At 43.4% G+C, this 57671-nt stretch carries 56 protein-coding genes and 1 other annotated feature (1 of these 57 running past the window's edge); of the genes, 16 read left to right on the top strand and 40 right to left on the bottom strand.

Translation table 11 applies throughout. From position 1 onward, the window contains the following. The 3 genes in view from MMY95_RS07095 to MMY95_RS07085 are tightly spaced (at most 51 nt apart) and all read left to right on the top strand, a layout consistent with a single transcriptional unit that may run on beyond the window. Positions 1-344, top strand: partial view of a DUF4064 domain-containing protein gene (locus MMY95_RS07095; protein WP_003643441.1) — the 3' portion only. 19 nt of this gene lie to the left of the window's left edge; only the last 344 of its 363 coding nucleotides appear in the window; its start codon lies off the left edge, out of view; it ends in the stop codon at positions 342-344. A gap of 8 nt (positions 345-352) precedes the next feature. Continuing rightward, positions 353-907, top strand: a complete 555-nt coding sequence (locus MMY95_RS07090) for a DUF4352 domain-containing protein (protein WP_241277567.1) — start codon at positions 353-355, stop codon at positions 905-907. A 51-nt stretch (positions 908-958) separates the two neighbouring features. After that, positions 959-1393 carry a hypothetical protein gene (locus MMY95_RS07085; protein WP_015826011.1) on the top strand — a complete coding sequence of 145 codons (435 nt, stop codon included), beginning with the start codon at positions 959-961 and terminating at the stop codon, positions 1391-1393. A gap of 581 nt (positions 1394-1974) precedes the next feature. On the opposite strand, the gene MMY95_RS15920 is transcribed toward MMY95_RS07085, so the two are convergent. The 19 genes from MMY95_RS15920 to MMY95_RS06995 form a co-directional block, all read right to left on the bottom strand. Beyond that, complete coding sequence (locus tag MMY95_RS15920; RefSeq protein WP_013355956.1) at positions 1975-2103, bottom strand: hypothetical protein; 129 nt, start codon at positions 2101-2103, stop codon at positions 1975-1977. Between the two features lie 252 nt (positions 2104-2355). Beyond that, positions 2356-3078 carry a sulfite exporter TauE/SafE family protein gene (locus MMY95_RS07080; protein ID WP_003642418.1) on the bottom strand — a complete coding sequence of 241 codons (723 nt, stop codon included), beginning with the start codon at positions 3076-3078 and terminating at the stop codon, positions 2356-2358. Between the two features lie 59 nt (positions 3079-3137). Continuing rightward, entirely contained in the window at positions 3138-3488 is a 351-nt protein-coding gene (locus MMY95_RS07075; RefSeq protein WP_003642419.1) for an AzlD domain-containing protein, read from the bottom strand. 20 nt (positions 3489-3508) lie between these two features. Next, a complete protein-coding gene (locus MMY95_RS07070; protein WP_003642420.1) occupies positions 3509-4294 on the bottom strand; it encodes an AzlC family ABC transporter permease in 786 nt (261 codons plus the stop codon). Between the two features lie 136 nt (positions 4295-4430). Then, positions 4431-4928: a GNAT family N-acetyltransferase gene (locus tag MMY95_RS07065; protein WP_053267532.1), complete on the bottom strand. Its 498-nt coding sequence runs from the start codon at positions 4926-4928 to the stop codon at positions 4431-4433. Between the two features lie 585 nt (positions 4929-5513). Beyond that, positions 5514-6848: a D-alanyl-D-alanine carboxypeptidase family protein gene (locus MMY95_RS07060; protein WP_046040601.1), complete on the bottom strand. Its 1335-nt coding sequence runs from the start codon at positions 6846-6848 to the stop codon at positions 5514-5516. A 69-nt stretch (positions 6849-6917) separates the two neighbouring features. Further along, positions 6918-8078 (bottom strand): HAMP domain-containing sensor histidine kinase, encoded by a 1161-nt coding sequence (locus tag MMY95_RS07055; protein WP_003642423.1) that lies wholly within the window; start codon positions 8076-8078, stop codon positions 6918-6920. 16 nt (positions 8079-8094) lie between these two features. Further along, entirely contained in the window at positions 8095-8784 is a 690-nt protein-coding gene (locus tag MMY95_RS07050) for a response regulator transcription factor (RefSeq protein WP_003642424.1), read from the bottom strand. 90 nt (positions 8785-8874) lie between these two features. Continuing rightward, entirely contained in the window at positions 8875-9564 is a 690-nt protein-coding gene (locus MMY95_RS07045) for a YoaK family protein (RefSeq protein WP_021337276.1), read from the bottom strand. 175 nt (positions 9565-9739) lie between these two features. Further along, complete coding sequence (locus MMY95_RS07040; RefSeq protein ID WP_045351476.1) at positions 9740-10669, bottom strand: foldase; 930 nt, start codon at positions 10667-10669, stop codon at positions 9740-9742. Between the two features lie 269 nt (positions 10670-10938). Then, positions 10939-12090 (bottom strand): IMP dehydrogenase, encoded by a 1152-nt coding sequence (locus MMY95_RS07035; RefSeq protein WP_003642427.1) that lies wholly within the window; start codon positions 12088-12090, stop codon positions 10939-10941. Positions 12091-12375: 285 nt separating this feature from the next. After that, the gene (locus tag MMY95_RS07030) at positions 12376-13101 is read right to left on the bottom strand and encodes a DUF1129 domain-containing protein (protein WP_003642428.1); all 726 of its coding nucleotides are present in this window, start codon (positions 13099-13101) and stop codon (positions 12376-12378) included. Positions 13102-13122: 21 nt separating this feature from the next. Continuing rightward, a complete protein-coding gene (gene ychF / locus MMY95_RS07025; protein WP_003642429.1) occupies positions 13123-14223 on the bottom strand; it encodes a redox-regulated ATPase YchF in 1101 nt (366 codons plus the stop codon). A 30-nt stretch (positions 14224-14253) separates the two neighbouring features. Continuing rightward, on the bottom strand, positions 14254-14445 hold the full coding sequence (locus MMY95_RS07020; protein ID WP_003639829.1) for a DUF951 domain-containing protein: 192 nt from the start codon (positions 14443-14445) through the stop codon (positions 14254-14256). Positions 14446-14469: 24 nt separating this feature from the next. Continuing rightward, positions 14470-15360: a ParB/RepB/Spo0J family partition protein gene (locus MMY95_RS07015; RefSeq protein ID WP_003642430.1), complete on the bottom strand. Its 891-nt coding sequence runs from the start codon at positions 15358-15360 to the stop codon at positions 14470-14472. Then, the gene (locus MMY95_RS07010) at positions 15350-16117 is read right to left on the bottom strand and encodes an AAA family ATPase (protein ID WP_003642431.1); all 768 of its coding nucleotides are present in this window, start codon (positions 16115-16117) and stop codon (positions 15350-15352) included. Before MMY95_RS07010 ends, MMY95_RS07015 begins: the two co-directional genes overlap by 11 nt. A 2-nt stretch (positions 16118-16119) precedes the next feature. After that, entirely contained in the window at positions 16120-16971 is an 852-nt protein-coding gene (noc, locus tag MMY95_RS07005; RefSeq protein WP_003642432.1) for a nucleoid occlusion protein, read from the bottom strand. Between the two features lie 17 nt (positions 16972-16988). Beyond that, the gene (rsmG, locus tag MMY95_RS07000) at positions 16989-17723 is read right to left on the bottom strand and encodes a 16S rRNA (guanine(527)-N(7))-methyltransferase RsmG (RefSeq protein ID WP_241277566.1); all 735 of its coding nucleotides are present in this window, start codon (positions 17721-17723) and stop codon (positions 16989-16991) included. A 340-nt stretch (positions 17724-18063) separates the two neighbouring features. Next, positions 18064-19347 carry a nucleoside transporter C-terminal domain-containing protein gene (locus tag MMY95_RS06995; protein WP_003642434.1) on the bottom strand — a complete coding sequence of 428 codons (1284 nt, stop codon included), beginning with the start codon at positions 19345-19347 and terminating at the stop codon, positions 18064-18066. A 734-nt stretch (positions 19348-20081) separates the two neighbouring features. On the opposite strand from MMY95_RS06995, the gene MMY95_RS06990 reads away from it, so the two are divergent. Further along, positions 20082-20915 (top strand): alpha/beta hydrolase, encoded by an 834-nt coding sequence (locus tag MMY95_RS06990; protein WP_011102077.1) that lies wholly within the window; start codon positions 20082-20084, stop codon positions 20913-20915. A gap of 571 nt (positions 20916-21486) precedes the next feature. Here the strand turns inward: MMY95_RS06990 and MMY95_RS06985 are convergent. Then, positions 21487-22383, bottom strand: a complete 897-nt coding sequence (locus MMY95_RS06985) for a LysR family transcriptional regulator (RefSeq protein ID WP_003642437.1) — start codon at positions 22381-22383, stop codon at positions 21487-21489. Positions 22384-22523: 140 nt separating this feature from the next. Here MMY95_RS06985 and MMY95_RS06980 point away from each other — a divergent pair, with 140 nt between their 5' ends. From MMY95_RS06980 to MMY95_RS06960, 5 genes are all read left to right on the top strand, one after another. Next, a complete protein-coding gene (locus MMY95_RS06980; protein ID WP_003642438.1) occupies positions 22524-23750 on the top strand; it encodes a PLP-dependent aminotransferase family protein in 1227 nt (408 codons plus the stop codon). A 367-nt stretch (positions 23751-24117) separates the two neighbouring features. Further along, positions 24118-24921 (top strand): transporter substrate-binding domain-containing protein, encoded by an 804-nt coding sequence (locus MMY95_RS06975; RefSeq protein ID WP_003642439.1) that lies wholly within the window; start codon positions 24118-24120, stop codon positions 24919-24921. Positions 24922-24998: 77 nt separating this feature from the next. Continuing rightward, positions 24999-25697 carry an amino acid ABC transporter permease gene (locus MMY95_RS06970; protein WP_046040723.1) on the top strand — a complete coding sequence of 233 codons (699 nt, stop codon included), beginning with the start codon at positions 24999-25001 and terminating at the stop codon, positions 25695-25697. 11 nt (positions 25698-25708) lie between these two features. Next, on the top strand, positions 25709-26470 hold the full coding sequence (locus MMY95_RS06965) for an amino acid ABC transporter ATP-binding protein (RefSeq protein WP_003642441.1): 762 nt from the start codon (positions 25709-25711) through the stop codon (positions 26468-26470). A gap of 184 nt (positions 26471-26654) precedes the next feature. After that, positions 26655-26886, top strand: a binding site (T-box leader). Positions 26887-26940: 54 nt separating this feature from the next. After that, a complete protein-coding gene (locus MMY95_RS06960) occupies positions 26941-27756 on the top strand; it encodes a transporter substrate-binding domain-containing protein (RefSeq protein ID WP_053267529.1) in 816 nt (271 codons plus the stop codon). 168 nt (positions 27757-27924) lie between these two features. Here MMY95_RS06960 and MMY95_RS06955 read toward each other — a convergent pair whose 3' ends face one another. Continuing rightward, on the bottom strand, positions 27925-28500 hold the full coding sequence (locus MMY95_RS06955) for a zinc ribbon domain-containing protein (protein ID WP_003645325.1): 576 nt from the start codon (positions 28498-28500) through the stop codon (positions 27925-27927). A gap of 361 nt (positions 28501-28861) precedes the next feature. Here MMY95_RS06955 and MMY95_RS06950 point away from each other — a divergent pair, with 361 nt between their 5' ends. Genes MMY95_RS06950 through MMY95_RS06940 form a run of 3 tightly spaced genes read left to right on the top strand, consistent with a single transcriptional unit; the run spans position 28862 to position 30733 of the window. Next, entirely contained in the window at positions 28862-29179 is a 318-nt protein-coding gene (locus tag MMY95_RS06950) for a PadR family transcriptional regulator (protein WP_003642445.1), read from the top strand. Continuing rightward, positions 29176-29814: a DUF1700 domain-containing protein gene (locus tag MMY95_RS06945; RefSeq protein WP_053267527.1), complete on the top strand. Its 639-nt coding sequence runs from the start codon at positions 29176-29178 to the stop codon at positions 29812-29814. The genes MMY95_RS06950 and MMY95_RS06945 overlap by 4 nt, the downstream gene beginning before the upstream one ends. Next, entirely contained in the window at positions 29798-30733 is a 936-nt protein-coding gene (locus MMY95_RS06940; protein ID WP_003645322.1) for a DUF4097 domain-containing protein, read from the top strand. The genes MMY95_RS06945 and MMY95_RS06940 overlap by 17 nt, the downstream gene beginning before the upstream one ends. An 85-nt stretch (positions 30734-30818) precedes the next feature. On the opposite strand, the gene MMY95_RS06935 is transcribed toward MMY95_RS06940, so the two are convergent. From MMY95_RS06935 to MMY95_RS06910, 6 genes are all read right to left on the bottom strand, one after another. Continuing rightward, positions 30819-32744, bottom strand: a complete 1926-nt coding sequence (locus MMY95_RS06935; RefSeq protein WP_128383866.1) for a sucrose-specific PTS transporter subunit IIBC — start codon at positions 32742-32744, stop codon at positions 30819-30821. Continuing rightward, positions 32737-34404 carry an alpha-glucosidase gene (locus tag MMY95_RS06930; RefSeq protein WP_053267525.1) on the bottom strand — a complete coding sequence of 556 codons (1668 nt, stop codon included), beginning with the start codon at positions 34402-34404 and terminating at the stop codon, positions 32737-32739. Before MMY95_RS06930 ends, MMY95_RS06935 begins: the two co-directional genes overlap by 8 nt. 53 nt (positions 34405-34457) lie before the next feature. Continuing rightward, complete coding sequence (locus MMY95_RS06925) at positions 34458-35459, bottom strand: LacI family DNA-binding transcriptional regulator (RefSeq protein WP_104795981.1); 1002 nt, start codon at positions 35457-35459, stop codon at positions 34458-34460. Between the two features lie 294 nt (positions 35460-35753). Further along, positions 35754-36839 carry a YdcF family protein gene (locus MMY95_RS06920; RefSeq protein ID WP_024521924.1) on the bottom strand — a complete coding sequence of 362 codons (1086 nt, stop codon included), beginning with the start codon at positions 36837-36839 and terminating at the stop codon, positions 35754-35756. A gap of 75 nt (positions 36840-36914) precedes the next feature. After that, complete coding sequence (gene fetB, locus MMY95_RS06915) at positions 36915-37670, bottom strand: iron export ABC transporter permease subunit FetB (RefSeq protein ID WP_003642452.1); 756 nt, start codon at positions 37668-37670, stop codon at positions 36915-36917. Further along, positions 37667-38317: an ATP-binding cassette domain-containing protein gene (locus tag MMY95_RS06910; RefSeq protein ID WP_003642453.1), complete on the bottom strand. Its 651-nt coding sequence runs from the start codon at positions 38315-38317 to the stop codon at positions 37667-37669. The genes fetB and MMY95_RS06910 overlap by 4 nt, the downstream gene beginning before the upstream one ends. Before the next feature lie 148 nt (positions 38318-38465). Between MMY95_RS06910 and rlmD the strand changes: the two genes are divergently transcribed. The 3 genes from rlmD to MMY95_RS06895 all read left to right on the top strand — a co-directional run bounded on the left by rlmD (position 38466) and on the right by MMY95_RS06895 (position 41525). Continuing rightward, complete coding sequence (gene rlmD, locus MMY95_RS06905) at positions 38466-39911, top strand: 23S rRNA (uracil(1939)-C(5))-methyltransferase RlmD (protein ID WP_241277565.1); 1446 nt, start codon at positions 38466-38468, stop codon at positions 39909-39911. A 38-nt stretch (positions 39912-39949) separates the two neighbouring features. Continuing rightward, entirely contained in the window at positions 39950-40393 is a 444-nt protein-coding gene (locus MMY95_RS06900; RefSeq protein WP_003642455.1) for a hypothetical protein, read from the top strand. 280 nt (positions 40394-40673) lie between these two features. Then, positions 40674-41525 (top strand): SDR family oxidoreductase, encoded by an 852-nt coding sequence (locus MMY95_RS06895; RefSeq protein WP_003645317.1) that lies wholly within the window; start codon positions 40674-40676, stop codon positions 41523-41525. Between the two features lie 114 nt (positions 41526-41639). On the opposite strand, the gene MMY95_RS06890 is transcribed toward MMY95_RS06895, so the two are convergent. From MMY95_RS06890 to MMY95_RS06830, 13 genes are all read right to left on the bottom strand, one after another. Beyond that, entirely contained in the window at positions 41640-42464 is an 825-nt protein-coding gene (locus tag MMY95_RS06890; protein ID WP_003645316.1) for a Cof-type HAD-IIB family hydrolase, read from the bottom strand. A gap of 172 nt (positions 42465-42636) precedes the next feature. Continuing rightward, on the bottom strand, positions 42637-43500 hold the full coding sequence (locus MMY95_RS06885; protein WP_003642458.1) for an ROK family protein: 864 nt from the start codon (positions 43498-43500) through the stop codon (positions 42637-42639). Between the two features lie 3 nt (positions 43501-43503). Next, positions 43504-46134: a glycoside hydrolase family 38 C-terminal domain-containing protein gene (locus tag MMY95_RS06880; protein ID WP_241277564.1), complete on the bottom strand. Its 2631-nt coding sequence runs from the start codon at positions 46132-46134 to the stop codon at positions 43504-43506. Between the two features lie 81 nt (positions 46135-46215). After that, positions 46216-47316, bottom strand: a complete 1101-nt coding sequence (locus MMY95_RS06875) for a PTS fructose transporter subunit IIC (RefSeq protein WP_003642460.1) — start codon at positions 47314-47316, stop codon at positions 46216-46218. 32 nt (positions 47317-47348) lie between these two features. Beyond that, positions 47349-47669: a fructose PTS transporter subunit IIB gene (locus tag MMY95_RS06870; RefSeq protein ID WP_003642461.1), complete on the bottom strand. Its 321-nt coding sequence runs from the start codon at positions 47667-47669 to the stop codon at positions 47349-47351. Positions 47670-47685: 16 nt separating this feature from the next. Then, positions 47686-48147 carry a fructose PTS transporter subunit IIA gene (locus MMY95_RS06865; RefSeq protein ID WP_003643463.1) on the bottom strand — a complete coding sequence of 154 codons (462 nt, stop codon included), beginning with the start codon at positions 48145-48147 and terminating at the stop codon, positions 47686-47688. 15 nt (positions 48148-48162) lie between these two features. Then, positions 48163-50067, bottom strand: coding sequence for a BglG family transcription antiterminator (locus MMY95_RS06860; protein WP_311741732.1), 1905 nt, complete (start codon positions 50065-50067; stop codon positions 48163-48165). A gap of 358 nt (positions 50068-50425) precedes the next feature. Beyond that, entirely contained in the window at positions 50426-50884 is a 459-nt protein-coding gene (locus tag MMY95_RS06855) for a MerR family transcriptional regulator (RefSeq protein WP_003642464.1), read from the bottom strand. A 93-nt stretch (positions 50885-50977) separates the two neighbouring features. Then, positions 50978-51841 carry an SDR family oxidoreductase gene (locus MMY95_RS06850; RefSeq protein ID WP_104795984.1) on the bottom strand — a complete coding sequence of 288 codons (864 nt, stop codon included), beginning with the start codon at positions 51839-51841 and terminating at the stop codon, positions 50978-50980. A 216-nt stretch (positions 51842-52057) separates the two neighbouring features. Next, positions 52058-54052, bottom strand: coding sequence for a glucose PTS transporter subunit IIA (locus tag MMY95_RS06845; protein WP_241277562.1), 1995 nt, complete (start codon positions 54050-54052; stop codon positions 52058-52060). Positions 54053-54306: 254 nt separating this feature from the next. Further along, positions 54307-54975, bottom strand: a complete 669-nt coding sequence (locus MMY95_RS06840) for an endonuclease III (protein WP_015380997.1) — start codon at positions 54973-54975, stop codon at positions 54307-54309. A 115-nt stretch (positions 54976-55090) separates the two neighbouring features. Next, a complete protein-coding gene (locus MMY95_RS06835; protein WP_015380998.1) occupies positions 55091-55348 on the bottom strand; it encodes a hypothetical protein in 258 nt (85 codons plus the stop codon). 34 nt (positions 55349-55382) lie between these two features. Further along, positions 55383-55934: an NADPH-dependent FMN reductase gene (locus MMY95_RS06830; protein WP_003642469.1), complete on the bottom strand. Its 552-nt coding sequence runs from the start codon at positions 55932-55934 to the stop codon at positions 55383-55385. Positions 55935-56316: 382 nt separating this feature from the next. On the opposite strand from MMY95_RS06830, the gene MMY95_RS06825 reads away from it, so the two are divergent. Beyond that, on the top strand, positions 56317-57591 hold the full coding sequence (locus MMY95_RS06825) for a hypothetical protein (protein WP_015381002.1): 1275 nt from the start codon (positions 56317-56319) through the stop codon (positions 57589-57591). Positions 57592-57671: the final 80 nt, after the last annotated feature.

Genomic DNA, 57671 nt, shown 5'->3' with positions numbered 1-57671 from the left:
ACGAAGTCACACCAGTCGCACACCAGTCGCGAACAGCCGAATTAGTTTTAGGAATTATTGGCGGTATCTTCGGTATCATTGCCGGCTTACTGGCGATGACCATCGGCGGCATCGGTAGTGCTTTAGAAACCAGCGGATCGGCTGGGGTCAGCAATCTTGGCGTTGGCTGCATTATTGTCTCTGTCCTCGCGATTATTTTAAGTGTCATGATTAATCGCAATCACGTTTTAATGGGCTGGTTGATCATCCTTTGTGGGATTCTTAACTTCGTCTTTGTCAGCTTCTTCGGGATTCTAAGCGGTCTACTCATTGTTATTGCGGGCGGCTTAGCACTAAGAAAGTAGGTAAGCTCATGCAAAAAACGAAAGCTTGGTATCAAAAATGGTGGGCGTGGGTCCTGATTCTCCTTGGCATCTTCTTTGTCATCAGCCTCGTCAATTCTCCACAAGACGGTAAAAACTCACAAGCAGCGACGACCAAAAAGACCAGCGCTAGCAAGTCCACCGCTGAGGAAACCCCGGCAAATACGATTTATAAAGTCGGGCAGACAGCCACCATCAATCACGTGCAAGTAACGGTTAATAATGTTAAAACCGCAACGACGCTCAATGATGTTCAGCCTAAAACTGGCAATCAATATTATACGGTCACCGTAACATTGAAAAATAGCGGTAGAGATAAAGTCAGCTATAACCCGTTTGACTTTAAAATCAAGGCCGCCGGTAACCAAACTAGCCTAGATGAGATCAACATTGATGAAAATAACCAATTAGATAGTGGTGACCTGACCGCTGGTGGCTCTGTCAGTGGTACCATGACTGGTCAAGCCAAAGCAGATGGGTCCGTTGAACTCATCTACAATCCCAGCTACTTCAGTGATCGGCATTTGACCTTTAAATTACAGTAGTTTCTGGTACACTAATACTAATTAAGAAGGAGTATTAGGGGGGCACTAACCGTGGTAGAACGCGCAACTAAGGAACTATTTAACGAAATCAAACATGCAAGTGAGGCCGACCAATTTATGACAAATATGGCCAATAGTTTTATTCGTACCAATCCGGCGGAATACCTCGCCGAGCTTATTCAAATCAAACACGTCACTAAAAGCCAAGTCATTCGGCGCGCTAATCTAACGCCCTCGATTGGTTACCAGTACTTCGATGGCAAGCGCCGACCTAACCGGGCTCGCATCATCGCCCTCGGATTCGGTTTTCAACTGACCCTGACCGAGCTTAACACGATGCTCAAGCGAACTGGTTACGCCGTCCTTTATGCTAAGGATGAATGGGATGCTCTGGTCATCTTCGCACTTAGTCAGCGCTTTGATCTTAATCGTACTGATGAACTACTTTATCAATACGGTCTAGGCACGATTACCGACGAAGATTAGCGTAGTTGCCAACATCCACACTAATGTCCTATGGCAGACTCACGCCAACTAAAAGTTCGGCATAACCAGGTTCTAGAATACTAAAAGACCAGGCCCTAATGAGTTGAATGCTCATTAGGGCCTGGTTTGCTCAATCTAGGTCAAAGATAAAGATGATGGTTTCAATCAATACAATGAACGGGATGTATCGAACAAATAAGATAAAGTACCAGAAGGCCTCGTTAAAACTCACAACATTGAATCTAGTTATCCCTAGAATAATCAAACAACTAACTAGTATCAAAATCGAAAATAGCTTTTTTACCCTTAATCGTTTGCCAAACCCTGACCCCATAATTACAGCCAGCAACAGCCCACAGCTCACATACCCAGTGAGCTGATTACTATCCAGCTTAAATCCAACCTGAACCCCCGTCGAAAAGTAAAGTGCCGCAATGTATATCAGCAAGTAAATCCCTGCAATAACTTGAATTCGTCTGTAGCTATTCATATGTCTCCCCAATTTAGCAGTTCTTAGAATAAAACTATACTAAAAGGAAACCAATAAGCCAATGCTTTTTTCAGCTATGTAGCACCTGTAATTAAGCATCGTTAAAATAAAAAATCTTCAACAATAAATATTTCAATCCCGGTTGTTCAACTTTAGAACCGTGCGCAAGGCCGATTAAGAAGCTACAGCCAGGCACGCTCAACGGCACTATCTTACGCATCCACGTCCGCTCCCAAAACAGATAAGCACTGTTCCAGCTGTAGCTGGCAAATTCTTGATTATTAAATTAATAATATTCAATTTATACATTGGGATTAACTCGTTTATAACCGAAGACAGATTGTCGAAGTGCTACCGCTGCTTTCTGAAAATATTTTTTAACACTTGGACGCTTTGCACCATCAAAAAAGACCAAACGCATTGCGCCTGACCACTAAAATCAACTCGTAGTGAAGGTGATAAATACCTCGTTCTAAACTGGCGCAATCAAATAATACCCGCCACTAAGTCCAATGAACAAGTAGATCAAATGCCGGACTGTCGTCATGGGTAGCCGCGGCAGGATTCGTGCCGCCAGCGCCGTCCCAATGACCGCACCTACCATACCAATCATAATATGGGGGAGCAAGACTGGCGTCAGAATACCGTTCAGTACGCGGACTGTCGAAATATAGACCACATCGATCAAAAAGAAAGTCTGCAAATTTCCCAAGTAATCCGCAGTCGTATCGGCAAGTGATAGAAAATAAAGGGCCATCAGCGGGCCGCCAATACCGAATAACCCATTGAAGAACCCCGAAATAATCATGAAGAGACCGGCTAACCACCACGGATAAGTCTGATTCGCCGCACGTTTGCTCAGACTAAAGTACCCGGCTAACGAAACTAACAGCGCACCTAATAACCGTCGCAATAATTGCACATCTAAAACTTGACCAAGATGTACCGAATAGGCCGCCACACTGGCATAAACGATAAACGGCACAATAATCTGACGAAAGTGGATATGCTGATGATAACGCCAAACTAATGTTATGACACTGGCTGCCATAATAACGCCCGCCACGGCCGCACTTTGAGCAATCGGAAACAACTGTGGTAAAAAGATCATCATGACGATGGCCGCACCAAAGCCCGTTAACCCTTGGACCAGACCAGCCAATAATCCGGGTAAGAAAACCAATAACCATACCATCAACGTATCCTCTTTTCATCATAATAAAAAAGAACCGGGTCACCCAGTTCCAACAAAATCTAAATATGAATTAGTAACACAAAAATCATCACTGAGACTAGACCAATCACCACTGATAAAGTCATTGAACGCGTACGATAAGCCACAAATCCAACGAGAATAGCAGAAATAATCATCCCCAGATTGCCAGAAGTGATCACTGCGTACTTACTATCGATAAAGACACTTTTAACAACTAACGCCGTGAATAGTGAGACGGGTACGAACCGCATCCATTCATTAAACCATTCTGGGATCTTCCGCTTCGTAAAGAACAGTAGCGGGAAAAAGCGTGGTATGAAAGCCACACACGCACAAAAAATGACCAACCAAAAATGGTCCATACTACTCATTGAGCTGACTGATTGCATAAGAAAAACCCCTCTGTGCCCTACTTGTCAGATTCTTCCATGGCTGTTTGGCCAGTAGGATCGTGAACCTTATAGAGTAAATGACTTTCTGGCTTATGTGCCAACAAGTAACGTTCAATAAAGTAACCGGTCAACGACGCGAGTAGTGTTGACACCACTAGGCCCAGCGTACTCTTCATTAAGACCAGAAAACCTATCGTTAGAACGCCAGACAAAACTGCCACTAAGATAATCAAGCGGCTCTTAGTTTGCATAATTGCCATATAAATGAATAGTGCCGTCAGCGCAAAATCCACCACTTGGAGATTAATCGTCAATGCACTGCCAATCAAACTACCGATAATATTACTTACCGTCCAAAATAATAACGAATAGTGTTCGACCATTAAGGCCTGCGATGGCTTCCAATGCTTGTCCGTCGCAAACTTTAAATAGTTGACCGCGTAATTTTCATCATTCATCGAAAACGCAAACGTAAAAATGAACGGTAATGATTGCCCCTTCAGATAGCGCGATAAGCTGGAACCTAATAAGGCGTACCGTAACTCCAAGAAAAACATCATCAAAATAATGGTTGTCATCGGTGCATTAATTGTCAGCATCGATGCAATTAAAAATTGGGCGCCACCGGAAAAGACCATTACCGAAATTAACGCCGTCAGTAGATGGTTGAACCCGGCCGCATGCAATAAAACCCCACAAGCTAACCCGATGGGAATATAGCTAAGCCCAAGTGGCATTACTGTTCGTAATACCACTAACCAATTTGGCTCGTTCTTTTTCACCAAGAATGCCTCCAGTACCATACCAGTAAAGAATTCTAGCAACAACAGCGAGCGTCAAATTACTTAGACACTCGGACTTAATTTTAACATGTTTTTTATTGCAATCCTACACCTTGTTAAGTTTTTAAGTGTATGTAAGCGGTATCAATACCATTTTTCACTTGAAATGTTGTCCCAGAATCACTAAGTCATTCGGTCGGCCACCTAATTCAGCGACTTCTGGCAGAAACCCCCACTGTTCGTACCCAAACTTTTTGAACAGCTTAATGCTTGGAATATTACTTGAAAAAATATAAGCGATAATCGTTGTTAATCCCAACACAGGTAATTGTTTAGGAACTAATGTCAAAACCTGGCTACCGATTCCCTGTCCTTGAACACTGCAATCCAAATAAACTGAAATTTCAGTCGTCTTTGCATACGCTGCCCGTCCATAAAATGGAGATAGGCTAACCCAACCGACCACTAAGTCGTCCCTTACAACAACCCACAGCGGATAGTGTTCAGGGGTATGACTCAAAAACCAATTTCGACGTTGCTCAACCGTAACTGGTTTAAGATCAGCCGTCACTTGATGACTGGGAATCGTTTGATTGTAAATATCTACAATAATGGGTAAATCTGACATGGTTGCAGTTCGTAATGATACGCTCATAGGTAACTTTCACTCCATTCGGTTTAACCACTGTTATCAGTCTTCATTATACAGTTAATCGTGGATCATGCTAACAAATTCTACATAAATGGAACCGTAATTTATCCGCAAAGCTAGCATTCAAATATTAGCAAGAAAAGAAAGAACACTCAAACTGGAACGCTTGTAGCGAATAGTCGAAGTAGTGACTAAGATAGGCACACGGCCTAATTTAGGGAATAATTTTTAACAAAGCACCTCATAATTATCCCGATTTAAACGTTGCTTTTTTAGCATCGCCAAATGAAGACTATTAATACTCTTTTTATCATAACATCCGCAGCCGTTCAACTTGGTCATCCTTGACAGTGCCTTTTTGAAATTACTCTGGATGCTAATTATTTTTAATTAGCTAAATCAGTGGCACAGCCCTGGTCATTAGTTGCCTGTCATGAATCACTATTGCCAACAAAAAAATCCTCCTTGAGCAGGCAAGACTCAATTACTAGCTTGCCTACTCAAAGAGGAATATATCTTTTAAGAAATATCTCGTAGCGTTTACTAAGCTAATGCACCCACAGAATCCAATACACTAACCGCTATAATTTAGTTGAACCAGCTTTTAACCCCGCGCCACATCCGTACAAAGATATTCGCTTTGTCGATGGACTTCTTAGGCGTTATATTGATGGTCATATTCTTACTAGTCGTTCCGTCAACTACCTTGATAGCTTTCTTGCTTAGATTCAAGTTAACAGTACCGACAGTCTTGCCATTCTTAACGGGTGCTTGTAATTTACCATCGGTTGTCGCCGACTTCTTCAAGCTGACCTTACCAGTAACGGCACTAGCATCCGTCCCAGTTGGCAAGTAGATCTTGGTTGCACCACTATTTGAAACGAGTTGCGACGTTAAGGACTTCCCATCTTGGACATCAACGGCTTTCACACCATTGATCTTGCCATTCTTATTAATCGTCGTAGTCGTGTAGTTGTGGTAAACATATGACATGATTTCAGCCGTTTGAGTGAAACGTTCCGTCCCACTATCGTTAGCGGCGCCGGCATGCATGACGACCGTAATAATCCGGTTACCATTGCTAAACTTAACGGTCCCAGTGAAGGCATTCCCAGCCTTAGTGGAAGTCCCCGTCTTCAAACCATCCACAGGAAGTGCGGAATAATGTTTAACCAGTCCTTTGAGCATGTAGTTGCGGTTATCCATCTTGGTTGCTGAACTAGTACCCTTTTCAAACCAAGCATGGGCAATGCTAGAAGTCTTTAAAACTTCTGGGTAATCTGATAATAGCTTTTGCGCAACGGTAGCAACATCTTGTGCTGACATTTCGTTTTCAGCACTGGCGGCAACGTTACTGTACCCAATCGTGCTGCCAACTTCTTTATTGGTTAATCCACTGGCATTAATAATGGTGGCGTCCGTAATACCCCATGATTTAGCCGTCTTCCGCATCAAGCTAACAAACTTATGGGGCGTCCCGGCTACCGCGTCACCCAAGGCTGTGATAGCGGCGTTAGCGGAATAGATTTCAGTCGCGTTATATAGTTGCCGCACTGAATACGTCTTCGTTGATAATAACGGTACGTTCGCATATTCCGTGTTTTGGCTCATCTTAGCGACTGCCTTGCTGACGCTGATCTTTTGATTCCAAGACAATTTACCTTCATGAATCGCCTTAAGCACTAAATATGTACTTAACATCTTCGTCATTGATGCGATCGCCATTGGCTTACTACTGTTCTTATCATACAAGATCTGACCGGTCGACGCATCAACCGCAATAGCGGCTTTCGCAGAGATCGATGGTGTGCTGGCTGCTTGGGCCTGGAGGTCAGCCCCCGCAATGCCTAAACCAGCTGTACTAAACGTGACTGCCGCAACGAGGGCAATCATAACTTTCTTTAACTTTCCCGCAAATCTCATTTCTCAATTATCCCTTTCTTAATTGCTAATGCTAGTTTTAGTTTAAATAATTATGTCTGTGGAAACAAGTTAATTTATCATATCCGATTGTTTTTTTGTTAATGGGTGGTCATGTTTAACTGGCAAATGAATAACAAAGCTTGTCTGCTCATCATCACTTTGCGCATAAATATAGCCACCGTGGTGATCCACGATACTTTGGGCAATCGCTAAGCCCAGTCCAGAGCCCCCGGTCGCCTTAGAACGCGATTCTTCAACCCGATAAAACCGTTCAAATAAGCGTCCCAACGACTCAGCTGGAATACGCTGACCATCATTCGTGACGTGAATCACGACTTCTTCACCACGTTGTTCAGCTTGTAGTACTACGTTTTTAGCACCAGTTCCATATTTAAACGCATTAGTGATCAAATTGCTGAAGACCCGCCCCAGCTTTTCAGCATCGGCTTCAATGTAAATAGGCTGCGTGCCACTTTCTACTTCAATCTTCAGATGCTTCTTGTTCGCTTCCAGCTCAAAGCTTGCCGCTAACTGTTCTAACATGGCCGTCAAGTTTAACCGATTAATGGCCAACGGTGTCTCTGTCTGCCGTGATTTCGTATATTCAAACAGATCTTCAACCAGTGACTTCATTTGTGTTGCCTTCAAATAGGCAATATGCGCATATTTAATTAAATCCTCTTCTGATTGGTACTGTTTGTTCTCAATTAAGCCTAAATAGCCGATAATTGACGTCAACGGCGTTCGAATATCATGACTGACATTCGTAATTAACGCATCCTTAGACCGCTCAATTTCCCGTTCCTCGTCCATCGAGTGAATTGCCGAGTCTACTAAGGCATTAACACTTTCAACGACTCGTTGTGTATCACCAGTCAGATTAAAGTCAATCCGATGGTCAAAGTGGCCGGCCGCAATATAATGCAACTCACTAATAATATGTCGTAACTGCATCTGTTTGTATCGTCGAATTAATCGCCAATATAATACGAAACCGTCCGCAATCAGCATCAGTCCAATAAAGATGTTTTCATAACTCCATAGCTGGTAGTTATTGGGACCAATGGTAATCGATCGTTTAATTTGGAAAATACCGCTCTGTAACCCCGGATTATGCGCAATCGTACTGTTGATCAGTACTACGATCGACAAGTTTAAAAGGAGTAGCAAAATCACCGTCACTACCCCTTCAAAAAATAATTCACTTTTTTCGCGTCCCGTTAATTTCAAAAGCTAACCCTCACTCTTAACGCGATTCGATCTTATAGCCAACGCCCCAAACGGTCTGAATGACTTTTTCTCCATCCGTGGCTTCTTCGATCTTATCCCGCAAATGACTCACGTGCACCATCACGGTCTTAGCTGAGACAATACTTTCTTGCTGCCAAACACGTTCAAAAATATCATCAGCTGAAAAGACTCGGTTAGGATGACTTGCGAGCAAATACAAAATACCAAATTCTAACGCGGTTAATTGAATATCCTTACCCGTCAACGTTTTAACTTCGTGCGAATCTTTATTGATCGTTAACGGTCCAATGTCCAAAATATCAGGCTCGGTAGTCGTCACGTTATTTTCGGAACGTCGTAATAGTGACTTGACCCGTGCCATAATTTCAAGCGGATTGAATGGCTTGGTGACGTAATCGTCAGCTCCCGTAATCAAGCCCTGAATCTTGTCCATATCGCCAGTCTTGGCCGACAAGACTAGGATTGGAAGTTGGGAATCTTTCCGTACTTCTTTGATGACCTCAATCCCATCCATTTCAGGCATCATGATATCCAAAATCATTAACGCAATATCAGGATTCGTATTTAATTTAGTCAAAGCTTCACGGCCATTATAGGCGCTAATTGGTTCATAGCCTTCGTTTTTAATATAAATTTCTAATAGTTGTGCAATTTCTTTGTCGTCATCGACTACTAAAATTTTCATCTTATTTTTCTCCTTAAATAATTCTGTTTTTATTTTACCAAAAAAGCGGCCGGGCTTGGCAGTTAACGATTGATTTTAGAGAAAACGCAACTATTCCGCGTCATTTGCCGTACGGTGAACTAATAACCAGGTATAGTATCCACCTACTAAGATCAATAATCCCGCCGCAACCCATATCGTCCGTAATGTCCACCACCGCTGCAATATCGCCGAAACAATCGCGCCCGTAGCAAAGCTCAACACTAATTCCCAATACACTAAACCAGTAGCCAGCTCCGTGCGCACGCCTGTCAACCAATAATTCGTCAGCGCGATCGTTGCCTTCTTGAGATTACCAGTAGAGAACACGTTATTATAGCCGTGGCCGGCGATTGCGCTGAAGGCTGTCGTCTGCATCGCCATCACGAATGCGAGTGGTGGGACCACCATCGCATTACTAACAGTCGCTGGTAGCATGCCGACCATTAAACAAACAACCAGCTCTGCCACCAAAACGGGCAAGCGCCAGTAGTGTGACCGCGCGCCCAACCATTGTTTCAGTATACCCACGACAATTACACCTAGTGTAAAAAAGAGGACTGTTGCTAATTTAGTCAACACACCCGGTAAATTCCACTGTGCCACATCAACACTGAGAAAAATCAAATTACCCGTTTGACCAGCTGCTAAGACACCACCCCGTTGGATGAATGTGTATGCGTCAATAAAGCCACCGATACAGGTTAAGCCCAAGCCAATTTCTCGTAACTGGAATAAATGGCGTGACTGAAACCGTTGCATCTACTCACCTACTTAATATGTTGAATTTGGCACCTCACTAAACTGGTACAATACGTTTTAATAAGTCCATCATAGCGCAATTAATCATCAGTACCTAACGAAAACGCGCCTTTTAACCCATGACAGGTTAAGAGACGCGTTCATAATCATCACATCATTGCTGATGATTCTATTGTTAGCTATTTTGGGTGGTTAAATAATCATTAAACGCTGGTGCGAAATGGGCATCAACTACCTTAACGTGGGCCGCTTTGAAAACTGACCGAATCGTCGCAACTTGCGTCTGCTTGTCCATCATCCGCTGTTGCTGGATTTTTTCACGCAAATAATTTGTCACATCAATCTGCTTACCGCTATCATCAGTTACAGCCGCAGTCTTGGATCGACGACTGACAACGTTGATAATTTCATAAGTTGGTTTGTCTTTCGTGTCGGCAGTTGCCATAACTGTTTTGACCGGTTTCGTGACATAGTGTCCCACTCGTAGTTTAGCTGTGGCCTGTACAATTGCTGGTGCTAGAGTTTGATTATAACTGTCAAACTGCGCTAATTTTCCAGCAGTTGTGTGCGCTTGTCGATTATTCTGATATTTTCGCACTTGCGAATCAAAGCTAGCACCCGCATTCAGTTCAGCAATAATTTTTTGCGCTTGCTTCTCATTGGCCGTCGCAATGTGTTGAACCGTTGTCATTGGCATATAAGCTGCTCGGGCTTTTTTTAGTTGCGCTTTAGTCACTGGATACTTAGCACTAATGGCTTTCTCCATCAATAAATTCGCTTTGATTTGCGATTTTAAACGCGGTTCAGTGACATGATTACGTTCTAAAATCATGTGATAATTTGCGCCTGCCTGCCGTTTGAATGCTTTTAATTTAGCAGTTACTTCAGCTTGTGAAACATGATATCGTTGATTAAGGACTTTGTTTAGAGTCAATTCTTGAACAGCCTGTTGCGTCGTCGCCTGGTTTTCAATTTGTTTAAATACTTCCGCTTGTGTGACCTGGCCAGCATCTGACTTGACCAATGTCGTAGCCTTCGCTTGACACCCTGTTAACATGACTGCGATGACTAGACTCGCACCTACCCCTATTAACCGATACTTCATTTATATTAGCCCCTTTCTTTGCATCACTAATACCACGATATCATTAAAAATCTAATGAACTTAATAAGTAACACAATCGTGTACAGAGCTAGTATCAACGTCCTAACAAGAAAGAAGCACTACGGTCAATCTACACGAACGTTACATCTGCCTATATTTTCTGCTGGTACTCACCAGACAAAAAAAGCGTAGAACAAAGTTGATGTTCTACGCTTACTTGATGCTTATTCAACTAAACCAATCAGACTGACTCATACGATATCGTCATTTTAACCGTTGACTGAATAGTTCGGTGCATTCTTTGTAATTTGAATTTCATGTGGATGTGATTCGCGGAGCCCAGCGCCAGAGATTTCAACAAACTGGGCGTTTTCGATCAAGGCATCAATGTCTTTAGCGCCAACGTAGCCCATGCCAGAACGTAAACCACCTAACATTTGGAAGATAATATCATCAACGCTGCCTTTGAATGGCACACGTCCTTCAACACCTTCTGGAACTAACTTGTTCGCTTCGTTCACGCCGCCTTGGAAGTACCGGTCAGACGAACCATGAGCTTGTGACATCGCCCCAACGGAACCCATGCCCCGATAGAACTTGTATTGACGGCCATCGTCAAAGACAACCTCACCCGGTGCTTCGGCTGTTCCGGCTAACATACTCCCAAGCATCACGGCGTTGCCACCAGCAGCGAGGGCCTTAACGATATCACCGGAATACTTGATCCCACCATCAGCAATGATAGCTTTGCCGTATTCGCGAGCAACGCTGGCAGAATCATAAACCGCTGTTAATTGTGGCACCCCGACACCAGCGACAATCCGGGTCGTACAGATTGAACCAGGGCCAATCCCCACTTTAACAACATCAACACCAGCTTCAAATAAAGCACGCGTGCCTTCTGCCGTCGCAACGTTACCAGCAATCAATGTCTGCTTAGGGAAGTGGGCCCGAATTTCCTTGATCTTCCGAAGCACACCAGCGGAATGACCATGAGCCGTATCAATAACGATGGCGTCCGCACCAGCGGCAAATAGGGCTTCAGCCCGGTCAAAGGTATCACTAGTGACCCCAACAGCCGCAACGGCCAACAAGTGATTGTTGGCATCAACGGCAGCGTGTGGGTGATCATCATCCTTAACGACCGCTTTGATCTTCTTAACTTCTTCAGCCTGCGCTTCAATGCTTAAGTTCTTATGGATAACAGCTAAGCCACCTTGGTTGGCCATCGCGATTCCCATTGCGGATTCTGAAACAGTATCCATTCCCGCACTAATAATTGGAATATTCAGCTGTAAATTATCGGCAAGTTTAACACCTAAATTGACTTCATTCGGTAAAACATGACTTTCGGCCGGAATTAATAGTACATCATCGAACGTATAACCCTTTTTTCCAAACTTTGTATCCCAATTAGACATTGAACGTTAGCTCCTTATGTTTTTATTTTTATCTGTAAAGGTAACAAAACATCGCGATAAATGCAAGGGGTTGCGCAGATTTTCAGAAAGTTCTTATTTTAAGCCTGTAACGCCCAACCGAATGTTCCAGGTTGGGCCGAGCGTACTTCACACACAACTTTCATTCAGTCATTACATCCGTATCACCAGTTTAAAAGCTAACTAGGTGAATAACAAGCAATGACCACTTGCAATCGACAAAAAGACAAGCCAATGCACGCCATCAGCTTGTCTTTCAGTCCGAGCCTAAAACATGCTCGTCGTAATATTAAAGCGCCGCTTCAACCACATCCGGGCGAAGAAGACGACGACGGCAATGATCAAGTACGCGATTCCTGGTAAGACCGGGTTCAATGGTCCTTGAATCATTGACATGGTTGTAAAGACTAACATCCAAACGATGATAGCCAGTACTGACCACGCGATTTTCTTCCATAACGAAACTTTCTTGCCATCTTTAGCAGGCATTAAGTATTCGAATAACTTAGCAACGCCCAAACCACCAATGGCGGACGTAATCAGAATAGCGGTGATCCCGTTGGCACCAGCTGAATTCTTAGTAGCGTTCGTGCCGATGAAGCCCATGATCCCGTACATTAAGCAGAAAATCATGAATAGCATCAAGCCATTATCCAGCGCCGTGACCCAATAGTTCGCCTTTTGACGTTCTACCGGTGTCTTTTTTGGATTCACAATCTCTTCGGTCCGTTCTTGAACGGTCCCGTATAATTGACGAGCCGTGGTTCCCCGACCTTGTTCCGCTAACAATGTAGACGTCATTTCATTCAGAACTGCCGTCTTTTTCTCACCACTCAACGCTGTGGCATCAAGTGACTTGCGCATCTGACGCATATATTCAGCATTGCGCTTCGTCAACTCAGTCGCTTCGTGAACTGGCCGTTCTGCGGCTTGGGCCTGCTTGGCCCCGGCCGCGGCGTTCCTAGGTGTCTTTGAAGTTTCGCTCTCACTCACTATACAATTGCTCCTTTCAGCTTAAACGTTGAAGCGGAATTCGACGATGTCGCCATCTTGCATGACATAGTCCTTACCTTCCAAACGCAGCTTACCATTTTCCTTGACCTTTGCTTCTGAACCGGCTTCATCCAAAGCATCGTAAGACATCACTTCAGCCCGAATAAATCCACGTTCAAAATCAGAGTGAATAATTCCCGCTGCTTGAGGGGCCTTAGTACCGCGTTTAAACGTCCAAGCCCGGGTTTCCTTACCACCAGCCGTGAAGAAGGTTTCCAGTCCTAATAGCTTGTAAGAAGCCCGAATCAGCTTATTCAAGCCAGGCTCTTCAACGCCTTCAGCTGCTAAAAAGTCGGCCTTGTCGTCATCATCTAGTTCGGCAATTTCTTCTTCAGTTTCAGCAGCAACACCAATGGCTTGGGCTCCTTCTTGCTTAGCATAGTCCGCAACCACTTGGAAATACTTAGAGTTTTCTGGATCGGCCATGTCATCTTCGGCAATATTGGCTACATACAGCACTGGCTTAGACGTTAATAAGAATAAGCCCTTGACGATTTGTTGGTCATCTTCGTTGAATTCTAGTGAACGCACGGGTTTGCCGGCTTCCAAGGCAGGTTTGATCTTTTGCAAAACAGCGAGCTCAGCCTTAGCTTCTTTATCGCTCCCCTTAGCAGCCCGTTGCACTTTAGCCAAACGCTTATCAACAGCTTCTAAGTCCGCTAAACTCAATTCTAGATTAATTGTTTCAATATCATCTTGCGGATCGACTTTACCCGTCACATGGGTGATATTGTCATCATCAAAGGCCCGGACCACGTGCACAATTGCGTCAACTTGGCGGATGTTTTCAAGGAACTTGTTCCCAAGTCCTTCACCCTTACTAGCACCCTTGACGATCCCGGCGATATCCGTAAATTCAAAAGTCGTGGGAACGACCTTCTTTGCGGGGATGATTTCTTGAATTCGGTCTAGTCGTTTGTCGGGAACTTCAACCATCCCAACGTTGGGGTCAATCGTCGCAAATGGATAGTTGGCCATTTCGGCGCCCGCCTTCGTAATTGCGTTAAACAATGTGGATTTACCAACGTTTGGTAACCCAACGATACCTGCTGTAAGTGCCATATCGGTTATTCACTCTTCCTTTTTTAATAATTAAGCTTGATCGGCTTTGCTTTCTAATACCTTTTTGAGTTTTTTATTGAACTCACGACGCGGCATCATGACCACGTGACCACATCCCGTACATTTAATCTTAATGTCAGCGCCCATCCGGGTAATTTCCCAGCGATTGACACCACACGGATGCGCCTTTTTCATCTCGACAATATCACCTAAATCATACATGCGCAACGCCCCTTTATAAATTAATTAATTTAAATCAATACTGAGAATTTCTAAAATCCGTGTCAAATCTTCATTTGACAAGTACGGAATTTCAATTTTCCCTTGATCAGCTTTGTTCGCCTTAGTTTGAATCGAAACGGCCGTCCCAAACTTCTCTTGTAATTGTTCTTCACTCGCACGGATGTACGGTGACTTCTTGGGTGCAACTTTTTTGGCCGGCTCCTTGGACTCGCCGTTATAACGCGCCACGATTTGTTCCAACTGGCGGACCGTCATGTTATCCTTCACGACGCGCTTCGCTAATGGCGCTAACTTGGTTTTATCCTTCAAAGACAAAAGCGTTCGAGCTTGGCCCATGGACAGTTGGCCCTTTTGGATATACTGTTTGACCCCATCTGGCAAGCCCAATAACCGCAAATAATTAGCAATATATGGCCGACTCTTGCCTAGGCGCTTTGAGACTTCCGCCTGCGTCAACTTCAGCTTCTTCATCAACGAATCGTAGGCCGCAGCTTCTTCAAGCGGAGTTAAATCTTCCCGTTGTAGATTTTCAAGCACCGCTACTTCCATCATTTGTTCTTCGGTAACATCACGGACAATGGCTGGAATAGTCGTTTGATGAGCGAGCTTCGACGCCCGAAAACGCCGTTCACCAGCAATGATTTCATATTTATTCAGCTCGGCATCCGGTTGTCGTACAATGATTGGCTGGAAAACGCCGGACTTTTCAATCGAGCTGGCGAGCTCCTTAAGTGCCGTCTGATCAAAAGTTCGCCGGGGTTGGTACGGATTGGCATGAATATCCTTAAGATCTAGATCAACCACGGCTTCTTCACTAGCTGGTTCGTTAACATCGGCAAACAGGGCTCCAATACCGCGTCCCAGCGCCTTATTATCTTTATCTTTACTTGCCATGAGCGGCCAACACTTCCTTTGCTAGAGCTAAGTAGACTTGCGCACCTTTCGAACGGGCATCATAATCGACAATCGATAGGCCGTGGCTAGGTGCTTCAGATAACCGCACATTGCGGGGAATAATCGTCTTATAGACGGCGTCCTTAAAGTATTTCCGAACTTCTTCGTTGACCTGAGCTCCGAGATTGGTACGGGCATCGTACATAGTCAATAGCACGCCTTCAATTCGCAACTGTTTATTAAAATGTTTTTGTACGAGCTTGATCGTATTCAATAACTGACTCAGCCCTTCCAAAGCATAGTACTCGCTTTGAACCGGAATCAAAATCGAATCACAAGCCGTAAACGCATTAATGGTCAGCAAGCCTAACGACGGTGGACAATCGATCAAAATATAATCATAATCATCCTTCACGTCATCGATGGCATCACGTAAGCGGGTCTCACGTGCCATCATCGGTGTCAGTTCGATTTCTGCCCCAGAAAGCTGAATTGTAGCCGGAACGATATCTAAACCCTTATGACTCGTTGGGATAATGGTTTCTTTAATGGGAACGTCATTGATTAAAACGTCATAGATTTCACGTTCGATGGTCGACTTTTGAACACCTAAACCACTGGTCGCATTCCCTTGCGCATCCGTGTCAATTAATAAAACTTTTTGGCCTAATTCGACCAGACTAGCCCCGAGATTAATACTCGTGGTTGTCTTGCCAACGCCACCTTTTTGGTTAGCGAGTGCAATTACGGTTCCCATAATTATTGATCACCCCTTGGTTGATTTTTTGGAATTTCAATCGTAATCCGATACCCGTCATCCGTATCCTCTTCATGGGTCTTCACGGGTAAGCCGGCATCAGTTACCATCTTAATTGATTTTTTGATCGTATTCACAGCAATTCGCGTATCGCCGGTCAACCCCCGTGCACGTTTGCGTTTGGGCTTCGGCGGCGTTTGGGTCTTCGCCACTAGCTGTTCTGTTTCTTTGACCGTCAATTGATCAGCAAGCACCCGTTTCAAAACCGCAGCCTGTTGCTCCACAGCCAAGTTGAGTAGTGCGCGGCCGTGCCGTTCGCTGATTTGTCGCTGCAACAACGCCGTTTGAACCGGCTGTGCTAACTTCAACAATCGCAACTTATTCGCAACTAACGACTGACTTTTGCCCAATTCTTTCGCTAGCGCCGATTGCGTCAATTGGTTGAGTTCCATCAGTTCTTGGTAGGCCCGAGCCTCTTCAATGGCCGTTAAATCTTGTCGCTGTAAATTCTCGATCAGCGCCATTGACGCGGTTTCACCATCATCCATCTTTTGAATGATGGCCGGCACATCCGCCCAATGAAGTGAAGAAATGGCGCGGAACCGCCGCTCACCAGCGATAATTTCGTATTTCTGCGGTTCGTATTCCCGCAAGACAATTGGCTGCAACAAGCCGTGATCCGCAATCGTAGCAGCCAATTCAGCAATACCAGTTTCATCGAAGACTTGCCGGGGTTGAAACCGGTTGGGGATAATGGCAGTGACCGGAATACGGACAATTTGTTGCTCCGTGGGGGTCGTGGCCGCCTCGGTTTTATGTTTATCACGATTAGAACCAAATAATGAAAATGCCATTGAAATTACCTCCCACCTTACATTGGTGCCGTTAACGGCTGTTTCGCCGGTGTCCCCGGCTTGCGTGGATACCGCTTCGGTGACGGCTTCTTCTTATCAATAACAATGATATGGCGCGGATCAGCAGTCACGGGCAAACTAAAGGCCTCGTCCTGAACAATTTGGCCCCCTAATTGTTGAACGGCGTATGTCCCTTCAGCCGTTTCAGTACGGGCATTGGCTGCTTTCAATGCAATCATCTGGCCGCCAATTTTAACGAGTGGTAGGCAGAGTTCGCTCAATACTGATAGGCGCGCTACTGCCCGAGCCATCACGATATCGTAGCTTTCCCGGTGAGCAGACTTCTTGCCAGCAAACGTTTCAGCGCGATCATGGAACGTTTTCACACCCGTTAAGCCTAATTGTTGGACTAGATCATTTAAAAAATTGATTCGCTTATTCAATGAATCAACGATCGTCACTTGTAACTGTGGGAACGCAATTTTGAGCGGAATCGACGGGAAACCGGCTCCAGCGCCAACATCACAAATCGTGAGCGGTTGATCACGCAGCGCAGGAACGTAGAATGCTGGCGTGAGTGAATCGTAAAAATGTTTAAGATAAACTTCTGGTTCCGCTGTGATCGTGGTCAGGTTGAACTGCTTATTAGTCGTGACCAATAATTGAAAATACAGCGCAAATTGTGCCAATTGTTTTGCCGTCAGCGCAATCTCGTGTTGGGCTAACGCTTGTTTAAATTCTTCTGGATTCATTAGTAATAGCTCTCCTTAAAGGGGTCACATTCGTCCTCTTTTTGTGAAACAACTCAATGTTTCACGTCACCTCATAACTTTAACGTAAATAACACTTAAAATCAATGCACAGCCCCGCTGTTAAAATCGCAATAACCCTTGAAAAGTCTGCTTTTACAGCCATCATTGACAGCTATTCTAGTTTGCAATTTTTCTAGTCAAATTCATGAACCGCCTTGAACATCTCACCGTTAAAAACGACACCGGATAAAAGTATGACCAGATGATTCATTAATAAAAAAGAGGCCAGCCGAATAGCTGACACTCTTACGTTCAATTCAAGATTAAATTATATCACCGACTACCAAACGAACAACCCAACGACACCGGCTGATAGTAAGGAGACCAGGATCCCAGATAATAGCATGTAACCAACATTCCGTGAAATCAAATCGTTCTTTTCACGATCAACGATTCCCTTGAAAGCCCCAATAATCATCCCAATCGTTGAGAAGTTCGCGAAGGACGTTAAGAAGACCGTTAAGACTGCCCGGAAATGCGGTGCAAAATCGTTAACTTTGCTGGAAACTTCACCCATGACAACGAATTCGTTAGTCACTAATTTCGTTCCCATATATGAAGCCATTTGGAAAGCATCACTTGGGTTAAAGCCAAGTAACCATGCAAATGGGAACATGACAACCCCAAAGATGTTTTCAAGTGATAAATTGCTATTGATTAAACCTAACAACTTATCAATTAATTTGGCTAACGCTACGAAAGCAATAACGTTAGCAGCAATAATCAAAATCAAGCGACCAGCGCCTAAGATTGAATCACCCAAGAAAGAGAAGAATGGTTCGCGAGCTGGTTTAGCTTCCTTAACTTGTTCATTAGCTAATTCTTCAGAACCGCTCGTTTCAGTGGTGGCAGTAGTTTCTTCAACAGCCGCACTACCTGAGATTTTCGCAATGGTATCTTCTTCCGGCTTAACTTCGACCGGATTCAAGATTGCAGCAATAATCGCAGCGTTTAAGACGTTCATTGGCACCGCCGTCAAAATGAATTGACCAGGCATCATCTTAATGTAAGCCCCTAAGATCGATGCCGTCACACAACTCATTGACATCATCGCAATCGTCAAGTTTCGTTGTGCCTTCATCTGCTTCAATTGTAACTGCGAAACAGCAAGAGCTTCCGTGTTGCCCAAGAACATCATTTCAACAACGAAGAATGATTCGAACTTTGGTTGACCAGTAATGTAAGCTAAGCCCCGGCCAACCCATTTGATAATCCATGGTAATACGCCAATATAGGTCAAAATATCGAATAATGGCACAATCAACAAGATTGGTAATAATGAACTAGTGACGAAGTCCATCGACTTAACGTTAACCCAACTAGCTAACGCAAAGGCAATCCCATCGTATGATACATTGACGAGCCAAGTGAAGCCATCTGCCGCTGCTTTAACCGCGTCGACACCGACTTGTGAACCCGTTAAGAACCATGCCAATAAGACTTCTAGTACTAACATGACACCAACTGAACGCCAGTTAATGGCGTGCTTTTGCTTGGAGAATAAGTAGGCAATGGCAATAAAAACCACAATCCCAATAATATTAACTACCAAGTTAAAGACCATGTGAATAATCCCTCTTCCCTATGAATGTAAGAAATATGACAAAACTACTTCTATTAATTTACCATTTAATACGCACTTGCGGTAGCACTTTTTAAAGAAAAGCTTAAGTTCTTAATTAGGCCGTACCAATTTATTGAAAGGCCCCGTCCAGATAGTGCTGGTAACCGTGAGAATTTTAGTTATGTCTGCCCAATTTCATTCTAAATTTTAGTAATTCTGCTAATCAGAGATCGAAAATTTAGGTCCATCTTGATTAACCGTTAACTTATTGTGACTAGAATTAATTTATTAACTTTCCAGACTAATTTCACTCACGGCATCACCGTTTAACTGCGACAACGTAAAAAGGTGCCCGACTAATCCGTCGATGCACCTCATTCAACTGAAAATTCAGTTATTAAGTCCCCCGCAACCGCGGAGTGCCCCTGCCAAGGAATTCTATTATACCGCGTTTAGTCCGTTTGCAAACTAATTAGTTGACCTGACCATTAAATGGGACTAAACTACGGACAATTAATGAAAGGGGGTGATGCTTTTTGAGTACCATATGTAATCTTAAAGCATCAGTCTCTGCCCTATTCGGAGCACATGACTGATACCTTTAAGGAGTCCCGACCAAATTTACTTGGTCGGGACTTTTGCTATCTAAAAGTGTGTATAAACAGTTGCAAGTTGACTGTGAGTGGCTTACATTAAAAGTGCAGTTTATTTGGAGATATGGAGTAACGGGAAATATGAAAGCAACGACAAAACAAGTATTGACAGGCGCTACCTGGCTAGTAGTTCTGCTAGCAATGATCGGTGGTACCATGCTTTGGCAACAACAAGTCCACAAGTCAAAACCGGTCACCACCATAACAGTGACTTCTACTGAACGTATTCCAATGGTGCTCTTACTAGATGACCACTTAACTCACAATCAGATTCAGCAATTAACTGCCCATATTCAAAACAGTAGCGCCACTCAGACACTGGTCACCGCCAAAATTACAGCGACGGGGACCGTGACATTTAAAGGGCAATTGCTCAACAGTGACAACCGCCCCTACATACAAGTGCAACTGCCCAAGAACCTTGATTCAAACCGACAAACGCATTTATTAAAGCAACTCCTAACCGCCGCCCGCCAGCAGTTTAAATTTCGCCGGTTTAACCTTGTCAGTTACGGTCGTGGCGGTCTCACTGCCACTAACTATGTCGAACACACAACAACAAGCTTATCACCACAACACCTTGTACTGATGGCCACCCCATTTAACGGCGCCAGCCGCCAAAGTAACAATCGTCGCCAAACGACGCCGGTTGCCGCCAAGTCGCAAACGGCCACACTAGCTAAATTGATTGCACACCGCCATACCATTGATTCCAAGATGCAGGTATTGATTGTCGCTGGAAAAGCCATCAAAGCTGACCAACCCCTACCACTGCAAAGTGCCCTGGCTGGTCAATCTATCTTCAAGCCAGTGGTAAAGGTCTATCAACAAAAAGTGTTGCGCTCATGGCGCACCCAATCCGGCTTACTCAACAACCATCAAATCGGTAATACGATTCAAACGTTTATAAACTGATTTCACCCGTCCAATCGACCTAGCCATCATTTTTGCTCAGAGTGCTTATCTAAAACATATCTAAAAGATTAATAGCCACCTTTCCTGACAACCAACTTGGTCTACTGGAAAAGCGGCTATTTTTAGCTTTAATTGTGCGATCTGGTCGTAGTAAGCCTTTAACGTTAAAAGCAGCCAGCTTAAGTCCGCTGAAAAAAGTTTAAGTTAGTGCCAACCCTGCCTGGTTGAGCGCGTCCTACAACGCCTTCCAGTCGGGATAGCGTTCGAATGGCGGACATGTGCGTATTCCGTTTCTGATGAATTGGCCGTGGCTATTTTAGCGACAGCGACTTTGCCATATAACTGTCAGTCTGATAATAGAATTACGACTGTTCCATGATCTTTATACTGAGGTATTCAAAACAGTTGATGTCCCATTAACATTTGTTCAAAGTTCTTAGTAGTAAATAATAATTTAACGACTAATTGCACCAGTTAGGCGGTCGTTCATCTACCTTTCGAGTGGCTTCCCGAAACATGCTCAATGCCACTGAAGTCTGTGCTGGCTACGCCAACGCTCTGCCTAACTTTGCTACTGCCATAACATCTGATCCGGATACTCCTTGGTCAAAAACTGTTTAATAGCACGAATCATGATAGCCGTTGAAGGAGCGGCCGCCTGGGTTTTGTTGGCAACTAAGGCAATCTCACGATTATAAGGTTCGGCAAAGGAAAACGTGTTAACATCTCCAGTTAGCTTCCGTAGTGCTAGCTGAGGCAAAATGCCCATGCCTAAACCGGATTCTACCATTGAAATAATAGATTGATCATCAATCGAGAATCGTAAAAAGTTATTAGTAACGTGGTAGTGGTCCAGTGCTAGCTTGGTGTCCCGGTCATAATCGCTTTGTTGTAGAATAAAGTTCTTATCCGCAACGTCATCAGTCGTGATGAATTCACCATTTTCTGGGATAAAATCAGCGGGCGTCACACAATAGATTGGATCATTGATCAGTGAATGCACTAATAAGTTCTCATTGACTGGCATCGACGTAAACCCAATATCGATAGTACCGATCTTGGCCCAGTTGGTTATTTCATTAAAGTTACCTTGCATGACTGAAATCTTAATATCAGGATATTTATGATTAAATTCGCGAATAATTCGGGGTAACCAGTTGATACAGACACTACTGAAACCGCCGATCCGTACCGATCCAGAGTGCAATCCTTGAATATTATCGGCAACTTGTCGCAAGTTACTTTCCGTATTCAGAATCTCTTGAACATAGGGTAAAACCTGCCGCCCATCACTAGTAAGTTCAACGCCTGAACGGTTACGGATGAATAGCGGAAAACCCAGTTCTTTTTCCAACTGATTGATCGAATGACTGACCGCACTTGGCGTAACGTTAAGCGTAGCGGCCGCTTGATAGAATGTATGTTGGGCAACGACCGTTGAAAAGACTTCATATGCGAAGTTTGCCATAATGATTTACCTCTCTTAGGTGAATTTATTTCACTTATTATTGAAAAAGTTGAGTTTTACTAATTACAAGCTTTATTTTATCATATTGATAATCAAAGAAAACAGTTTAAGTACAAAAAACTGAGTGGGGGAAAATTATTATGAAAAAATTATTTGCAAATCGCGTGTTAAACAATGACACTTCCGACCTAGATGAGGTCTTCAAGAATAGTGCAAACCCGGAAAACATTTCCTTCGCTGGTGGTTTTCCAGATCAGCACTTATTCCCTGACAACGACTTAAAGCAAGCCTATCGTGATGCTATTGAACACGATGGTCAAGGCATTTTCCAATACTCATCAACTCAAGGGTTGCCGGCATTACGCCAAAAAATTGCAGATCGAATGGCGACTCATGCTGACGTTCAAGTTAGTGCCGACAATGTCATGATGACCCAAGGTGGTCAGCAAGCCATCGACCTCGTGGCGAAGCTCATGTTGAACCATGGAGATGCCATGGTCGTCGAAGGCCCGACTTACATGGGGGCTTTAGCCGCCTTCGACACTTACGAACCGACTTACTACGAAATTCCAGTTGATGATAATGGGATGAATATTCGTCAACTTCGTAAAACCTTGAAAGCTCATCCTGAGATCAAATTGATTTACACGATTCCTGACTTCCACAATCCAACGGGTACGACGATGAGTGCCAAACGTCGTCAAGCACTCGTTGCCCTTGCCAATCAGTACGACGTCATTATTTTGGAAGACAGCCCGTACCGGGACCTCCGTTATAGTGGTCAAAATATTCCGGCTATCAAACACTACGATACTGAAGGCCGCGTCATCTTTATCTCAAGTTTCTCAAAGATTCTCTCCCCGGCCTTGCGAACAGGCTGGATTGTTGCTGACGACGCAATCATGCACGAATTGGTCGGACTGAAATCCGCAATCGATGTTCAATCGCCAAATGTAACACTGGCTGCTATCAACAGCTACCTAGATCAACACGACATCGACGATCACGTTGCAACTATTAGTACTTCATACCGGATTAAACGTGACGCGATGTTAGCCGCACTCGATCAATACTTCCCGCAAAATGTCCACTACACCCGTCCTAATGGGGGCTTCTTCATCTGGGTAACCTTGCCAGAAGGAATTGATGCTAAAACCTTGCTCAATGACGTTGTTTTACCGCAAGCACACGTTGCCTATGTGCCATCCGCTTGCCAATTCGCAAGTCGCAAGGTTAAAAACGGGTTCCGGTTGAATTTCACCAGTCTCGACGTCGAAACGATTACGCTGGGAATTAAACGCCTTGGCCACATCTTACAACCGGCACCAGTAATTGTTCCAGCAGCATCGTTCGCACCCCAATTCTAACTTGACCCACTCATCATGCGACTAACCGTAATAATTGCGATTAGTCGCATTTTTTGATTACATCTGTCAGCTGTAATGAGTGGTCGTGCTCCTGAATATTAGCACTTTTTATATCAGGATCCACATCAAATAAGCCGTACGCTTTACGACCATTTATACTGTATCAGTTTGAGCACCCGCGCTTGCGTCGCTTTTACTGATAAAAAAGGGTTTGACAGTCCTTCTCTGATTCGCTACACTAACGCTATACTAGCCGATTATGAAATAAGCATTGGTCCGTTTGCGACACTCAATGCTTATTTTTTGTTAACAGCTTCATTTTCGGATAAACTAGGAGTGTTGTGAAAAATTTCTAGGAGTGTGAATCATGAAGTCATGGGTTAAAAAATTAAGCGTTGCAGTGCTTGGGTTAGGTTTAGCAGTTACATTGACCGCCTGTGGTAGTAACACTAGCAGCAGTTCAAAGTCTAACGACCTCGGATTGCAAAAATCGGGGACGTTGACGATTGGCTTAGAAGGCACTTTTCAACCATATAGCTACCGTAAAGACGGTAAATTAACTGGTTTCGAAGTTGACCTCGGGAAAGCCGTTGCCAAGAAGATGGGACTAAAAGCTAAATTTGTACCAACGAAGTTCGATTCGTTAGTAGCTGGTTTAGACACAAACAAATTCGACGTTGTCATGAATAACATGTCCGAAACGGCGGCCCGAAAGAAGAAGTATCTCTTCTCGACCCCTTACATTTATTCTAAATCACAATTAGCCGTCAAGAAGAACTCATCGATTAGTAAGATTACCGATATTAAGGGTAAGAAAGTTGCCGAAACAACGACTAGCAATAACGCAACGGATGCTAAACGTTTAGGTGCAACCATCACCCCAACCGATAGTTTCCAACAGTCGATCGACCTCGTCTCACAAGGCCGCGTCGCTGGGACTATTAATTCTCGTGAATCCTTCTATGCTTACTTCAAGCAGAATCCGAAGGCTAACATTAAGCTGATTGATTCCGGCGATCACATTGCCTCACAGAAAATCGGGGCCATCGTCACTAAGCAACACCCTAAGATGCAAAAACAAATCTCGAAAGCAATCCAAGAATTACGTAAGGACGGCACGTTAAAGAAATTGTCCAATAAGTATTTTGGTGGTAACGTTACTGATAAGTAACGTACCATTGCCCGCTATTATGGCGGGATACATAGCACCAAATTCTAATTTGTTACAGGAGGCTCCCTATGGATTCAATCTGGCACATCATTGTCACATCAACGCCGCAAATTGCTGCAGCGGGTTTAAAATATACCATTCCGATTGCCATTATTTCGTTCATTCTCGGTTTGATACTTGCGATTTTCACGGCCCTCGTCAAGATTTCGACTCGTCGTGGTTGGTTTTTAATTCTAAAAGCCATCGCTAACTTCTACGTCTGGCTCTTTCGGAGTACCCCACTGCTAGTACAACTCTTTATCGTCTATTTCGGGCTTCCCTACCTTAAAATCAAAGGGCTCTTTCCAAATGGGGTCCAGCTCGACCCCTGGACTGCTGGGATTGCCACTTTTTCACTGAACACCGGGGCTTACTGTGCGGAAACGATTCGAGCAGCCATTCTCTCCATTCCTCAAGGTCAGTGGGAAGCGGCCTACTCGATTGGCATGACCAAGTCACAAGTACTCAAACGAATTATTTTGCCGCAAGCTGCGCGAGTCTCACTACCGCCCCTATCCAATAGTTTTATTAGCTTAGTCAAGGACACCTCCTTGGCCGCTTCAATCACGATTATTGAAATGTTCGAAGTCAGCCAACAAATTGCCGCTCAAAATTATCAACCACTTGTGATGTACTCCCTGGTTGCTGCCCTATACGCAATTCTATGTACGATTCTCAGCTGGCTACAAAGCTACTTGGAAAAGCGGACGTCACGTTACTTACGGCCACTTAATTAGGAGGTTGTCGAATGATCAAATTAGAACACTTAAATAAGACGTTTGGCAATCACCAGGCGTTAACCGATATCAATACTGAATTTAAAGAACACCAGACGACCGTCATCGTTGGCCCATCGGGTTCTGGTAAATCAACCTTACTGCGGTCACTAAATTTGCTTGAACGGCCCGAACAAGGTTTATACCACTTCAATGACGAAACTATCGACTTTACTAAGCCGTTGACTAATAAAACAATTCTCAATATTCGACGCAAAACTGGGATGGTCTTTCAAGGTTATAATCTGTTTCCCCATCTCAGCGTTGTTAAAAATGTCATGGAAGGCCCCGTGCAAGTCTTAAAAAAGGATTCCGCGACGGCTAAAAAGTCCGCGCTAGAATTGTTGGCCCGGGTTGGCTTGCAAGATAAGGCCGACGCCTACCCCGAACAATTATCCGGTGGGCAACAACAACGGGTCGCGATTGCGCGCTCGTTAGCGATGGATCCCGAATTCATCTTGTTAGATGAGCCAACTAGTGCGCTAGACCCCGAACTCGAAGCTGGTGTGCTCCGCGTTCTACTAGCCCTCGCTCAGGAAGAAGACTCCATGATTATCGTCACTCACAACATGGAATTTGCCCGCGCAGTTGCGGATAAGATCCTATTTGTTGAAGATGGCAAAATCCTGTTCGACGGGACACCCGCTGAATTCTTTAAGCAGCCAACGCAACGAATTGCCGACTTCTTAGCCGCGATGACGTTCACCACGATTTCAGACAAAGCAAACCAATAGCGTTCATTTGAGTTAACGTGCATCTAACTGGAAAATCCCAGTCAGATGCACGTTTTTTAGCACCCCCTAGCGTCTCACATCAACCATCGATCTGGCGCATTCACAACAAATGGCATTTAGATTAATATAAAATGTGATTTTGATTTGACAATTGTTATTTAATCTTGTAGACTAGCCTCAATATCTAAACATTGTGATGAAATGAGTAGTGTGATTGCCACGCAAAGCGAGCCGTTGGTTGGTGTAAAACGGTCGGACAGTGATACGAAGATGGTCTCTAAATGGTATTGGTGAGCATTAGCAAGCCAGTAACGCGTCGTACCCGTTAGCGTACTGAGTGAATTAGCTCATTGAGCCAAGCGTTGTGCACGCGCTTGGAAACTAAGGTGGTACCACGATCAGCAGTCGTCCTTTTTCGATAAAGGACGACTTTTTTTGTCAAAAAATATAGCTCTACGGGGGTAATCGATATGAAAAAATGGCTCAAAGCAGTAAGTTTAACAATTTTAGGACTCGCACTAACAGTCACCTTGACGGCATGCGGTAATTCTAGCTCATCTAAAAGCAGCACTTCTAGCACGAGTAGTCAGCTCAAATTGCAAAAGAGCAGCACGTTGACGATCGGGCTAGAAGGCACCTTCCAGCCTTATAGCTATCGCAAAGACGGTAAGTTGACTGGTTTTGAAGTCGACCTTGGTAAAGCCGTCGCTAAAAAGCTCGGTCTCAAGGCAAAGTTCGTCCCAACGAAATTCGACTCCTTGATTGCTGGCCTGGATGTCGATAAATACGACGTGGTCATCAACGATATCGCTGAAACTGCGCAACGTAAACAAAAATACCTCTTCTCTACGCCTTATATCTACTCTAAATCCGAATTAGCGGTCAAGAAGGGGTCCTCAATTAACAAGATCACGGATATCAAAGGCAAGAAAGTTGCCCAAACAACGACTAGTAATAACGCGACCGATGCTAAACGTTTAGGTGCGACCGTCACACCGACCGATGGCTTTCAACAATCGATCGACCTCGTAAACCAAGGTCGCGTCGCCGGAACAATCAACTCACGGGAAGCATTCTATGCTTACCTCAAGCAGAATCCAAAGGCCAGCTTGAAATTCATTAGTGGTGGTTCAGAAATCAAAACACAAAAGATTGGCGCAATTGTCACTAAAAAGCACGCCTCACTCCAAAAACAACTGTCTAAAGCGATTCAAGAACTCCGTCAAGATGGCACCTTAAAGAAACTGTCTAATAAATACTTTGGTGGTAACGTCACAAACCAATAGCCATCGCAATCTATTTGATAGCGTCCAGTTGATAGTCACAAAAAGCCCGGAAAACCGGGCTTTTTGTGTGTGTCGGCGTCTTTCAGCGACCATCTTTTATCACTCATTGTGTTTCTAAAAACCATCCGGGACCATTTACACCATTGCTTATGTCGTGAACCCGGTCAGCTAATTCAACTGATTTGCAATATTGAATTTCATCTTGCCATGATTGACTTCCAACCACATATATTTGGTGTTCTTAGGCGACAAAACCTCAATATGTGAATATTTTTGATTGTGATTCTTCGCGATTTTTTCAGAGCGGCTTTGCAGTGTCTTGGCTAGTGACTGCCACGAAGCGGTCTTGCCTTGATCGACACTTTCAATAACTGGCGCTTGCTTTGATATTCGCACACGCATGGCACCACCATTCCAACTCACTTTAACCTTGCCATATTCAGCTTTATTCGTTCTGATTTCTGATTGAATATTGGCTGCAAGCGTATTAGCTTCCCGAGCCTGATACAAATTAAATCCAATCTCAAAGACAATGACTAGCGCACAGATAACTGGTGGCAACCAAAACCACCACGTCCGTAAGCTCTTTTTTTGATGATGCGGCTGCTTTAAAGTCGTCGTTTCCGCGTCTTTACGCTTATCCTCAGCAACTGTCGGTTGTCCACTGCCGCATTTTTCACAATACTGGGCACTTTGGGGAATTCGTTCACCACAAACCACACAATTCTTCATGTCCGTTTCCATAATTGCCCTCCGTCATAATATTATCGATAATAATTAACTCAGCCATGACAATTAACTGTATTAATATTTCAATATAATGATTATATATCGGAATCAGTCATTTTTCTAGGCCTTATCAGATCAGTATAGTATCACCCTTGCGTACCGGACAGCTGGTATTCGCTGAGCATCATGATTTTAAGCTTTAGTACGGGCCTATTTCAGTCACCGTTAGCAAGCACATTTTGCGTTTACTAGTGGCTAAAGGTAGTTTACCTTTTATCATTATTTTAATATTTAAGTTTGACAGTTAGTTTCACTTCACTGTATACTACTCATTGAGCAATACTATACGACGTATAATATAGCAGGAGGAATAGCAATGGCCATTCAAATTAGTTCCGAGTTATTGGACGGGTGCGTTTTAGCCTGCCTTAAAGGCCAAGATTACTATGGTTACGCGCTAACGCAGCGCTTGCAAGCCGCCATCTCGGTGTCCGAATCGACGCTCTACCCAGTGCTTCGACGACTCAAGAAAAATGACTGGGTCACGACTTACGATCAGGCCTATCAAGGCCGCAACCGACGCTATTATCAGATTACGAGCGCCGGCCTGACACAATTGAGTGCGATTCAACAAGAGTGGCAAACCTATTATTTGGCCATTAACCACTTACTTCAGGGGGAGGATGAACCATGAACGACTACTTATCCAAATTTAACGCGTTACTCGTTCAACTTACCGATGATGAACGCGACGAGGTCGTTGAATTTTATCGCGAATACTTACTAGACGCGGCAATCGCTAATTATAATGACTGCGTTGCCGAACTGGGAACGCCTAAACAATTGGCTCGGAAAGTGTTAGCCGATTATTCGATTCGTTTTAACGAAAATCTCAACGCCAATACTTCTAAACGGCAAAAATCTCAAGCAACCGTACGCACGATTTGGCTAATTGTGCTTGCTTTATTATCAACACCGATCACAATTCCCGCATTAATAGTTATTTTAGCGGTCTTCTTTGCCTTGGCCGTTACCGTCTTTGCATTCGTGATTGCAGCGGGTGCCATCTTAATTGGCGTGACCATCGTCGCATTTGCCATGCTAACAGCCGGCATCTGTATCTTCGGCCAGTCGCTATGGGTCGCACTATTCTACCTAGGTAGCGGTCTTGCTATTATTGGTGCCGAGCTATTAGTTTTACCACTATTTATCTGGCTTATTAGCGTTATTCTGCAAGGAATTGCCAAAATCGTACAAAACCTATACCACCGATTTGTTAAGAAAAATCGGGCGGAACGAGGAGGTCACCACCATGCGAAGGACAATTAGAGTTGGCATTATTTTATTAGTCATTGGACTGATTTTGACCATGTTTGGAATCGCCAATAACGGTATTCAAAGCGTTTATTGGGATCAAGGCTTCCATATCGTTCATCATAAGACGCGGCGCTATCACGTCAGTCAGCTAAAAGATGTCACGATTGCAACGGCCAACAATATTACTATTAAGCAAGGCACAGCTGCTAATATCACGGTTACCGCCACGCGCGCCTTACCAACTGTTACGACCAACAATGGTCACGTCACTGTTACTTCAACGACACACAACGCCAAAACCGTGGGCTTCATGTTCGATAACGTCGGACAATTTGCTGACACGACAATAATTACGGTGCCTAAAGGAACTACTATTCATCAAATAACCGCCAAAGCTAGTCAAAGTGGTAACGTTTCGTTGCAAAACGTCACCGTCGACCAATTGAAAAGTCTTAGTACGGATAGCGATATTAATTTAACGGATGTCAAAGTCAATCAGTCGCTGACGTTGACCGGCGATAATTTACGGTTAACTCGTGTCTCGGCGCCTAGTCTACAAATCAATAGCGATCCAGATATCAGCATCACCGACAGTCATTTTACCAAGACTGCTTCAAAAATTATAACCGCTGATAGCGACATCCATCTAACCAATAATCAGTTCAAAGCCCTTAAGCTAACAAGTAGCGAAGGTGATATTATGCTCAATAATAATCGCATCACTGAAAGTTTATCCGCTACAGCCAGTGACGGTGATATTCGAATAACCGCGCCACGGACAACCGGTGTTAAAGCTAGCACTAGCGATGGGGACTTGCATATTTTCAATCATCTCCAGTCCGATGGCGGTGATTACCAGGTCAACCAATCGGCAGCCGTACAATACCGACTGACGACCAGCAATGGTGATATTACGGTTAGTGCTAGCTAGTCCATGCTAGTACTGCACTTACTCAAATTTTCAAAATAAAACCGCGACTTGCTCATGGCAAATCGCGGTTTTATCGTACTTACGTTTAGGATGCTGTTGCAGTCGTCATTTCCGGACGCCCTTGAATCGCCAGCAGTGCTGCTCCCGACTGAATAGACTGATTAGGTTCTGATTCTATCCGTTGATAATTTTTACTATTTGTCACAATCACCATGACCGTGTCATCTAAGTTAGCAGCTTTTAACACCGTTGAGTCAAACTCACCTAAGAGATCACCCTTTTGAACAATTTGCCCCGGTTTAACGATAACTTTAAAGCCTTGCCCTTTTAATGACACCGTATCAATACCGATGTGAATCAACAACTCAACTCCATTATTGGTTGTTAACCCATAGGCATGTCCTGTATCGGCTACAACACTCATCTGACCACTTTGTGGCGCATAGACTTTTACCGGCACCTGTTCCTGTGGCTTAATTGCAATGCCGTCCCCCATCATCTTAGATGCAAAGACCGGATCGTTAACCGTACTCAAGGCAATACTTTTACCAGAAACTGGTGAAAATATCGTATCATCTACAATCTTTGGTTGTACTTGATCAGATTTTAATATGTCCTTAGGAATCGCAAACATATTAGTGGCAATAAAAGCCACTGCTACCGTCAATAACGAGACGACCGTATAAATCAGCAAATCACGAGCATTGTAAATATACATCAGATAAGAGGGAACAACGGCTAGACCATATGAATTTGCTGCCACACTCATAACACTCAGTACGCCAGCACCTATCCCACTGGTTAAAACGGTTACAACCAACGGCTTGAAATTATAGCGAATCAAGACCCCGAACAAGGTTGGTTCTGAAACACCAAATAGTTGCGAGGAAAATGCGCCAATAAAATTAGCCTTAGCCTTTTGTGACTTTGCTCGTAAAATCATCGCCAAAGCTACCCCCAGATTAGCAAAGCCATACATGGCTTCTAAAGTAATTAACGGATTGAGCTTGGTAGCTGCTAATAGTGACGTTTCGATGGCAATCATCATCTGATGAATACCAACTAGCACCATTAACGGATAAGCGGCTCCAATCAAAAAACCACCAATTCCAAATGGTAAGTTAATCAACCCTTCAACACCACTAATCATCACATTTTCAATCCAGTGTACAACCGGGCTAACCCCTAAAATCATAATACCAAAAGTAACTAACATCGTTAAAAAGGGCGTTAAAATTTGGTCGAGAACGTTAGGGACGTGTTTATGAAAGTAATGATCCAGTTTACTTCCAAGAAAACCAGCAACTAACGCTGTTAATACGGATCCTTGACTACCGATAACTGGAATCTTGTCAAAAAGCATAATCGCTTTCGCTGTACCACCCGCAACTGAATACGCGTTAGGCAGTGAAGGGGAAACTAGCATTAGTCCAATCACAATACCGACAATTGGTGTACCTTTAAAATAGCGAAATGTGGACCAAACAATTAAAGCTGGCAGAAATGAAAAAACAGTCCCCGTTAAAACTGAAATTACTGTATTAAGACTTGCCGGAATCGCGGCAGATGAAGTTCCAAACAACTGTAAAACCTGATTGTTAGTCAAAGCACTTTGTAATCCCAAGAAAAGTCCAGTAGCTGCAATCACCGGAATAATTGGAATAAAGATTCCCGAAAGCATTGCCATGAATCGTTGCAATGGTGACTTCTGATTATCAGGAGTCGGCGTAGTCGTCGTTTCCTGACTATAAATTGCATTAACTAAATGTAACTTTTCAATCGCGTCATACACATCGTTAACAACACCAGTGCCAATAATGACCTGATACTGTCCTGAACCGAAAAAGACTCCCTTAACCTCATCTAAGTCTTCAAGCGCTGCTTTATCAATCTGCTTAGGATCTTTAACAACAAACCGCAACCGTGTCTGACAATGAGTAACCGATTCAACATTGTCAACACCAACAATATCAATAATTTTTTTCGCAAGTACCTGATAGTTTTTACTCATTTGAATTCACCTCAAAAAGAATGGCTTGATATGGTTCCAACGTATTGAGTCGATAATGTGCGTAATTATTTAATCGAGGTCGGCCATTAGGTAACGTTAGTAATAACCGTTTTGCGCTTAAGTTAACATACACCTGTACCCTTCGACCACGTTGATAAGCAATCACTTGGTCACAATCACAAGTAATTGGCCTAAAATCACCGACTATTAAATCCTGACTTAAATTTGATATTTGCCGTAACTTAATCAATGACTGATAAAAATGCCAAACTGAATTTGAATCTAATTGTTCGCTTTGCCAGTTTACCCTATCATGTGACTGTTTTGGTGTAATCCATGGCTTGGCACCCTGATTAAAGCCTTGATTGACGGAATCATCCCATGGATATGGTAATCGCGCATTATCCCGGGAACGAGCATTTACAAAGGCAAGTGCCTCGCTTGCTGAATATCCCTCTTCAATAGCACGATCATAATTATCGTGACTGCTCAAGTCGTTAAACATGGTAATTGAGTCACGCCGTGCATTTGTCACCCCCAGCTCTTGTCCTTGATAAATAAATGGACAACCGCGCAAGTTAAAATAAAGTAAGGCTAGTGCTTTGGCACCAATTTCATTCCGATAAGCTGGTGTCTGAATATATTTATCAATACTCCGCGGCTGATCGTGATTTTCAAAAAAGTTAGCTCCCCAGCCGACATTTTGAATCGCCAGTTGGCTTTTAAAAATTGCGCGCCGTAAGTCCGTCGGTGTCCACTTAACTCGTCGATACCACTCTGATCCGGATGCAATATCAATATCTGCGTAATGAAAGTCAAAAATCATCGAGAAGTAACCTTTTTTACCAATAAATTGTCCAAGTTGGTCATAACTAACCCCCGAAGCCTCTCCAACCGTCACCGCGTTAGCTGGTTTAAAAGTAGCCGTGTTCAATTCAGCTAAGAACTTTTCAATACCAGGTCGATTTTCAGCTTTACGTTTGACTTTACCTAACCCATCAACACCATCAGGACTAATGCTGGCAAAATCTTGATCTTTTTTTATGAATGTTATTGCATCGATCCGAAAACCCGCAACCCCTTTTGCCAACCACCAATTAATCATTTGATAGATTCGTTTCCTTAGAGCCGGATTTTCCCAATTTAGGTCCGGTTGTTGTTTAGAAAAGACATGGTGATAATACTCATCCTGACTTCCTGGCAATAACGTCCATGACGAGCCTTTACCAAAGTTTGATCGCCAATTATTAGGCGGATTGCCGTGTGCCCCACGCCGAATAATATAAAAATCACGATACGGACTCGTCGGCGATTTAATTGCAGATTGGAACCACACGTGCTGATCAGAGGTATGATTGATAACCAAATCTAAAATGACTTTTAATCCTAATCGTTTAGTTACTTCCATCAACTCATCAAAATCAGCCATCGTTCCAAACCGAGAATCAATAGCTTGGTAGTCAGAAATATCGTAACCGTTATCAACCATGGGTGATTGATATATTGGAGATAACCAGATAGTCGTAATTCCCAGCTGTTTCAACCGGGGTAACATTTGGATGATTCCACGCAAATCCCCAATGCCATCGTTATTAGCATCTTTAAATGATGCCGGATAAATTTGATAAAAAACTTCTTTTTGCCACCAATTTTTTTGCATAATTACTACTCCTATATTTGGAATCGATTCCACTTTAATCAAAAGAAAAAGGCTTAAGCACTTTTTCTTTTGATTAAGTCTAAGCTTAGATCAATCGCTAACTCAGGTCGTTGTAACCGGCCCAAGTGATGTAATAGCTGATCGACCGCCAATTGAGCCATTGCCGCGACCGGTTGTCGAACCGTTGTTAATGGAACTTGGGCCACCCCCGCAAATGGTTGATCGTCATATCCTATCACGGCCATATCATCTGGCACGCGAAAATGTTGTTGCTGTAACTCATCAATTACCCCAACGGCCACCTCATCAGAATTTGTAAACACCGCTGTCGGGCGATCACTAGGGTTTAAGGACGCTAATTGCTTCCCCAACGCTTGTCCATCCGCAATCGTATGTTGTTGTGCGAAAACCCAGCTATTGTTTACAACTAACTGCTGCTCTTCACAAAAATCTAAATAGGCTTGCGTCCGCGAACGTCCATGATGCGTACTGGGAAAATCACCACCCGTGGCATAGGCAATTCGCCGATGACCTTGATGATATAAGTATGCCAAAGCATCTTTAGTTGCCTGATAATGATTTAAACTGATCATTGGAATACCAATATCAGTAGCTTCTTCATTCAACAGCACCATCTGATTAGCATATGTCGCCGACAATTGTGCCACTAGTTGTTGATTTTCAATGGATGCCAGAATGACGCCATCCACTTGTTGCTGCTTGAGTTTATCCAGAAAGTGTTGTTCTGCCAACGCATCATCATGAGTCTGCATTACCATCACTTGAAACCCGTATCCGTTTAACTCCCGTTCCAATGCATCAAATAACTGTGCAAAGAAGGGGTTAGAGATTCTTGATACCAGTACACCAATCGTATTAGTGCTCTGCGCGCGTAGCTGACTCGCAATGGCATTCGGGGTGTAATCCAGTTTTTCAATCGCTGCCTGAATTTGCTTCTTCTTAGCAACTGAAACACTAGGCCGATGGTTTAAATACCGTGAAACAGTCCCAACACCTACACCAGCCTCAGCTGCTATTTCACTAATCGTTGTCATTTAAGCTCATCCCCTATTTGGAATCGTTTCCATAATTAATATAACGACCTTTCAAGTAATTGTCAAGACAAATTGGCTTTTCAAAATGAATTCACTAAAAACGGTTGCCCTTAAAACATTTAGTCCACCATTAAAAAATGGCAGTATACTGCCATTTTTCTGTTTTTCGGCTTGAAATGGAAGTATCCTGCCATTTCGATAACTTCATTTTTAACATTCCAGCCAAAAAAATATTCCAAGCCAGCGTACACCTGACTTGGAATATTTTAATTACTGATTCAGCCTTAGTAATCGCTATAACGATGCTTGATAGACATCAAACCACGTCAATAATAGCGACACAATCAAGATACCAAGCATCGCTACCGCGTGCCACCATTTATTTCGGACAAATATCGCAATATACTCACGAATGATCGCATCCGGTAAGAAGAATCGCGCCGTCCGCGCACCAATACCATCCGCTTTTAGACCTGCTTGCTTGGCAAACATCCCGGCTCTAAAGGTATGGTAATTATTTGTAACAAAAATCGTGCGTGGATTTTTAACAGGGCCCTGTGCAATCAATTGCTTACTAAACTGCATATTTTGCAAGGTCGTCTTCGATTGCGTCTCCGCCCAGCCATCCGTTGCAGGAAGGCCATGCGCAATGGCGTATTCCAGCATGGCTTGGCCTTCCGGAACCGTTTCATCACCACCCTGACCACCTGAGAAAATCATCACGGCCCGATGATGCGTCTTGCGTTGTTGCTTCTGATAAAAGCGCAGTCCACGCATGATTCGTTGCCCTAGCAATGGCGAGACACGGTCTCCATCTAACAAGCCAGCCCCAAGCACAATAATATAATCTTGTCGCAGACGGGGCCAATTGAATTGATAAATCGTCAGCATTGTCAGATAGTTATAAAACCAAAAACCAAGGTAAAAAATGACCAGATTCGGAAATACCGTCAAAAAATAACTCACGGGCTGCGGCACATGACTACTCAACAGATTGCCTAAAAATGGCAAAATCAGAATGGCCAGTCCCAAGTACAAGGTCAGCATATTCGCCAACGTATGACTCTCATGACGCCACATGATCCACGCATTCCATAAGAGCAAGAAAGCTTGTAAGGTAAAAATCAGTCCAATCAACAGGATCAGCAACACAAACAACGTCCCACTGATAATGATCAACCAGTGAATATTGCTACCTAAAATTGTAATTGCCAGCATGGTTAAAAACGAATAGAAAAATAGCGAAAACCAAATACCGTTACCTAGGCGAACCTTATCGCGATGATAACGCCAACCAAAAATGGTTCCAAATATGAGTGGTACTAACCAGCCCCAGTAAAACATTACTGGAACTGGAACCCAAACCGCTGCGTCATTCACATCAATACCCCCGCATTAAGTTTTATTTCAGCTTCCATCATAAAGGACTCCCCGCGGGACTGCAATCAGGAGTCATTACTTCAACTGTTTTTGTTCATTATAGAAATTACGGTAAGCTAAATAGCACGCAATGATTGACCCCAAACTAGTCGCTGATAAGAGCATGAACGTGACCATAATTTGATACTTAATGGCCCGTACTGGATCGACCCCTGCAAAGATCAAACCGGACATCATCCCTGGCAGACTGACTAGACCCACAGTCTTTGCCGAATCAATGGTTGGTGACATCCCTGTACGAATCGCCTCACGCACGATGGCAATCGAAGCATCGAGTAGACCAGCCCCTAACGCCAACCGTTCAAGCACCCCTTGCCGCTGGTCATGAAACTGACTATTGAGGCTGCGATAAGCCAGCCCAATTGCGACCATTGAATTCGACGCAATCATACCAGAAATGGGAATCATTTGCGATGGCACAAACTTAATCGCACCAGATAGGACGAGAACGCCGAGTGTTACCCCCGTACTAACAAAAATGGCTAATAACGAAATAGCTAATGCATGGTCAATCCCCGGCCCCCGTTTTTTCGCATTCCAAGCCGCATTGAAGATAATGAAGCCTATCATCGCCAGCGTTAGCCACAAATTATTGACTCGGAAAATATACTTTAGCAAGTAACCCACGATAAATAGTTGTACAACAGCCCGCACGACACCAATGACGATGTCCTTATCCAAGCCAAGTTTCTGCCACAAACTAATTCCTAACGCGACGAGCACTAACATTGCCGCCAAAAATAGCGACGTATTATTAACTGCTAAATTCATGCGTGTACCTCCAATCTGCCAGCAACCACTTTCGCTAATTGATCTGCCGCAGCAATCTCTGTCGCGTCATGAGTAATCATGATCGTTGTCACGTGATCCTGCTCATTTAACTGTCGTAACCAGGCGTGCACGATTTGCTTATTATTTTCATCCAAACCAGCTGTCACTTCATCTAATAACAACACTTTTGGCAAGAATAAGATGTTGCGAATCAGCGCGACCCGCTGCCGTTCACCACCGGAAAGCTCGGTAATCGGCTGATGCAGGGTTCGTTCGGACAGCCCAACATTATTTAACGCCGTTACCACTCGTTGCGTATCCATGACTTGCTTACGAATTTGGTACGGGAAAGCTAAGTTATCTGCCACCGTCTCACCAAATAACGTCGGTTGTTGGAAACAATATGAGACTTGCCGCCGATACATGATTGGGTCATAGCTTTCAATCGGCTGCCCATCAAAAATCAAGGTCCCACTTGTTTTAGAAATCATGGCCGCAATGATCCGTAATAACGTACTTTTCCCACCACCGGATGGTCCCGTCAATGTAATATGAGCCCCAGCTGGAATCTGCCAATCAACATCATGTAAAATATGTTGATCAGCGATTTGATAATTAACTTTTTCTAAACTAATCAATGAATTCATATGCCCACCCCCGATTACTAATTTAGAATCATTATAACCTGACTGTTAGGCGACTTTCAAACAATCCTCCTCAGTTATCCTGTGTCTTTCCACATGCTATAATGGAGGTTAACACAGTTCACAGAAAAACGAGGTCAAAATCAAACTTATGCCACAATCTAATCATTATTCGCACCAATCCCGATCGCACAATGATCGGCGCCGACAACAGCCGGATGAAAAAGTGCAAGCGACCGTTAACATCGGCCAGCGTTTTCCACTGACCATTCGGCGTTTAGGCATTAACGGTGAAGGTATTGGCTATTACAAACACGTCATCACCTTCGTCAAGGGCGCCCTTCCTGAAGAAGTCGTTGTTGCTGAAGTAACCGCCGTGCACCCACGTTACCTAGAAGCTAAGATTCGTAGTATTCGCAAGCCTAGTCCTGACCGGGTCGATCCCCGCGATGCCTATGCGGGCGAAGTCGGTGGTTTTGAATTAGAACACCTCGACTACCCGGCCCAATTAGCCTTTAAGCAAGATTTAATTCGTCAAGCACTCGAAAAATACCGCCCAGCTGGTTATCGACACTATGATGTTCGGCCCACCATTGGGATGACTAATCCTTATGAATACCGCAACAAAGCCCAATTTCAAGTTCGTTTAATTGATGGGCACGTCGCTGCTGGCTTATATAAAGAAAATAGTCATGACCTAGTCGACTTACCGACCTGTTCGGTGCAAATGCCGGCGACAATGACAGTCATGCGTCAAGTCGTGGCTTGGATGGAGGAACTCCAAGTACCGATTTACGATGAAGAACATAATTCTGGCATCGTCAAGACAATCGTTGTGCGTGAAGCGGCCGCCACTGGTGAAATTCAGCTGGTCTTCATCACAAATACACCCAAGTTACCGAAAAAGCATCAATTATTGATGAAAATCGCTGAAAAACTGCCAATGGTCGTGTCGGTCATGCAAAATATCAATGCTGGTAAAACTTCATTGATCTGGGGTGACCAAACAACATTACTGGCCGGCAAACCAACTATTACGGAGGAGCTAGACGGCCTAGTCTTCGATTTATCTGCTCGGGCCTTCTTCCAATTGAACCCGCAGCAAACCAAGAAACTCTATCGCTTAGCACGCGAAGCTTTGAACTTAGCGCCTAATGAGACGCTGGTCGACGCTTATTCGGGCGTCGGAACGATTGGTTTATCACTAGCCGACGTGGCTAAGGAAGTTCGGGGAATGGATACCATTCCGGCAGCCGTTGCAGATGCCAATGCCAACGCCCAACGCAATCAAATCACTAATGCTCATTACGAAGTTGGTGAGGCGGAAGTCTTGTTACCGCAATGGTTAGCGAGCGGTTTTGCGCCTGATGCAATGGTCGTTGATCCACCCCGTACTGGTTTAGATAACGTCTTAATTGACGCCATCTTACAAAGCGCACCGGAAAAACTCGTCTACATTTCATGTAACCCATCGACGCTTGCTCAGGATTTACAAGCACTTACCCGCGGATATCAAGTCGACTATATTCAATCGATCGACATGTTCCCACAAACAGCTCGTTGCGAAGCCGTCGTCCGCTTCACGAAGCGTCATTAATTTGCCACTCACTGCCAATCATATGAGGGGGAATCATTATGGCAGCTACTGATAGTCAAATTGCATTAACGATGACCTTTACGTTACGGCCACCATTCAAGACTCATTTCTTACTATTAAAAGATTACGTGGCGGATGTTCGTATCCCGGCTCGTGATGGGATGCTAACGACGATTATTGCCAAAAACATTCCGCTATCACCGGCCCTAGAGCAACTAAAAACGATTTTTGATGATGTCCAAAACCCAGTTTACTGGCGCTTACACGACCAAGCCGTTCAGGAATTCTTCAGTGCGCATCCTGAACAGCGACCGGTCCTACCAATCGACTTGCTGCAAGTCATGCTCAATACATTATCTGCCCAAGGTTTGTCCGATCAACAATTAATGCACATTATGAAAGACGTTTTTGAACGGCTACAAACCAATGACTTCAACGGACAGGCATCACAGCGAATTTTGACGTCGTTGAATAATAAGTAAACGCCACCATTTATCGCTGACTTTTATAAATTAGGATTAGATAACACCAAGTTGTCTAATCCTATTTTTTCGGACATAAATCAATAGCGGTGAAACTTCATTAGTCACAGAAATTCGCACTAATACTCGTTTTTATTTTTCTTAGCCATTCATTAAATGTCAGCATACGAAAATTGTCTTTTCGGTTATTGGAAGCAAACTTGTTGACTTTGAAGTTACATGTGATAAGCTAATCATTGTAATTTTTATTGCTACAGCAATTTGAAAGGATGTTTTAATTATGAAATACGCCATCACTGCCGCTACTGGTAAATTTGGTCAAAGCGCCGTTAGTACGCTGAATGCTAAAGTTGGTGCAGAAAATGTTTTAGTAATTGCTCGTAATCAGGACAAAGCTGCTCAGCTGTTTCCTGATAATCCAATTCGTACCGGGAATTACGATGATGTCGACTCAATGACGAAAGCCTTCGAGAACGTTGAACGCGTGCTCTTCGTTTCATCACAACCTGGTGGTCCCGTTGACCGGGCCACCGCTCATAAAAACGTCGTGACTGCCCTTAACGCCGCTCATGTTAAATTTGTCGCCTACACTAGTTTTCCCAACGCACAGGCAGCAGTCAGCGCCTTAGCCAATGATCATCGGGCCACCGAAAATGCCATAAAAGCGACTGATATTGCGCACAGTTTTCTTCGTAACAACTGGTATTTAGAAAACGAAATGGGCTTCTTACAAAGTGGTGCCCATAACCAAGAAACCTTGTACTGGGCTAATAATACAGCTGGCTGGGCCTTGGAACGTGAATATGCCGAAGCGGCAGCAACCGTTTTGATGGCAGATGCCCCTCAAGAAGTGTACGAATTTGCTGGGACACCCCTCACTTATGCCGCACTCGGTCAAGCACTCCAAGAAGCAACTGGCAACCAAGTTAAGATTACCCAAGTCAGTCAGGATGCGTACGTGCAATTCCTTGAAACGACTGGTCTAAATCATGATACCGCTGCTTTGTTTGCCTCATTCCAATCCCCAATCAATGATGGTGCGCTGGCTGAAAAGTCAGCCGACTTAGCTCATGTCTTGGGACGTCAACCATTGGAAGCCAGTGTAGCTATTAAAGAAATCTTAGCGCGCTAATAACGAGCTAGCTGTAAGTTTCTCTTAAATATCTTCTACAATACGAAAATAGGAAGTTCAACGAACATGGCGTTGGGCTTCCTATTTTTTAATGATTCGTAAATGGCCTTTTAATTAGCGCGTAACATCAGCAAAATACTGAGCTAAGGTTAGCTGAATACCATTATGATTATTATCAGTTGTTACTATGTTCGCTGCCTCTTTAACGGGTTGTGGCGCATTAGCCATCGCAACACCAATCCCCGCTGTCTGGAGCATCGCAACATCATTAAAGTTATCGCCAAACGCAATCGTTTCAGCAGGGGTAACTTGATCATCCTGTAATAATTTCATTAATGCGGCTGCTTTAGTTACGCCTGCCGCAACGATTTCTAAATAAGTTTCTTTCGAACGATAAACTGCTAAGCCGCTAAATTCATCACGGCTTAATCGTTGTTCAATCGCCTGAATAATATCTGGATCGGCCATGATCATCATTTTATGCACTGGCGTCGGCATCCGTTGCAACCATGTGCCCAAATCCGTGACATGGGGTGCATAACCAATTCCCGTCGCTTCCTGCTGTTCCCACGGGCCATTAGTAGCCACCAACCAGTTATTATTCGAATAAATACTAATTGAGGCAGCTGGCCAATCATGAGCTACTACCGTTTGCACAGCTTGTGCTAGTTTAGGGTCAACGGCTTGCTCTTCAAAAACAGTTAGTCGATCATTCACATCGGTCGTAGCCGTTAGCGCGCCATTATAGGCAATCATGGTCGAATTAATTCCTAGTTGTTGTGCAATTCCAAACATCCCCTTAGGCGAACGTGCTGAGGCCAACACCATTTGTGCCCCCCGTGCAACCGCTGCTTGAACTCCCGTAATTGTAGCCGGTAATAACTGTCCTTGACTGTCGACTAGGGTACCGTCGATATCACTTACGATTAATTTGATCATTGATTTTCCTCCGTTAAGTTAATCATGGCTATGCTAAGCGTAGACTTATATTATGTATCCTTATAGATTCTACTGTAGCATGAATCAAGTCATAAATAAGTATTCCAGACCATTTTTCATTCATAGTAAAGTAAAAGAACCGATAACGTTACTTGTTATCGACTCTTTTTACCTAAAATATCAAATTTTTGGCCAGGGCGACATTACCAATCGTTGCAGAACCATTATTAGCAATTCCCGTTAAAACAATCAAATGATCTAAGTTCGGTAATTCAACATAATTGTTATTAAGCTGCTCAACGTCTCTTCTAATCACTGGAAGTTCAGTTTCGCTTACTACTGAGCCACCAATAACAATTCTTTCAGGCATGAAATTAAGATATGCATCAAAGACCAGCTGTGCAATATAATAACTGATCAACTTAAATACTTCATTGGTTCGCTTCAATTGTTCCCCCGGTTTGCCAGTTCGAGCCTCAATTGCGGGTCCTGAAGCCATGCCTTCAAAGCACCGATTTTGATGATATGGACAGACACCCTTGAAGTTATCGCCTGACATAGGTATGACCATTGTATGTCCCATTTCAAGATGAGACATACCACCTATGAAATGATTATCTTGGATAACACCACCACCAATGCCTGTCCCAATAGTAAAGTATACTAGTGAACGCACTGCTTGTCCTTGTCCAATCATATATTCACCATAAGCCGAAGCATTTACGTCCGTTGTAAAAGTAATTGGAATTTTCAAAGCTGCCCTCAACATCTGTACAACATCCGTATGAGACCAACCAGCTTTTGGTGTATTTAAAATCTGACCATATGTCGGTGAATCCACCTTAATATCGGCTGGGCCGAAACTCCCGATTCCCAACGCATCGACTGGATTTTTCTTAAAAAATGAAACACAGGCTTCCAGCGTTTCATTTGGCTTTGTGGTCGCTACTCGTTGTCGCTTCAAGATACGGTAGTGCTCATCAGTAATTGCTAAAATGAACTTAGTCCCTCCAGCTTCAATACTTCCCAAACGCATGAGCTATGCCCCCTGATTGTGTATGAGCAAGGTAACCATATCATAAGGCTGAATCACTAATTGTTCCGAACATGGTTGAGCCTCTTCCAGAGCATTTACCTGAATGAAATGTTGTTTTAATAAGGGGGTCAAATCAGCAGCCACACCAGATTCATTTGCCAAACGGATAACAAAACTATTTGGCACAGTATAGGCCGGATACAACGCGCTAATTGTGACATGTGGATCGAGTTTCAAAAATGACTCGCACTCTGAGATAGTTGGTAATGAATCATCAAATTCAACATCCCAAATTTTATTGTCTAATCGATTTACAAATAAATTCAATTTTTGTAATTGATAACTAACATCGGGTGCTAACCACTTTTCAGCAATTATTGCCAATTTATTTTCATTCAATTGAGACGTGGAAACTAACCCAAACTCAAATGTATTTGCTCCTAATTCTTCGGCCAACGGCGTTGGTGTCATCTGATGCCCAATACTAGTTGTATCGCCTGAAGCACGACCTGGTCGCCACAGTAAATTAGGCTTACCAAGTTGACCAGTGGTTGCCATTAATGTGACATAAAATGCTTTCTTTCCTAACTCGTATTCCTTCATTCCTTTAGCAATTAAATACAGGCCATCGCTAGCCCCTTGCATCCCGACAATTTTATCAAAGTTATAAAGGTTAACCGGTTTTTCAACAAATTCTTCTTCCCAATTTTCCGCAATTGGTAAATTACGTGTTCTTTGAAAGCCGCCTTGAACTTGCGCAACTGCAGTGTCACTTTCAATTGCTGTATTAATTTTTAACCGTAATCGATGATCTAGAACCTGATTATCGACAGTTAAACGACCTGCCAATACATTGTCACCATCAGTTAAAGTCCACGTTAATTCAAATGCGACATCGTGCAGCTTTGGTTCGTGACTAATCCTGTCAGCCAAGCCTTCTGGTAACTGCCACTTGCCGCTTAATCGCAGTTCTTGCCTTCCAGCTCCAACATAAATGGCTACAACGCCGGCTAAAGGCAAGTCAACCTCTTTGTCGCCTCGAAGCGGTGAATAATCGTACGTATCACCATCATTACCCGAATCTACAATACTAATGATGTTTTTGTAAGTTTTCCCATTAGTAGTTGCCTGAAAGTTGCCATCGACATAATTCACTTTCCAACTTTCATTTTGGATAGCCGTTTGTTGCTCAGACTGTAATTCTGGCAAAGCTTCTGCACCATCCTTAAAGTCAATTACTTGGTAGCCCAACCCATCAAACTGGACTGCAACTTGTACTTGTAATTCATAGTAACCAGGCTCGTCTTTAAATTCAAAGCCTTTAGCCGTTTGTTGCATGATATTTTCTCGCTTAGCCACATAATTTGCACTTAAAATAGTTGCTCGATATTTTTCATCAAACATAATGTTTTTCGATGATGTTAAGAAACGGATTTTCTTATATCCATTGAATGGGCGTGGATCAGTATTGAATACTAGCACCTGATTGGCATCCAGTTTCAACCGTTGTGCGATTCTTTTCTTGATATAGTTTTCGATACCGTCTGCAATTTCAAAACCTTGTTTGAATCGATGGTCAATATCAATAGCAACATTATCAGAAACACTGCCACCCAAACTGTCATGCGGTTGACATTCTAGCAACTTTTTCCAAAGTTTCAAAATAAGACCCTTAGACACATCGATACCACATCTTTTGGCGATGACCATCAGTGGCTCAACACGTCGTAATATTTGCTGTTCGAGTTTGAAATTCTGCCGTTTAATGCGCGAACGTACTGAACCAATTGTCCGATGAACTCTAGCATAAGTTGGATACCGCAACTCGCCTTGATAATCCGGTAAATCATTGCGTTGTCGTAATGTTCGCATAAACTTCGGATAATTGCTGATCACAATCTGATTATGACTATATTTATTTATCTTACTAATAGTCTCAGATACGTTATGAATAATATTCATTTGATCGATTCCCGAAGGCACTAGGACCGAATTATTTTGACCCTGTTGACTTTCAAAATCAATTCCTGGATCTAGACGGTTTGCAACGAACTCTTGTAAGTTTTTCTTCGAATCCAATGCGATTTGACCAGTATAGTAACCTAACGGAAAATTAGCAGCATAGACTTGACTATGACCTAGACTGTGCCATTTAAAATAAACAGAGTCCATTTGTCGCTTAAAATTAGTGCCCCGCCAAAAAATAAAGTCATTAATGCCAACTTGATTTAAGAGCATTGGCAATTGCGAATTAAATCCAAAAGTATCTGGCAAATAGCCAATCATCATTGGTTGCCCATACTTTTGTTTGGTATCGTTGATGCCAATAACTAAGTTACGAATAATTGATTCTGCATCAGGTATCATCGCATCAGTCTGTGTATACCATGGTCCAACAAATAATTGATTACGGTTAATTAATTTCTTTATCCGGATAATATCTTCGGGATGCATTTCAACATACTCATCTAGTATTGATGTCTGTCCGTCTAAAGTAAAATTAGCTTCAGGATGCGTTTCTAACTCCTTCAAAACATTTGAGAACAGCTGATCACTTAGCACCTGTGCGTCCTCAGTTGTAAAATACCATTCTCGATCCCAATGAGTATGATTTACAAAATGTGCTTTTGTCATAAATGTATCGCTCCCTGTTATTTTAGGTAACAAAAGCCGCACTACGGCTCTTTAACCATTATGCGGCTCGTTTTAGTCAATCTAAGCTTCAAAATTAATGTTAATGTCGTCCTCATTATCATCAGTGACTTGTTCTTCGCTCTGTGTTTGGTTAAAGTCCACAGCCAATGGTGCCAGTACACCGATAATCGCAGCGCAAACAATTAGACCGATTAAATAGGCCCAACCATTCGTAATGGTGACAAATCCATAAACCCCACCAACAGGAGGAATCTTAGCCTGAGCCCCAAGTAAAATCGTAGTCGCCGAACCAGCAGCACCAGCAATCATATTAATTGGAATTAATTTCAATGGGTTAACTAATGTAAACGGAATAGCACCTTCTGTTATTCCAATAAATCCCATGAACCAGTCGCTTCGTCCAGCATCAAGTAATTCATCAGAAAAACGATGCTTAAAGAAAGTCGTCGCAAATGCATATCCTAAGGGAATACCAGCAATAGCCACATTAACGATCATTGCAGGGGTGTAAATCTTTTCAGCTAATAAAACGTTACCTGCCATCCATGCAGCCTTATTAACAGGACCGCCTAAGTCAGAACCAATCATAGCGCCCATGATAACTGCTAAGGTAATAGCACTTACACCGCTTGTACTCATTTGTTTAATCCAGGCGACAAGTGATACATTAATCCAAGTCAGCGGTTGCTTCAAAATGACTCCCATCAATATTGCCACAACCATTGTAGATAGCAGCGGTACAACAACTAATGGCATAATAGATTCGAACTTTTCACCAACATGTAACTTATTGTGACACCAACGTGCAGTATAACCAGCTGCAAACCCAGCAACCAAGGCTCCTAAAAATCCCATATTAGAACTAGATGCTAATGAGCCCCCAATAAACCCGGCGGCTAAAGCTGGCTTATCGCCAATAGCATATGCAATGTAACCGGCCAAAACTAAATTAACTAAGCCAACACCAATCCAACCAACGGCTTCAATTTGTCCCATATAAAACCAAAAACCAGTTTTATACGCATCAAAACTTGTAATTCCAAAACATAGACCTATCAACTTAGGAACTGCAACTACGAGGGACCCGCCAATAACAACCGGTAACATATATGAAATACCAGACATTAAGTAGCCCTTCCACTCAGCCAATATTTTCTTCATAACTCACTCCTCCATTCTTCATTAAGTTCATTTTATTTAACACGAGCAGCAACCGCTTTGCTGACCTTATCAATAACAGCTTTCGGCTTTTTAATACACATATTAATATCAACTCGAACTGCTGGAATCCCTTCAAATCGATCCATCTTTTCAATTTTTTGATCCGAACCAATCAATAAAAACTTTGCGCTTTTCGCCTCTTCAACTGTAATTTCATTTTTAAGTCCCATTGCACCCTGTTGTTCTACTTTAGCTTGTAAACCTAGTTCCTGCGCTGCTTTTTCTAGCGCTTTCGCCGCCATTGGTGTATGTGCTAACCCTGCTGGGCATGATGTAATTGCAACAAAATCCATATCAGTCATCCTCTTTTTATAAAATTTTTTCCGAACTATTGGTTAATACAGTGTAAACATCCTGAACTGTTTGACTTTCAAGTAATGCTTGACGCTCACGGTCATCCACTAATGCACTCGCAAAGTTAGCTAGAATCTGTAAGTGTGCCTGCTCACTATTTTTTGGAACTAGCATAGCAATTACCTGATTAACTGGTTGGTCATCAAATGTCGGCCAATCTTGAATGCTTGTTGTAGAGCGAATGAATAGTACAGCAGGTTGCCGCAGATATTCTGAGATTGCATGAGGAATCGCTATACCGTCCTGCATTCCTGTTGAAGCTTCTTTTTCTCGTTGATACAGCGCTTTCAAAACTGCATCTTCGTTATCTGCAAAGCCAAGTTCAATTGCTTTATGTGCAATAAAGCTAAAAACATCCTCACGTGTTCTAAAATGTTCTTTTAAAAAAATATACTTCTGTTTAAAAATTTCTGTCATATTTGCATTTCCCCTTCACTGCTGTGCTAATGTATCAATAATTTCTTGAGCATTTTGAGCCTTTATTAAGGCCGTCATTCGCTGCCCATCTTGAATCAAATTATAGAAATAACTGTAAATATCATCCATTTGTGTTTCAACCGTGCGATTCAGGGCTACGAAAAATACAATATGGACATTTTCGTGATCCCATTTAATTCCCTTTTTCGACGTCATGATTCCAATCGTTGGTTGCAAAACATGGTCGATATCACCATGGGGAATTGCAAATTTATCGATAATGGTGGATGCAACTTGTTCACGTGCTAACGCTGAATTTTGCATTTGATTATCAACATACCCATACTTTTCTAGCCGATCAGTTAGTTGAATAATCGCCATCTTTTTTTCAGTTGCCTTTGAATTTGTGATAATACCGTTTGGACTTAATAATTTAACAAATGCGTTCCGCGTATACTTTTCTTGACGAATATCTTGACTTAACTTTTCCAATAAGTTGAGTTCTTGGTCATTCAAAAACGGACTGACTTGAATAACCCTCGTACCGCTCATCTTTAACGGGATAGTCGAAATAATAATGTCTGCAGTCACTGTTGAAGTCATCAACTCATTCACAGACAAAGTGCCAACAATCTGAACATCCGGTAGTTTGTCCATGACACGTTGCTTTAGTAACTCCGCCGTACCATAACCAGTGCTGCATACAATTGCAAGCTCAACATCTGGTTTTAAGACCTTTCGGCGCTCAATGAACGATTCAAAGTGCAGTGCTAAGTATGCAATTTCATCCTCAGTTAGCTGTAAATGGTATTGCTTTTCAATCGCCATCGCTAATGCTAGTGCTTGATCAAAAGCGACGGGAAAATACGTTTTAACTTGATTACAATACGGATTCGTAATACTAATGCCATTTTTAATGCGAACCAGCGCCGGACGTAAGTGTAGCGTTAGATTACGTAATAACTGATTATCATAATCCGTTAGCACGCTACGTAGCCAGTCGACTATCGTTCGTTCAACTAAGCCGCTTCTATCCAGATCAATGTACCCATCCTCAATGGCCGCGACATGCATATTTAAATAAGCAATTTCTTCATCGGGAATTTCACACTTGAAGGCCACGATAAGCATTTTAACTAATTTGTTGGTACTCGGAGATATTGCCATAGTGCCAAAATTCTGTGTCGTCGTTTGAGTAATAAACTCGCCATTCTTAATTCGCTGAATCGCAATAGTTGTATGGATCAGTAAAGACTCATATTGATATTCATTTACATCAACTTTTAAAATCTTCACAAATTTATTCAGGACTTTTTGCATCTGATTTAAGGTTTGTTTATTGACATATCGTTTCAGGGACTGTGGCACTTTAAATGTGCGTGTCATTTTGCCAGTCTGTTGATTTTGCTTAATCTCTTGTCCCCAATATGACTGTAATAGCTGACCAATCACTCGACGAACATCACTCTCCGAACTATTGAATTTAACACCTTCTGTAGTGGCCGTCAGCTTCAACCCATAATCCATTTTTAAAACATTTAAATCACGTTCCAACGTACTACGACTAATAAAGAAGTGGTCAGCAATATCATCTAATAACACTGGTTTAGATTGCTGTGTCAAGAATGTCATAATGCTAATTCTGCGTTCTTGCTCACTTTGGCTATTATCCTTCAGTATCGGAAACTCAGCCAACAGTCCCTTCGTATTACCACTAAAACGAATACCCTGTCCTCTTTTCCTAACAAGGTGTACACCTTGTTGGTTGACTACCTTTTCCACCTCATTCAGATACTTAGCAATCGTCTTACGAGATGTGCCCGTATACTCCATAATATCTTGATAGTGAACTATCCTTTTTGACAATATCAACTCAATAATCATTCGTGTAAGAGTTGCTGGTGAACTATTCGGCGCCAAATTTATCACTCCCTAACTTTTACAATTCATATGATAATGTAACCGTATACATTATTTAAGCTCATAAAAGTACACTTGTAGCTAGTGTACCTTTCATAAGTTATTATTCTTTGTGCTGTCGGCCATATACTTGAAGATTGCTTTAGAAGTTTAATCTCGAATCCTATTGTGACTAATATTACCCCGATTTTGCGCGTTATCTTACAGGAAGACAAATCATTTACTGAATTAATTAACTATTGATATCAACCATAAAAAAGCAGCGTGATTTCATTATCCTGAAATCACGCTGCTAAGACTATCCAATTACAATATTCCTCAGAACAGTCTAGTATTAACTCTCATTATCAAATGGTGCCTAACTATCTGGTCTCGAATTATCCTTCAATTCAAACTTAACTTTATCCCCCACGAGTTTGACAAATAGTTCCTGGTCAGGCTGAGGATCAAATGGCCCCAAGTCGACAAGAATCTGACCATTATCCGCCACTTCATATCCTTGGTAACGATCGGCAAGCAGATGATAGATTGTTTGGGCTGGTCGCATCCGCTCATCCACCTGAGCGGCCGCCGCCTTCAAGGTATAACCAGTCTGCAATAAATTACTCATCGCGGCTGCCTTGATAACCATTTTCATTGTATACACGCGAGCCTGGCCCGGCTCATCCTCGTTCTTAGGAATAATGTACCCCTTTTTTTGCCAATACCGTAGTTGTCGTGGCGAGACACCAGTCATTCTGCTTAGTTCACTAATGCCAATAGTTAATTGTCCTTTATGAAAAAGCTCACGTAAATCTGCACGCGTCCCGTTAGTCATACTGGCGACTCCTTTCCAAAGTTGCTATTGATATAAATTATAGCATGGAATTTCGTCGCGACCATTAACTCGCTTGGAATTTTCCGTGATTAATTAACTTTTCTGATAATTTGTTTGTAAGTAATCCAGCAATGACTGGGCGGGACGATCCATAATCAGCTGATAATCATCACTTACTGTGGCTAATAGTCCGCGGGCGCCACCGGCATACATCGAGGCCAACATTGGCCCCTCACCATTCTGATTGTACATATCGCTGAAGGCTTGCAAGGACACTGGTCGATACCCGATCAATTTCCCGCTCACTTGACTAAGCACAGTGGCGAGTTCCGGCATCGTGTAAGCTCGGGACTGTGTTAACGTATAGATTCGACCACGTTGTAATAAATCAGGCGTTGTGGCGACTTTAGCAAAAGCGGCCGCACTATCTGCCTGACTGATGAAGCTGAGGGCCCGATCAGCCATTGGATAAACGACGTTGTGCCGTTCAATTAATTCTGGCAAATATGGCACTAACGGATCCGCGTAAAGCGCATTCCGGACCATCGTATAGTTAATATCACTTCCAGCTAATCGCCGGGGCACGTAACCATAAAATGCTGATAATGCAAATGGATTATTCACCTGATCGGCAATGAAACCCATGACTAGGAAATGATGCACATTCGCCTGTTGGACTGCTGCTAAGACGTTCTCAAATTCTTGGACCCGCGAATAACTATCATGACTTTTACTAGGAATATAAATCAGGACATCACTGTCTTGGAAAAATGCGCGTAACTGCTCTGGCTGCTGGTAATCAATAGCCGCAACATGCAAACCTTGTTGTTGGTATACCTGGGCCTTACTGAGTGTATGGACCCCTAAATATAATTCAGTGGTGGCGACTAACGGTCTCATCGCGGCAACAATCTGTTGTCCTAAATGACCAGTGGCACCTGTAATCGCATATTTCAATTTAACTCGCCCTTTCATGTAACTTTATTAGTTACATTTAACTAAATATCGATATATTTGTCAAATAAAGCGGCCGCTTATGATATTAACGTCACCCATTGCCGCCATTAATTCGGAAACATTTCGTCGCTACATCGTTAAAATTAAATACACAGAAAGGGCTACCCTCATTACAAGAGCAGCCCTAAGAAATGCTTTTCTAAAAATAGTTAAGCCCTAATTTGCAACCTGTTGACCAAGGTGCTTCTTTTCAGGCGCCTTCTTAACGTTTTTGACATCATTATCGGAAAAGCCAAACATCCACGTTAACGTAAAGGCGACAATCAAGTCGATAGCAGAGGCAATCAAGAAACCGTAGAAACTAAAATCAAGCCCCTTAGGATTGATAAAGGAGGTCACACCGATCAGTGACCCGGCGAAGCCCCACATGTTAACGTTAAACAGTCCGGTCAAGAAACCACCGACAGCACCACCGATACTTGCAGTAATAAATGCCCGGCCGTATTTCAGATTGATCCCGTACATTGCAGGTTCAGTGACCCCACAGAAGGCTGAGATCGTTGCTGGCCAAGCGAGCTCTTTAATATTAGCAAACTTAGACTTCAGCGCAATTGCTAAGACCGCGCCACCTTGGGCAACCATCGTTGCAGAAACAATGGCATTCAAGTAACTGTGCCCAGTTGTCGTAATATCGTTGACAACAATTGGAATAATCGCCCAGTGTAACCCGAAGATAACTAATACTTGGTAGAAGCCACCGATAATTAAGCCAGAGATGGCTGGACTGAGTTTGTAAATCGCCACAATTCCTGCAGCCAATGCGCCAGACAAAGCTGTAATGATTGGCCCGAGGATGATAATGATGGCTCCAGAAATAATCACAACTTCAAACAACGGTACGAAGATCATCCGTAAGACTGTTGGGATGACCCGCTTGAGCCATGGTTCCAACTTACTTGCTAACCACGCCCCCGCAATCATCGGGAAAATCGAGTAGGTATAGGAGGCAACGTGAACCGGAATGCCAAAGAAGTTCGCATTGATTGCCATTCCCAATAAGTGACCCGTAACCTTTCCGGTTGTTGCCATACTAACAATTGCTGGGTATGTTAAGACCCCACCAATAATTTCCATGATAACCGGATCAGCCCCTAACTTCTTGGCTGCGGTGAAACCAACAAATATCGGTAAGAAGTAGAAGACGGAATCACCCATCGCATTAATAATCACGTAGGTCGGCGTTGTCGCAGAGACGAGGTTGAAGTTCTTTAGTAACGACAAAATCCCCTTTAAGATCCCAGAAGCTGCCAACAACCCAATCACTGGAATCATGGACCCCGTAATAACACCAATCAAGCTGCTAAAACCGTGTTTGACCTTCTGCCACGGCGTCATTTTCTGCCACGCTAACCGGTTCGCTTCCTTCTCCATCGCAACAGTCGAAGCGTCAGCATCCCCAAAGCCTGCGCCTAGTTGACCCACGATTGCATCATACACGTCGGTCACCGCTGGCCCAATCACCACCTGGTACTGACCACCTGCCTTTGCAACATCGATAACGCCCTTTAGGTTTCGGATTGCCTCGTCATTGGCCTGCCCTTCGTCCTTTAAGTAAAATCGAACCCGGGTAATGCAGTGAATCACGCTTTTCACATTTACCGGTCCACCAACTTGAGCAATGATTTGAGTCGCCAATTCATCGTACTTGCCGCCCTTACCCTTAACCACCGATGCTTCGGCAACGTGTTCTTTCAATTCAACAACAGCACCGACGACCCCGGCACGGACTTCACCCAGTTCGGGCATTAGTTTGGTAACCATATCCGCCGTATTCGTTACGGCCATGATTACCGTGGTATCCTTGTTCGCACTAGTAATCGCCGCTAAATCCATCACGGCCACTTTTTCGCCGGCCTCGACCGTATCACCAACTTGCACGTTAACTTTAAACGGTGGCCGATCTGCTAGTTCGACCGTATCGATACCAAGATGAACCAACACTTCCAGACCATTGTTCCCCGTAAAGCCAATCGCGTGCAGACTCGCTGCAACCATCGTTACTTTACCACTGATTGGTGCAACGACCTGTCCATCTGTCGGTTCAATACCAAATCCTTGCCCCATCATCCCTTGTGAAAACACCGGATCGTGAACCGATTCGAGTGGCACTAACTGTCCTGCAACCGGCGTTAATAAATGCACTTGCTTCATAGCGATTCTCCCCCTTTGACTAATCAATAATCGCGTTGTTAACAAACTAATTTCGGACACTGGTTGTTATAAAATCACTAATAATTGCCAATCCATCCAGTGACCAACTGTCAGGCCCTCCTAACTAATCAAGTAACGTCCTTAACCATAAAAGCGCTTTCTTTTATAAACATAATAATAGCCGCCCCTATTAAGTCGGTCAATAAAACCCGATTAAAATAAGGCGGTTCACTTGAATTTAGGAACTTATTTAATTAGTTTGCCAAACTTTGTGAAGCAAGTGTTAATCGTTGCGTTGCAAGAAAGGACCGTTCGAAATCAGCCGTCGTTTTGACCTGTTTACCGAAATCAACAATCAGTGCGTGCCACTCCCAAGCCGTCGTTAAATCATAATGCCACGCCTGCATAATCAGTTGTTGGGCCTTTAAGTAGTTGCTCGGTAACGGTTGGTTAAGCCAGCCGAATAGGCGCCGCAAATACGTGTCAATAATGATCGTTGGCTGATGAAAAACGTACATGCTAAAGTAGTCAGCCGTTTCATCGCCAATACCGCGCAGGGCGATTAGTTCACGCCGCAATTGTTCTGCTGGCAAGGCTCGCATCACGGTCAAGTCAAAATCATACTGTCCACACCACGCTGCTAAAGCTTTTAAAGTTGGAACTTTGCGCGTATAGAAGCCCGCGGGTTTGACTAAAGTCGTCAGTTCAGTATCAGTCAATGCTAGTAACCGCCGAGGCTCAAAGTCAGTGGCTGCTTTTAAATTAGCCAGTGCGTAATCCACGTTGCGCCAGTTGGTATTCTGAACGAGAATACCGCCCCAGAGAATCTCCCAAGGCGTCTCGGCAGGTGGTATTCCGGCTTGGAGCCAGTGCCGGGGCCCCATGGCAGCTAACATCTGCTGATACAGTGTCTCAATGGTCATTGTTAGCCCTCCTCACATGAATTGGTTAATGTTGAGACCAATAATTTGATCTTACAAAAAAATAGTCGTAACGGCAAAACATCAATCCGCTACAACTATTGTTTACGCTTGTTTATTAGTCATCTGCCACCGTACTGCGCTTAACAGCTAGCACAATGTCAGCCTTCCGATTTTCAGGCTTGATCTTTTCTTCAAAGTCCAATTCGGCATCCTTAAACAGGTTCTGAATCTCAGTATTAACTAACGACAAGTCGCGTGAATCCCCAGCTTGTTGGCGAATATAGACCACATATTGATCTGGTAATTCTTCAAGATCATATTCCACATCTTCGTCATTCAAAATAACATAAATCAACTTACGTTCTTTGTTCATTTGAAACTTCCCCTTATCAATTATTTTATCCGAATTAGTCGTTTGCGGCTAACTGGTGAGCAAACTTAAGGTAGTCAGCCACACAATGGTCTAACCACTCAACGACCTTATTGTCCGTAAGGTCCCCATCGGCATTCATCTTGTCCTGCACCGCGCTCAACAAGAATTCATTTCCAGGCAGAATCTGCATCCCAACTCCGGGTGAATCTAAAACTTGCCGTAAATGACTCTGCGCTCGCACTGTCCCCAAGGGTCCCATTGTGGCCCCTAAAATCATAGCTGGTTTCCCAATTAACGGTCGTTCAACACGCGATAGCCAATCAATCGCATTTTCCAAGACACCTGGAACACTATGGTTATATTCCGGTGTCACAAAAATGACGCCATCCGCGTCCATGACCGTCTGCTTAAAGGCTTGCACCTCCGCGGGGGCTTCTAGCTCGATATCCTGATCATAAAAAGGCAACGCGCCCAAGTTAGGAATCGTGACATCCAGTTGATCGGCATACCGTTTCTGAACAAACGTTGCTAACTTACGATTATATGAGGAACGTCGAATGCTACCGACGAGTGCGATAATCTTCATCGTGTGAAAAACTCCTTTAAGTTGTAATTACTTTTAGTATACCCCTTTTTGGGCAAATAGTCGGAACCGGTTACAAAAAACCAGCTGCTTTCATCAAAATTTTAATCTTAACTGCTGAATATTCAGTCAGTTTAGCAATTCCAGTCCCCATCCGCGTAACTGCCATTATCTTAAGTCTAATTTTAAACGAGGTGAGACATTCATTAGCGGGCCTGATTATTGCTTGCTCATCGAAATAACTACCAGACATAATAATCGAGGCAGTGCTTTATCGCCATCACAGGATTAATAAACTTTCACAAATGTTTCTTAACTTTTTTCAAAACCAAACGTCCATTGTTAGTGTGATGAATAGAGTCTGCTATACTATTGATTAGAGAAATTGATTGGGGGGTTAATCGTGTATTATCGTGGTGAAGCACTTGACTTTTTGAATATGCTACATACTACAGGTGCCGCGCCATTAATGCGTTCGCGAATCGTTTTTTCCAGTCAGATCGACGTGGAACGCTTAAAGGCTGCCGTGCTCGCTTCCGCACAAATCGTACCCGAGATTTTCGGTCATTATCAAGCTGACCGTAATCGTTTCGTTGTTACTGATCAACCAGTCAACCAAGTTATTCAGGAAGTTCAAAGCCCGTATAGTCCTGAAAACACTGATTTTGATTTTACGAATAGTCCGCAACTACGGTTATTTGTCATTCATCACGGTGACTACGATGTCTTACAAGCCTTTATGAGCCACCTACTAACGGACAATCGTGGGTTTAAAGAATATCTGTACCTGCTCGCACAAGCCTACAATTATGCCGATCTCACGAATTTGCATAATGAACGGCGACTACGCCCAGTTATCACTAAGTTGCAACGTCAATTTGCACGGCCACACGGTCATGCACCCATTGTTACCGGTATGGTTAAACTACCCCATTATCCGGGAATTAACTTGCGGCACGGTGGTCACGTAATGCTCAGTAGCACGCAATTCATGCGCGTCCGACGAGTGGCTAAGGCCCAAGACGTCGGTATTAGCGAGGCCATTTTGGCGGCATACGCTAAAGCACTCCAAGTTTTAACTGGTCATACAACCGTGACATTGCCGTGCCCAATCGACCTGCGCCGCTTCACGACTGAAGATGCGAACGTCACCCAAATCGCTAATTTAACCGTCAATGTTTTTCTGACAATCAAGGTAGATATTGATGCACCTTTTAGTGAGCTCGTCAATCAAGTCCACGACTTGTTAACGGTCGAGCGTACGCGGGTCGCCTTCCTTTATCGACTTAGCAATTTACAGAAAATGAACCATACAATGCCAATCACGGTCATGCGTAAAATGACCAAACGCTGGTTACCACAGCCTGCGCTCCGGTATACCAACTTTGGTGTCGTCGACCAGGAACGGCTTAAATTTCATGACTTGACGGTCGTCAATTGCGTCTTCTCGGGTGCCTTCCAGTGCTCACCCGTTATGGAAATTGCCGCCAGCACGTTTGCCGGAACCTGTACATTGAGCTTCAATAGCACCGGGTCCGAACGTGACTACCAGTTATCCATGAAAATCCTGGAAAACATTCAAGCTCAACTGCTAGTGTGGGCACAAGCAGATGCTCAAGTAGCCACAACTGATAATGTGACGTTGCGCCACCAAGCATAATTAAGTCAATTGATAGGCCTTAAATCTGTCTCTTATACACATCTCCGAGCCCACGAGACTATGATGGCCATCTCGTATGC

Origin of the sequence: Lactiplantibacillus sp. ME-2 (assembly GCF_022549155.1) — a bacterium.
Classification (GTDB): domain Bacteria; phylum Bacillota; class Bacilli; order Lactobacillales; family Lactobacillaceae; genus Lactiplantibacillus; species Lactiplantibacillus plantarum.
Note: the sequence above shows the minus strand (reverse complement) of the source record. Positions and strands in the feature narration are given on the sequence as shown.

Excerpts from the sequence above, each read along its gene's own strand:
- MMY95_RS07015 (WP_003642430.1), bottom strand. The coding sequence starts at position 15,360 with ATGGCAAGTAAAGATAAAGATAATAAGGCGCTGGGACGCGGTATTGGA.
- MMY95_RS07090 (WP_241277567.1), top strand. The coding sequence starts at position 353 with ATGCAAAAAACGAAAGCTTGGTATCAAAAATGGTGGGCGTGGGTCCTG.
- MMY95_RS06875 (WP_003642460.1), bottom strand. The coding sequence starts at position 47,316 with ATGAAGAAAATATTGGCTGAGTGGAAGGGCTACTTAATGTCTGGTATT.
- MMY95_RS07050 (WP_003642424.1), bottom strand. The coding sequence starts at position 8,784 with ATGAAAATTTTAGTAGTCGATGACGACAAAGAAATTGCACAACTATTA.
- MMY95_RS07040 (WP_045351476.1), bottom strand. The coding sequence starts at position 10,669 with ATGAAGTATCGGTTAATAGGGGTAGGTGCGAGTCTAGTCATCGCAGTC.
- MMY95_RS06945 (WP_053267527.1), top strand. The coding sequence starts at position 29,176 with ATGAACGACTACTTATCCAAATTTAACGCGTTACTCGTTCAACTTACC.
- MMY95_RS07070 (WP_003642420.1), bottom strand. The coding sequence starts at position 4,294 with ATGGTACTGGAGGCATTCTTGGTGAAAAAGAACGAGCCAAATTGGTTA.
- MMY95_RS06895 (WP_003645317.1), top strand. The coding sequence starts at position 40,674 with ATGAAATACGCCATCACTGCCGCTACTGGTAAATTTGGTCAAAGCGCC.
- MMY95_RS06865 (WP_003643463.1), bottom strand. The coding sequence starts at position 48,147 with ATGACAGAAATTTTTAAACAGAAGTATATTTTTTTAAAAGAACATTTT.
- MMY95_RS06940 (WP_003645322.1), top strand. The coding sequence starts at position 29,798 with ATGCGAAGGACAATTAGAGTTGGCATTATTTTATTAGTCATTGGACTG.
- MMY95_RS06840 (WP_015380997.1), bottom strand. The coding sequence starts at position 54,975 with ATGACCATTGAGACACTGTATCAGCAGATGTTAGCTGCCATGGGGCCC.
- MMY95_RS06910 (WP_003642453.1), bottom strand. The coding sequence starts at position 38,317 with ATGAATTCATTGATTAGTTTAGAAAAAGTTAATTATCAAATCGCTGAT.
- MMY95_RS06995 (WP_003642434.1), bottom strand. The coding sequence starts at position 19,347 with ATGGTCTTTAACTTGGTAGTTAATATTATTGGGATTGTGGTTTTTATT.
- MMY95_RS07080 (WP_003642418.1), bottom strand. The coding sequence starts at position 3,078 with ATGGTATGGTTATTGGTTTTCTTACCCGGATTATTGGCTGGTCTGGTC.
- MMY95_RS06950 (WP_003642445.1), top strand. The coding sequence starts at position 28,862 with ATGGCCATTCAAATTAGTTCCGAGTTATTGGACGGGTGCGTTTTAGCC.
- MMY95_RS06845 (WP_241277562.1), bottom strand. The coding sequence starts at position 54,052 with ATGAAGCAAGTGCATTTATTAACGCCGGTTGCAGGACAGTTAGTGCCA.
- ychF (WP_003642429.1), bottom strand. The coding sequence starts at position 14,223 with ATGGCACTTACAGCAGGTATCGTTGGGTTACCAAACGTTGGTAAATCC.
- MMY95_RS07045 (WP_021337276.1), bottom strand. The coding sequence starts at position 9,564 with ATGCAACGGTTTCAGTCACGCCATTTATTCCAGTTACGAGAAATTGGC.
- MMY95_RS15920 (WP_013355956.1), bottom strand. The coding sequence starts at position 2,103 with ATGCGTAAGATAGTGCCGTTGAGCGTGCCTGGCTGTAGCTTCTTAATC.
- MMY95_RS06900 (WP_003642455.1), top strand. The coding sequence starts at position 39,950 with ATGGCAGCTACTGATAGTCAAATTGCATTAACGATGACCTTTACGTTA.
- MMY95_RS07020 (WP_003639829.1), bottom strand. The coding sequence starts at position 14,445 with ATGTATGATTTAGGTGATATTGTCGAGATGAAAAAGGCGCATCCGTGT.
- MMY95_RS06975 (WP_003642439.1), top strand. The coding sequence starts at position 24,118 with ATGAAGTCATGGGTTAAAAAATTAAGCGTTGCAGTGCTTGGGTTAGGT.
- MMY95_RS06935 (WP_128383866.1), bottom strand. The coding sequence starts at position 32,744 with ATGAGTAAAAACTATCAGGTACTTGCGAAAAAAATTATTGATATTGTT.
- MMY95_RS06925 (WP_104795981.1), bottom strand. The coding sequence starts at position 35,459 with ATGACAACGATTAGTGAAATAGCAGCTGAGGCTGGTGTAGGTGTTGGG.
- MMY95_RS06965 (WP_003642441.1), top strand. The coding sequence starts at position 25,709 with ATGATCAAATTAGAACACTTAAATAAGACGTTTGGCAATCACCAGGCG.
- MMY95_RS07010 (WP_003642431.1), bottom strand. The coding sequence starts at position 16,117 with ATGGGAACCGTAATTGCACTCGCTAACCAAAAAGGTGGCGTTGGCAAG.
- MMY95_RS07035 (WP_003642427.1), bottom strand. The coding sequence starts at position 12,090 with ATGTCTAATTGGGATACAAAGTTTGGAAAAAAGGGTTATACGTTCGAT.
- MMY95_RS07075 (WP_003642419.1), bottom strand. The coding sequence starts at position 3,488 with ATGCAATCAGTCAGCTCAATGAGTAGTATGGACCATTTTTGGTTGGTC.
- fetB (WP_003642452.1), bottom strand. The coding sequence starts at position 37,670 with ATGAATTTAGCAGTTAATAATACGTCGCTATTTTTGGCGGCAATGTTA.
- MMY95_RS06930 (WP_053267525.1), bottom strand. The coding sequence starts at position 34,404 with ATGCAAAAAAATTGGTGGCAAAAAGAAGTTTTTTATCAAATTTATCCG.
- MMY95_RS07065 (WP_053267532.1), bottom strand. The coding sequence starts at position 4,928 with ATGAGCGTATCATTACGAACTGCAACCATGTCAGATTTACCCATTATT.
- MMY95_RS06955 (WP_003645325.1), bottom strand. The coding sequence starts at position 28,500 with ATGGAAACGGACATGAAGAATTGTGTGGTTTGTGGTGAACGAATTCCC.
- MMY95_RS07060 (WP_046040601.1), bottom strand. The coding sequence starts at position 6,848 with ATGAGATTTGCGGGAAAGTTAAAGAAAGTTATGATTGCCCTCGTTGCG.
- MMY95_RS06960 (WP_053267529.1), top strand. The coding sequence starts at position 26,941 with ATGAAAAAATGGCTCAAAGCAGTAAGTTTAACAATTTTAGGACTCGCA.
- rsmG (WP_241277566.1), bottom strand. The coding sequence starts at position 17,723 with ATGAATCCAGAAGAATTTAAACAAGCGTTAGCCCAACACGAGATTGCG.
- MMY95_RS06830 (WP_003642469.1), bottom strand. The coding sequence starts at position 55,934 with ATGAAGATTATCGCACTCGTCGGTAGCATTCGACGTTCCTCATATAAT.
- MMY95_RS06880 (WP_241277564.1), bottom strand. The coding sequence starts at position 46,134 with ATGACAAAAGCACATTTTGTAAATCATACTCATTGGGATCGAGAATGG.
- MMY95_RS06885 (WP_003642458.1), bottom strand. The coding sequence starts at position 43,500 with ATGCGTTTGGGAAGTATTGAAGCTGGAGGGACTAAGTTCATTTTAGCA.
- MMY95_RS06985 (WP_003642437.1), bottom strand. The coding sequence starts at position 22,383 with ATGGCAAACTTCGCATATGAAGTCTTTTCAACGGTCGTTGCCCAACAT.
- MMY95_RS06835 (WP_015380998.1), bottom strand. The coding sequence starts at position 55,348 with ATGAACAAAGAACGTAAGTTGATTTATGTTATTTTGAATGACGAAGAT.
- MMY95_RS06855 (WP_003642464.1), bottom strand. The coding sequence starts at position 50,884 with ATGACTAACGGGACGCGTGCAGATTTACGTGAGCTTTTTCATAAAGGA.
- MMY95_RS06890 (WP_003645316.1), bottom strand. The coding sequence starts at position 42,464 with ATGATCAAATTAATCGTAAGTGATATCGACGGTACCCTAGTCGACAGT.
- rlmD (WP_241277565.1), top strand. The coding sequence starts at position 38,466 with ATGCCACAATCTAATCATTATTCGCACCAATCCCGATCGCACAATGAT.
- MMY95_RS06870 (WP_003642461.1), bottom strand. The coding sequence starts at position 47,669 with ATGGATTTTGTTGCAATTACATCATGCCCAGCAGGGTTAGCACATACA.
- noc (WP_003642432.1), bottom strand. The coding sequence starts at position 16,971 with ATGGCATTTTCATTATTTGGTTCTAATCGTGATAAACATAAAACCGAG.
- MMY95_RS06980 (WP_003642438.1), top strand. The coding sequence starts at position 22,524 with ATGAAAAAATTATTTGCAAATCGCGTGTTAAACAATGACACTTCCGAC.
- MMY95_RS06990 (WP_011102077.1), top strand. The coding sequence starts at position 20,082 with ATGAAAGCAACGACAAAACAAGTATTGACAGGCGCTACCTGGCTAGTA.